Origin of the sequence: Myroides pelagicus, assembly GCF_009711055.1 — a bacterium.
Classification (GTDB): Bacteria; Bacteroidota; Bacteroidia; order Flavobacteriales; family Flavobacteriaceae; genus Flavobacterium; species Flavobacterium pelagicum.
In genome coordinates this window covers 1-57,587 of sequence record NZ_WMJY01000021.1, presented here as the reverse complement: position 1 = coordinate 57,587, position 57,587 = coordinate 1, and the positions used below count along the sequence as shown (strand labels likewise).

Annotated in this window: 56 protein-coding genes and 5 tRNA genes; 36 read left to right on the top strand and 25 right to left on the bottom strand. The window is 35.1% G+C overall.

The features are described from left to right. Window positions 1-181: 181 nt before the first annotated feature. From GJV77_RS10165 to GJV77_RS10150, 4 genes are all read right to left on the bottom strand, one after another. A tRNA-His gene (locus tag GJV77_RS10165) sits at window positions 182-257 on the bottom strand. A gap of 65 nt (window positions 258-322) precedes the next feature. Further along, on the bottom strand, window positions 323-1,039 hold the full coding sequence (bshB1, locus tag GJV77_RS10160; RefSeq protein ID WP_155036246.1) for a bacillithiol biosynthesis deacetylase BshB1: 717 nt from the start codon (window positions 1,037-1,039) through the stop codon (window positions 323-325). 26 nt (window positions 1,040-1,065) lie between these two features. Then, entirely contained in the window at window positions 1,066-2,127 is a 1,062-nt protein-coding gene (locus GJV77_RS10155; RefSeq protein WP_155036245.1) for a chorismate-binding protein, read from the bottom strand. A gap of 2 nt (window positions 2,128-2,129) precedes the next feature. Then, window positions 2,130-2,573: a PaaI family thioesterase gene (locus GJV77_RS10150; protein WP_155036244.1), complete on the bottom strand. Its 444-nt coding sequence runs from the start codon at window positions 2,571-2,573 to the stop codon at window positions 2,130-2,132. A gap of 190 nt (window positions 2,574-2,763) precedes the next feature. On the opposite strand from GJV77_RS10150, the gene GJV77_RS10145 reads away from it, so the two are divergent. Genes GJV77_RS10145 through GJV77_RS10135 form a run of 3 tightly spaced genes read left to right on the top strand, consistent with a single transcriptional unit; the run spans window position 2,764 to window position 5,850 of the window. Then, window positions 2,764-3,336 carry an L-threonylcarbamoyladenylate synthase gene (locus GJV77_RS10145; RefSeq protein ID WP_155036243.1) on the top strand — a complete coding sequence of 191 codons (573 nt, stop codon included), beginning with the start codon at window positions 2,764-2,766 and terminating at the stop codon, window positions 3,334-3,336. A gap of 24 nt (window positions 3,337-3,360) precedes the next feature. Then, entirely contained in the window at window positions 3,361-4,800 is a 1,440-nt protein-coding gene (locus tag GJV77_RS10140; protein ID WP_155036242.1) for a CCA tRNA nucleotidyltransferase, read from the top strand. A 9-nt stretch (window positions 4,801-4,809) separates the two neighbouring features. Then, window positions 4,810-5,850 carry a COX15/CtaA family protein gene (locus GJV77_RS10135; protein WP_155036241.1) on the top strand — a complete coding sequence of 347 codons (1,041 nt, stop codon included), beginning with the start codon at window positions 4,810-4,812 and terminating at the stop codon, window positions 5,848-5,850. Between the two features lie 56 nt (window positions 5,851-5,906). Here the strand turns inward: GJV77_RS10135 and GJV77_RS10130 are convergent, their stop codons facing one another. Further along, a complete protein-coding gene (locus GJV77_RS10130; RefSeq protein WP_155036240.1) occupies window positions 5,907-6,749 on the bottom strand; it encodes an alpha/beta hydrolase family protein in 843 nt (280 codons plus the stop codon). Window positions 6,750-6,855: 106 nt separating this feature from the next. Here GJV77_RS10130 and GJV77_RS10125 point away from each other — a divergent pair, with 106 nt between their 5' ends. Next, a complete protein-coding gene (locus GJV77_RS10125) occupies window positions 6,856-7,479 on the top strand; it encodes a hypothetical protein (protein WP_155036239.1) in 624 nt (207 codons plus the stop codon). A gap of 85 nt (window positions 7,480-7,564) precedes the next feature. On the opposite strand, the gene GJV77_RS10120 is transcribed toward GJV77_RS10125, so the two are convergent. Both GJV77_RS10120 and GJV77_RS10115 read right to left on the bottom strand, forming a co-directional pair. Further along, window positions 7,565-8,509 carry a ketopantoate reductase family protein gene (locus tag GJV77_RS10120; protein WP_155036238.1) on the bottom strand — a complete coding sequence of 315 codons (945 nt, stop codon included), beginning with the start codon at window positions 8,507-8,509 and terminating at the stop codon, window positions 7,565-7,567. A 68-nt stretch (window positions 8,510-8,577) separates the two neighbouring features. Further along, complete coding sequence (locus GJV77_RS10115) at window positions 8,578-9,921, bottom strand: NCS2 family permease (protein ID WP_155036237.1); 1,344 nt, start codon at window positions 9,919-9,921, stop codon at window positions 8,578-8,580. A gap of 220 nt (window positions 9,922-10,141) precedes the next feature. On the opposite strand from GJV77_RS10115, the gene GJV77_RS10110 reads away from it, so the two are divergent. The 6 genes from GJV77_RS10110 to GJV77_RS10085 all read left to right on the top strand — a co-directional run bounded on the left by GJV77_RS10110 (window position 10,142) and on the right by GJV77_RS10085 (window position 17,453). Then, entirely contained in the window at window positions 10,142-10,774 is a 633-nt protein-coding gene (locus GJV77_RS10110; RefSeq protein ID WP_155036236.1) for a hypothetical protein, read from the top strand. A gap of 3 nt (window positions 10,775-10,777) precedes the next feature. Continuing rightward, on the top strand, window positions 10,778-11,077 hold the full coding sequence (locus tag GJV77_RS10105) for a winged helix-turn-helix domain-containing protein (RefSeq protein ID WP_155036235.1): 300 nt from the start codon (window positions 10,778-10,780) through the stop codon (window positions 11,075-11,077). A gap of 53 nt (window positions 11,078-11,130) precedes the next feature. Then, window positions 11,131-12,420: a cell envelope integrity protein CreD gene (creD, locus tag GJV77_RS10100; RefSeq protein ID WP_155036234.1), complete on the top strand. Its 1,290-nt coding sequence runs from the start codon at window positions 11,131-11,133 to the stop codon at window positions 12,418-12,420. A 234-nt stretch (window positions 12,421-12,654) separates the two neighbouring features. Further along, on the top strand, window positions 12,655-13,149 hold the full coding sequence (locus GJV77_RS10095) for an META domain-containing protein (protein WP_155036233.1): 495 nt from the start codon (window positions 12,655-12,657) through the stop codon (window positions 13,147-13,149). Between the two features lie 740 nt (window positions 13,150-13,889). Next, window positions 13,890-16,724, top strand: coding sequence for an excinuclease ABC subunit UvrA (gene uvrA, locus GJV77_RS10090; protein WP_155036232.1), 2,835 nt, complete (start codon window positions 13,890-13,892; stop codon window positions 16,722-16,724). A 6-nt stretch (window positions 16,725-16,730) separates the two neighbouring features. Further along, a complete protein-coding gene (locus tag GJV77_RS10085; protein ID WP_155036231.1) occupies window positions 16,731-17,453 on the top strand; it encodes an LOG family protein in 723 nt (240 codons plus the stop codon). Between the two features lie 130 nt (window positions 17,454-17,583). Here the strand turns inward: GJV77_RS10085 and GJV77_RS10080 are convergent, their stop codons facing one another. From GJV77_RS10080 to GJV77_RS10060, 5 genes are read right to left on the bottom strand one after another with little or no spacing between them, the layout of a single operon-like run. Continuing rightward, window positions 17,584-18,738, bottom strand: coding sequence for a TlpA disulfide reductase family protein (locus GJV77_RS10080; protein ID WP_155036230.1), 1,155 nt, complete (start codon window positions 18,736-18,738; stop codon window positions 17,584-17,586). A gap of 53 nt (window positions 18,739-18,791) precedes the next feature. Continuing rightward, a complete protein-coding gene (locus GJV77_RS10075; RefSeq protein ID WP_155036229.1) occupies window positions 18,792-19,556 on the bottom strand; it encodes a LytR/AlgR family response regulator transcription factor in 765 nt (254 codons plus the stop codon). Continuing rightward, on the bottom strand, window positions 19,543-19,905 hold the full coding sequence (locus GJV77_RS10070) for a hypothetical protein (protein WP_155036228.1): 363 nt from the start codon (window positions 19,903-19,905) through the stop codon (window positions 19,543-19,545). The genes GJV77_RS10075 and GJV77_RS10070 overlap by 14 nt, the downstream gene beginning before the upstream one ends. Window positions 19,906-19,907: 2 nt before the next feature. After that, window positions 19,908-21,284, bottom strand: coding sequence for a 2TM domain-containing protein (locus GJV77_RS10065; protein ID WP_155036227.1), 1,377 nt, complete (start codon window positions 21,282-21,284; stop codon window positions 19,908-19,910). Continuing rightward, a complete protein-coding gene (locus tag GJV77_RS10060) occupies window positions 21,259-21,453 on the bottom strand; it encodes a hypothetical protein (RefSeq protein ID WP_155036226.1) in 195 nt (64 codons plus the stop codon). The genes GJV77_RS10065 and GJV77_RS10060 overlap by 26 nt, the downstream gene beginning before the upstream one ends. A gap of 232 nt (window positions 21,454-21,685) precedes the next feature. Between GJV77_RS10060 and GJV77_RS10055 the strand changes: the two genes are divergently transcribed. From GJV77_RS10055 to GJV77_RS10045, 3 genes are all read left to right on the top strand, one after another. After that, the gene (locus tag GJV77_RS10055; protein WP_155036225.1) at window positions 21,686-22,231 is read left to right on the top strand and encodes an IS1096 element passenger TnpR family protein; all 546 of its coding nucleotides are present in this window, start codon (window positions 21,686-21,688) and stop codon (window positions 22,229-22,231) included. Window positions 22,232-22,281: 50 nt separating this feature from the next. Further along, window positions 22,282-23,346 (top strand): nucleoid-associated protein, encoded by a 1,065-nt coding sequence (locus tag GJV77_RS10050; RefSeq protein ID WP_155036224.1) that lies wholly within the window; start codon window positions 22,282-22,284, stop codon window positions 23,344-23,346. A gap of 68 nt (window positions 23,347-23,414) precedes the next feature. Further along, window positions 23,415-23,951, top strand: a complete 537-nt coding sequence (locus GJV77_RS10045; protein ID WP_155036223.1) for a DMP19 family protein — start codon at window positions 23,415-23,417, stop codon at window positions 23,949-23,951. Window positions 23,952-23,993: 42 nt separating this feature from the next. Here the strand turns inward: GJV77_RS10045 and GJV77_RS10040 are convergent, their stop codons facing one another. Further along, entirely contained in the window at window positions 23,994-24,416 is a 423-nt protein-coding gene (locus GJV77_RS10040; protein WP_155036222.1) for a hypothetical protein, read from the bottom strand. A 135-nt stretch (window positions 24,417-24,551) separates the two neighbouring features. Next, on the bottom strand, window positions 24,552-25,100 hold the full coding sequence (gene msrA / locus GJV77_RS10035) for a peptide-methionine (S)-S-oxide reductase MsrA (protein ID WP_155036221.1): 549 nt from the start codon (window positions 25,098-25,100) through the stop codon (window positions 24,552-24,554). Window positions 25,101-25,358: 258 nt separating this feature from the next. Between msrA and GJV77_RS10030 the strand changes: the two genes are divergently transcribed. Both GJV77_RS10030 and GJV77_RS10025 read left to right on the top strand, forming a co-directional pair. Further along, window positions 25,359-26,027, top strand: coding sequence for an ABC transporter ATP-binding protein (locus GJV77_RS10030; protein WP_155036220.1), 669 nt, complete (start codon window positions 25,359-25,361; stop codon window positions 26,025-26,027). 3 nt (window positions 26,028-26,030) lie between these two features. Then, entirely contained in the window at window positions 26,031-26,786 is a 756-nt protein-coding gene (locus tag GJV77_RS10025; RefSeq protein WP_155036219.1) for a TIGR02757 family protein, read from the top strand. A 3-nt stretch (window positions 26,787-26,789) separates the two neighbouring features. Here GJV77_RS10025 and GJV77_RS10020 read toward each other — a convergent pair whose 3' ends face one another. Genes GJV77_RS10020 through GJV77_RS10010 form a run of 3 tightly spaced genes read right to left on the bottom strand, consistent with a single transcriptional unit; the run spans window position 26,790 to window position 30,310 of the window. Continuing rightward, window positions 26,790-27,701: a Ppx/GppA phosphatase family protein gene (locus GJV77_RS10020; RefSeq protein WP_155036218.1), complete on the bottom strand. Its 912-nt coding sequence runs from the start codon at window positions 27,699-27,701 to the stop codon at window positions 26,790-26,792. A 16-nt stretch (window positions 27,702-27,717) separates the two neighbouring features. After that, complete coding sequence (gene ppk1 / locus GJV77_RS10015; protein WP_155036217.1) at window positions 27,718-29,823, bottom strand: polyphosphate kinase 1; 2,106 nt, start codon at window positions 29,821-29,823, stop codon at window positions 27,718-27,720. Next, complete coding sequence (locus GJV77_RS10010; protein ID WP_155036216.1) at window positions 29,804-30,310, bottom strand: SixA phosphatase family protein; 507 nt, start codon at window positions 30,308-30,310, stop codon at window positions 29,804-29,806. The genes ppk1 and GJV77_RS10010 overlap by 20 nt, the downstream gene beginning before the upstream one ends. 169 nt (window positions 30,311-30,479) lie before the next feature. On the opposite strand from GJV77_RS10010, the gene GJV77_RS10005 reads away from it, so the two are divergent. The 8 genes from GJV77_RS10005 to smpB all read left to right on the top strand — a co-directional run bounded on the left by GJV77_RS10005 (window position 30,480) and on the right by smpB (window position 34,183). Next, window positions 30,480-31,043: a DUF4199 domain-containing protein gene (locus GJV77_RS10005; protein WP_155036215.1), complete on the top strand. Its 564-nt coding sequence runs from the start codon at window positions 30,480-30,482 to the stop codon at window positions 31,041-31,043. 16 nt (window positions 31,044-31,059) lie between these two features. Further along, a complete protein-coding gene (gene kdsA / locus GJV77_RS10000) occupies window positions 31,060-31,878 on the top strand; it encodes a 3-deoxy-8-phosphooctulonate synthase (RefSeq protein ID WP_155036214.1) in 819 nt (272 codons plus the stop codon). 146 nt (window positions 31,879-32,024) lie between these two features. Further along, window positions 32,025-32,105, top strand: a tRNA-Tyr gene (locus tag GJV77_RS09995). Between the two features lie 45 nt (window positions 32,106-32,150). After that, window positions 32,151-32,231 (top strand) — tRNA-Tyr (locus tag GJV77_RS09990). 45 nt (window positions 32,232-32,276) lie between these two features. Next, a tRNA-Tyr gene (locus GJV77_RS09985) sits at window positions 32,277-32,357 on the top strand. A 46-nt stretch (window positions 32,358-32,403) separates the two neighbouring features. After that, a tRNA-Tyr gene (locus GJV77_RS09980) sits at window positions 32,404-32,484 on the top strand. Window positions 32,485-33,048: 564 nt separating this feature from the next. Further along, window positions 33,049-33,636, top strand: a complete 588-nt coding sequence (locus GJV77_RS09975; protein ID WP_155036213.1) for a porin family protein — start codon at window positions 33,049-33,051, stop codon at window positions 33,634-33,636. 94 nt (window positions 33,637-33,730) lie between these two features. After that, window positions 33,731-34,183 (top strand): SsrA-binding protein SmpB, encoded by a 453-nt coding sequence (gene smpB, locus GJV77_RS09970; RefSeq protein ID WP_155036212.1) that lies wholly within the window; start codon window positions 33,731-33,733, stop codon window positions 34,181-34,183. 39 nt (window positions 34,184-34,222) lie between these two features. On the opposite strand, the gene GJV77_RS09965 is transcribed toward smpB, so the two are convergent. Beyond that, complete coding sequence (locus GJV77_RS09965) at window positions 34,223-34,864, bottom strand: protein-L-isoaspartate(D-aspartate) O-methyltransferase (RefSeq protein ID WP_162521604.1); 642 nt, start codon at window positions 34,862-34,864, stop codon at window positions 34,223-34,225. Between the two features lie 325 nt (window positions 34,865-35,189). Here GJV77_RS09965 and GJV77_RS09960 point away from each other — a divergent pair, with 325 nt between their 5' ends. The 8 genes from GJV77_RS09960 to GJV77_RS09925 all read left to right on the top strand — a co-directional run bounded on the left by GJV77_RS09960 (window position 35,190) and on the right by GJV77_RS09925 (window position 42,915). Then, entirely contained in the window at window positions 35,190-36,155 is a 966-nt protein-coding gene (locus GJV77_RS09960; protein WP_155036211.1) for a Gfo/Idh/MocA family protein, read from the top strand. A gap of 27 nt (window positions 36,156-36,182) precedes the next feature. Beyond that, complete coding sequence (locus GJV77_RS09955; protein ID WP_155036210.1) at window positions 36,183-37,070, top strand: 3-hydroxyacyl-CoA dehydrogenase family protein; 888 nt, start codon at window positions 36,183-36,185, stop codon at window positions 37,068-37,070. A 68-nt stretch (window positions 37,071-37,138) separates the two neighbouring features. Next, a complete protein-coding gene (locus GJV77_RS09950) occupies window positions 37,139-38,356 on the top strand; it encodes a DUF1015 domain-containing protein (protein WP_155036209.1) in 1,218 nt (405 codons plus the stop codon). Window positions 38,357-38,368: 12 nt separating this feature from the next. Then, a complete protein-coding gene (locus tag GJV77_RS09945; RefSeq protein WP_155036208.1) occupies window positions 38,369-39,040 on the top strand; it encodes a YggS family pyridoxal phosphate-dependent enzyme in 672 nt (223 codons plus the stop codon). A gap of 18 nt (window positions 39,041-39,058) precedes the next feature. Then, a complete protein-coding gene (locus GJV77_RS09940) occupies window positions 39,059-40,411 on the top strand; it encodes an exonuclease domain-containing protein (RefSeq protein WP_155036207.1) in 1,353 nt (450 codons plus the stop codon). A 9-nt stretch (window positions 40,412-40,420) separates the two neighbouring features. Then, on the top strand, window positions 40,421-41,272 hold the full coding sequence (locus GJV77_RS09935; protein WP_162521605.1) for an ion transporter: 852 nt from the start codon (window positions 40,421-40,423) through the stop codon (window positions 41,270-41,272). After that, on the top strand, window positions 41,256-42,173 hold the full coding sequence (miaA, locus tag GJV77_RS09930) for a tRNA (adenosine(37)-N6)-dimethylallyltransferase MiaA (RefSeq protein ID WP_155036247.1): 918 nt from the start codon (window positions 41,256-41,258) through the stop codon (window positions 42,171-42,173). Before GJV77_RS09935 ends, miaA begins: the two co-directional genes overlap by 17 nt. Before the next feature lies 1 nt (window position 42,174). After that, on the top strand, window positions 42,175-42,915 hold the full coding sequence (locus GJV77_RS09925) for an acyl-[acyl-carrier-protein] thioesterase (protein WP_155036205.1): 741 nt from the start codon (window positions 42,175-42,177) through the stop codon (window positions 42,913-42,915). 77 nt (window positions 42,916-42,992) lie between these two features. On the opposite strand, the gene glyA is transcribed toward GJV77_RS09925, so the two are convergent. Beyond that, entirely contained in the window at window positions 42,993-44,267 is a 1,275-nt protein-coding gene (glyA, locus tag GJV77_RS09920) for a serine hydroxymethyltransferase (RefSeq protein WP_155036204.1), read from the bottom strand. Window positions 44,268-44,377: 110 nt separating this feature from the next. Here glyA and fahA point away from each other — a divergent pair, with 110 nt between their 5' ends. After that, window positions 44,378-45,661, top strand: coding sequence for a fumarylacetoacetase (gene fahA / locus GJV77_RS09915; RefSeq protein WP_155036203.1), 1,284 nt, complete (start codon window positions 44,378-44,380; stop codon window positions 45,659-45,661). Window positions 45,662-46,735: 1,074 nt separating this feature from the next. Here fahA and GJV77_RS09910 read toward each other — a convergent pair. Continuing rightward, window positions 46,736-47,626, bottom strand: coding sequence for a hypothetical protein (locus GJV77_RS09910; protein ID WP_155036202.1), 891 nt, complete (start codon window positions 47,624-47,626; stop codon window positions 46,736-46,738). Window positions 47,627-47,726: 100 nt separating this feature from the next. Next, window positions 47,727-47,903 (bottom strand): hypothetical protein, encoded by a 177-nt coding sequence (locus GJV77_RS14780; protein WP_162853988.1) that lies wholly within the window; start codon window positions 47,901-47,903, stop codon window positions 47,727-47,729. 207 nt (window positions 47,904-48,110) lie between these two features. On the opposite strand from GJV77_RS14780, the gene GJV77_RS09905 reads away from it, so the two are divergent. After that, entirely contained in the window at window positions 48,111-48,545 is a 435-nt protein-coding gene (locus GJV77_RS09905) for a hypothetical protein (RefSeq protein WP_155036201.1), read from the top strand. A gap of 120 nt (window positions 48,546-48,665) precedes the next feature. Here GJV77_RS09905 and ytxJ read toward each other — a convergent pair whose 3' ends face one another. Beyond that, a complete protein-coding gene (ytxJ, locus tag GJV77_RS09900) occupies window positions 48,666-49,007 on the bottom strand; it encodes a bacillithiol system redox-active protein YtxJ (RefSeq protein ID WP_155036200.1) in 342 nt (113 codons plus the stop codon). A gap of 373 nt (window positions 49,008-49,380) precedes the next feature. Here ytxJ and clpB point away from each other — a divergent pair, with 373 nt between their 5' ends. Beyond that, the gene (gene clpB / locus GJV77_RS09895) at window positions 49,381-51,972 is read left to right on the top strand and encodes an ATP-dependent chaperone ClpB (protein WP_155036199.1); all 2,592 of its coding nucleotides are present in this window, start codon (window positions 49,381-49,383) and stop codon (window positions 51,970-51,972) included. A 154-nt stretch (window positions 51,973-52,126) separates the two neighbouring features. Here the strand turns inward: clpB and GJV77_RS09890 are convergent, their stop codons facing one another. Together GJV77_RS09890 and GJV77_RS09885 are read right to left on the bottom strand one after the other, a co-directional pair. Continuing rightward, window positions 52,127-52,576, bottom strand: a complete 450-nt coding sequence (locus GJV77_RS09890; RefSeq protein WP_155036198.1) for a DUF4442 domain-containing protein — start codon at window positions 52,574-52,576, stop codon at window positions 52,127-52,129. Window positions 52,577-52,634: 58 nt separating this feature from the next. Beyond that, on the bottom strand, window positions 52,635-53,597 hold the full coding sequence (locus tag GJV77_RS09885) for an NAD(P)H-dependent flavin oxidoreductase (RefSeq protein ID WP_155036197.1): 963 nt from the start codon (window positions 53,595-53,597) through the stop codon (window positions 52,635-52,637). 231 nt (window positions 53,598-53,828) lie between these two features. Here GJV77_RS09885 and GJV77_RS09880 point away from each other — a divergent pair, with 231 nt between their 5' ends. After that, window positions 53,829-54,410: a thioredoxin family protein gene (locus GJV77_RS09880; protein ID WP_155036196.1), complete on the top strand. Its 582-nt coding sequence runs from the start codon at window positions 53,829-53,831 to the stop codon at window positions 54,408-54,410. 242 nt (window positions 54,411-54,652) lie between these two features. Here the strand turns inward: GJV77_RS09880 and GJV77_RS09875 are convergent, their stop codons facing one another. Beyond that, window positions 54,653-56,599 (bottom strand): DUF262 domain-containing protein, encoded by a 1,947-nt coding sequence (locus GJV77_RS09875; protein ID WP_155036195.1) that lies wholly within the window; start codon window positions 56,597-56,599, stop codon window positions 54,653-54,655. Between the two features lie 217 nt (window positions 56,600-56,816). Here GJV77_RS09875 and GJV77_RS09870 point away from each other — a divergent pair, with 217 nt between their 5' ends. After that, window positions 56,817-57,233: a CBS domain-containing protein gene (locus GJV77_RS09870; protein WP_155036194.1), complete on the top strand. Its 417-nt coding sequence runs from the start codon at window positions 56,817-56,819 to the stop codon at window positions 57,231-57,233. Window positions 57,234-57,587 lie beyond the last annotated feature (354 nt).

Genomic DNA, 57,587 nt, shown 5'->3' with positions numbered 1-57,587 from the left:
ACTTTATGCATAAACACAACTTTTAGGATTGATCCCAGATAAGTTCGTTTTCTCCTAAAAACCAAGCATTTATGCATAAACACAACTTTTGAGACTGATCCGAGATAACCTTCGTTATTATAGTAATCAACTCAAATAATAGCAAAAAAAAAGGACACTTGAAATCAAGCATCCTTATTTAGGGTGAATGATGGGTCTCGAACCCACGACCTTCGGAACCACAATCCGACGCTCTAACCAACTGAGCTACAATCACCGTGTATCTTTAACGGTTGCAAAGGTACCTATTTTTCTATACTTCGCAAGCTTTTTATGAAAAATTTTACAGCAAATTATCTAAACTATTGACTGCTAAATATCTTTCAACTGTAAAACCCTCCGCGTATTCTTTATTAATTAGTCTTCCTAGGTCTTGCGCACGATAGGTAATACTATCTAAGAAGTTTTTTGAGGTAATTGGAGTTGATGGTTCATCTGAGTTTGGATCATAAAATTGAGTTTTATAAGCCATTACAGAATCTACCTTTTGCTGTATATATCCTTCAACATTTACTACAAAATCGGGTTCTATATTTTTCCATTGAATATAGTGATATACTAGCTTAGGACGCCAAGGGGCTTGCTTCTCTTTATCTAAAGCAGTCTCTATCTTGATTAACCCCGATAAAAAACACGCATCAGAAACTAATTTACTTCCTTTTCCGTGGTCAATATGTCTATCATCAATTGCATTACACAACACTATTTCTGGTTGATACTTGCGTATCATTTTAATAATTTCCAGTTGATGCTCACGATCATTGGTGAAAAAACCATCGCTAAAACCTAAGTTCTCTCGGATATCTACACCTAATATCTTAGCAGCATCAGCGGCTTCTTGTTTACGAGTAAACTCGGTACCCCTAGTACCTAACTCCCCTTTGGTTAAATCAACAATACCTACCTTTTTACCTAAGGCTACTTCTTTTGCTATTGTTGCACCACATCCTAGTTCAACATCGTCTGGATGCGCACCAAAAGCTAATATATCTAATTTCATCTTATTACTTATTTCTACTTAATTATCTACATCAACACTTTCTTCATTGTCGATGATTTATTAACTGTTTCGATAAACTCAGCCTGCGGATCACTATCTTTAGTCACCCCACAACCAATATACAAATTTACCCTATCTTCTTCTACCTCCATACATCTAAGATTTACATACAAATCAACATTGCTTAATGATTGATTGACTACATCACAATTCAGTTCCCCAATATACCCGGAATAATACTTTCTTTGATACCCCTCTTGTTTTAATAGAAACTCATGAGCATTAGCCTTCGGCATTCCACATACAGCTGGGGTTGGATGAAGAGCTGTTACGATCTCTTCAAGATTGTTTTGAGTTAGTTCTGCGGTAATATCTGTACAAATATGCATTACCTTTGCAGCTCGCTTAGTATAGGGCTCAGAAGTCTTTATATTACTTGTAAGTGGATCTAAAGTCTTGATAATAAAGTCGGTCACAAAAGCCTGTTCTTCCCTCTCCTTTGCCTGCCAAATCACTTCTTCTCTATCATGGTTTAGCTGGGTACCTGCTAAAGCCATCGTTTGCAATATCCCTTGATTAATCTTAAGTAGTGACTCTGGTGTAGCCCCAGCCCACATGCCAATAGCTGGGTGATACATTACATAGCAAAAAGCAGTAGGATAAGATATACATAGCTTCTGAAAAAGACCTTGTATATCTTCTTGTAAATTAACCTTAATTATTTCTTTCCTTGAAGGCACTACCTTGTCAAACAGGCCTTGATCGATAGCCTCTATACAATTTGACACCAAGGATTCGAATGCTTGTTTAGCGTGCTGATCATTGTAATCCAATACATTCTGTTCAAAACTCATCTCTCCTACTGGCGCCTGATCTACCAATACAGCAGCCTGATCTAATGGAATATAAAAGCGTTGTCCCTGTGAAAAAGGAGCCATAACAAAGCCTATTTCACTAAAATCCCTAACCTGGTGTAAATCAAAAGTCTTTTGAAACAAACCAACCATCTTTGAAGCATTGGGTTTTCGATAGACTACAAATGGTTTTTTATCTTGTAATTGTTTAGTTAAACACTTATAAAAATACATATCTATTTTCTTCTATCTATAACAATATTTGTGATCTTACATAAAGAAATAAGCTCACCATTCTCGTCAGTAATACGAATCTCCCACAAATGAAGCATTCGCCCTCTGTGAACCAATTTAGCTGTACCTGTTACTACTCCTGCACGCTTGCTCTTAAGGTGATTAGCCGATATCTCCACCCCTCTTACCTCTTGAGTCTCTGGATCAATTAACATTAATGAGGCTCCACTTCCTAAACTCTCTGCTAAAGCTACAGAAGCCCCACCATGTAATAATCCCATTGGTTGATGAACCTTTGAATTTACAGGCATTGTAGCAACTAAGTATTCCGGACCTGCATCAATATATTCTATCCCTAAGGTTTCCATTAAAGTGTTTTTAGTCACTTTAGCATACATGGCTAAAACCGCAGTCTTATCAAAATCTTTTCTATTTATTTTACTCATAACCTTACAAAATTAAAATCCCTTTAGGATATTGCTCTTAAAATTAAAGCAAATTTACCTGCTAGTTCTTAAAAAAAACATAATTATCTGCTTTGTCACCTCCTATAGCAAGTTTCCTGACTTTAATCACACGCAAATTTCTTATTTTTTTAGTAATTTTAGCCCCACAAAAACTACAACTTTTAAAACAATGGAAGATATCCAAGGAGAAGTTCACAGAGCATACGAGGTTATCAAAAATGGAGGCATCATCTTATACCCTACCGATACGGTATGGGGAATAGGTTGTGATGCAAATAATCCTGAAGCTATTAAAAAGATATTCAAGCTAAAACAACGCGCTGAATCAAAAAGCATGATTGTCTTAGTCAATGGAGATCGATTATTACACCGCGTATTTAATGAGATACCTGAGGTAGCATGGGAAATATTGGACTATAGCGATAAACCAACCACATTGGTATTGGACAATCCTAGATATGTAGCCAAAGAGATTATCTCAAGTGATAATGCTCTAGGGGTACGCGTGGTGTCTGAACCATTTTGTTTCCGATTAATTGAACGAATGAAATCGCCTCTTGTTTCTACTTCTGCTAATGTTAGTGGTATGTTTTCCCCTGCTAATTTCTCAGAAATTTCGCAAGATATAAAAGACGGAGTTGATTATATTGTAAACCTTAGACAAGCAGAAACTAAAACTGTCAAACCTTCAACTGTAATAAAACTAAAAGCTAATAGCCAAGTTACAATACTTAGAAAATAATAGCTTGTATTGTATTTTATCATTATGAATAACAAAACAACAATATATAAAGAAGCCCTGACCCACCCAATATTTGAGTACATATCTAAAGCCGCAGAAAACCTGAAGGTCGATAGTTATGTAATCGGAGGATTTGTCAGAGACTTTTTGATTAAACGAAACACCAAAAAAGATATTGATATTGTAGCTGTTGGTAGTGGAATCAAGCTAGCTTTAGAGGTATCTAAACTTTTACCTACTCAGCCCAAAGTACAAGTGTTTAAAAACTATGGTACTGCCATGTTGCGCTATGAGGATATTGATGTTGAATTTGTTGGCGCTCGCAAAGAATCTTATCACTTCGAGAGCAGAAAGCCAGTAGTCGAAGATGGTAGTCTGCAAGATGACCAAAACAGACGCGACTTTACAATCAATGCTTTAGCTCTTTCTTTAAACAAAAAAAACTACGGAGAACTACTTGATCCTTTTGATGGCGTTGAGGATTTGAACAACAAAATCATACGTACACCTCTTGATCCAGACATTACTTACTCTGATGACCCATTGCGTATGATGCGTGCTATTCGATTTGCAACACAATTAGATTTTTTTATTCAAGAAGATTCCTTTGAATCTATCACTGCAAATCACAAACGTCTAGACATCATCTCAGGGGAGCGCATTGTAGAGGAATTAAACAAAATATTATTAACCAATAAGCCTTCTAAAGGGTTTTTATTACTATACAAAACAGGACTATTAGACTTGATTCTCCCTGAGCTAACAGCATTAAATCAAGTAGAAGAAATAGAAGGACATACTCACAAAAACAATTTTTACCATACCTTAGAGGTAGTGGATAATATATGTCCAAACACAGAAGACCTTTGGTTGAGATGGGCTGCCCTATTGCACGATATTGGCAAGGCACCTACCAAACGCTATTCTAAGCGAAATGGTTGGACATTTCACGGTCATGAATTCCTTGGTGGAAAGATGGTGAAAAAGATTTTTATGCGTCTTCATATGCCACTAAATCAAAAGATGAAGTTTGTACAAAAAATGGTTATGATGAGCTCTAGACCAATAGTCTTAGCGCAAAAAGAAGTTACAGACTCAGCTGTTAGACGACTAGTGTTTGATGCAGGTGAGAATGTAGAAGACCTTATGACTTTATGTGAAGCGGATATTACCACTAAAAACCCTAATAAGTTTAAGAAATACCACAACAATTTCAAGATCGTAAGAGAGAAAATTATTGAAGTTGAAGAGCGCGACCATATTCGCAACTTCCAACCACCGATTACAGGAGAAGAAATAATGGAAATCTTTGACCTAAAACCTTGTAGAGAGATTGGATCGATTAAAGAATCCATCAAAGAAGCAATCTTAGAAGGAGTTATTCCTAATGAATATGAGCCAGCCTATCAATATATGCTAAATAAAGCAGCAAAGATGGGATTAGAAGTAGTTAATAAAAAATAAATACAATATATGAGAAATTATTTTTTACCTATGGCTAAAGCTTCACTGATACTAGTTTATCTAGTGATTTTTGCTGGAGCTGCGGTAAGGATGACAGGTTCAGGAATGGGATGTCCTGACTGGCCAAAATGTTTCGGTTACTATATTCCTCCTACAGAAATAGAGGAAATACAGTGGCAAGCAGATCGTCAGTATGAAAAAGGACAGATGATTATTCACGATGAGAGCTTATGGAAAGCAAAAGAAAGCTTTACAACCACAGCTACATACGATGCTTCACATTGGCAAAAATATACTCGACATGATTATGCAGAGTTTAATGCAAAACACACCTGGACAGAATATGTAAACAGATTATGTGGTGCTTTAGCTGGATTTGCTTGTTTATTAATGGCGATCTTCTCTTTTTCATATTGGAGAGATAGAAAATCAATCACCCTATCCTCTTGGCTAGTTGTAGCCTTAATGGTATTTCAAGCTTGGCTAGGTGCTGTAGTTGTTTACTCTGTTTTAAACCCGCTGAAGATTACCGTGCACATGGTTATGGCTCTAGTAATTGTAGCTATCATTATTGCTATTATTCACTCAGTTCGAAATAGAAATACTGAAATTAGAAAGTACAATGGTCAATTCAAAGCATTCTTGATTGTTTCCTTAGCCTTTACTCTACTACAAGTGGTACTAGGAACTCAAGTAAGAGAGTTTATTGATGAGCAAGTTCAAGCAGGTATTGGCAATGAATACTTATGGTTAAACTCTCCAACAACGGAGTTCTATATTCATAGAAGTTTCTCTTTCTTAATACTGGGAGTAAACTTCTACTTATTCTATTTAAATCGTAGATTAAACCTTGGCTTTGAAAAAATGAAATGGGTACTAATCTTATTGATTTTAGAAGTGTTTACAGGCGTGTTAATGAATTACGCTCACTTCCCATTTGGATCCCAAGCAGCTCACTTAGTATTGGCTTCTGTCCTATTTGGAGTACAATTCAAATTAATTCTTGAAGCGCGTAAGTGCTACTATTGTGGTAAGAGTTCTGAAAACTAATATTAGTGTCTATCTAAATATAAAAGCGAGAGGTAATACCTCTCGCTTTTTTTTAACTAATTGTTCTTTATAAAATCAATGGTCTGACCAATAACCTCAGCCAAATCACTAGGCAGCTCATTGCTCAAATAAGGGTGTTTTGCACCAAATACATGGTCTGCACCTTCTATCTCTACTAGCTTTGCATCATTTATCCATTGATGTAATAAATGCGCCTCTTTTAATGGGACTGCCGGATCTTGTGTTCCCTGTACTATCAATACAGGCTTATTGATATGTTGTGCAGCCTTCTGTACATTCAAACGCTCTTCATTTGCTATATAGTCTTCCCAAAAGATGAAATAATGTGGCATTTGCTGATTTGTACGTCCATTTACTACATAAAAGACTCCTTCTTGCTTCCACTTTTCAAAACGCTCGTGATGTGGAAATCGCTTCCTAAAGTCAGAAACTCCTGCCCATGTAATGATCCCAGTAACTTCTTCATTGTGATAACCTTGCAACAATACTGCACCTCCACCTCTACTATGACCAATTAAAAAGACCCTATCATTAGCTACTAGGGGATTTGACCTGTAGTGCGCTATCACACTTGCTAAATCACGCTGTTCTTGACTATATGTGCTATTGCCGAATGCTTCCAAATCCACAAAGTCTTCTGGAGCATCTTTGGTTGTTCCATTCATCGAAAAGTTCATCTTTACTGCAAAACAACCACTACGCGCTATTTCATCAATCCCCAAATGCCAAGCTCCCCAATCTTTAAATCCTTTGTATCCATGGCAAAAAATTACTAATGGCAAAACCTCTTTATCTTTAGGATAAGTATAATCTGTTAGTATATCCCTACCTTCTGAGCTTTTAAGCACCCCTACACCCTTAACTAATTCGCTTGTCATATTATTTTTTTTTAACACTATTACAGCGTTTTTTATATTTATTTTAAAACTATAAAAACTACTTTAGCAATACAGTTAATCATCAACTAATAAACACATATCAACTATGACAAAATTAGTTAAACACAAAAAACGTATTGGAGGTTTTCTTATGCTTGCATTTTTATTTATCTCTGCTGCTATGGATTATGCTCATGCACAAGATAAAAAAAATGAAGTAAAGATAAAAAACACTACCTACCAGTACACTATTACTAAAGAAACTAAAGATACAGATTTAGAGCTGATAAAGAAAGAAGTAAACAATGAAAAAATAGCCAACTTAGTATTCTCGAACATCAAGAGAAATGATAAGGGAGAGATTATTTCCATTACTACAAAGTTTAAAGACAAGCGAGGATATTCTCAGTCAAAATCTGAATACAATTCAAGTGGAATAAGTCCTTATACTGTTAATATCCACGAAAATGAAGATGGGGTTAAGTACCTAGAGATTAGTGCTCCTGGAAATGACTTATTCGATAGTAATTCAAGTAGCTTTAATATGCAAAGCTCTATGTTTAACAACACTGATGAAGACTTCTTTTCTAATGATTTCATGCAAATGATGAGAGCGATGAAAGAAGATATGCAACTACAACAAGAGCAGATGAAACAAATGTTTCATCAAGAAGAAACAGAACCAACAGTTCCTACTAAAACAAACAATGACTCGACACAAACAAAATAATAGAGTGAAGTGATTTTTTTTTCAAACTAAACAAGGGAGCCTCTTTAGAGCTCCCTTGTTTTATTTTATAACTTTTAACTAGTGTTTATTCAATAGTGTACTTTTCTCCCGTTCGTTGCTTCAAGGAATGATACATCTGTTCATACAACCAAACATCAACCCCCAATGCCTTACCTTGTTTGACAATATAGCCAGTCATAATAGATAACTCATTGTGCTGCTTTCCGCTTAGAAAATCACTATGCATAGAGGTTGTTGCCTCATAGGCAATTGCGCGCAAGCGATCCTGAACAACAGTAATAATATCATCTGACAACTTAACTCCTTTTGCTCTTGCAACAGCTACAGTTTCGTGTAACAATTGATTCATTTGCTCGGCGTGATATTCCATCACCCCTCCAAAAGTAGTATTGTAATAAGTTGTCGCTGTAGCAGAAGAAGACACAAGTATATACTTTTCCCAAACCTCACGAGATATTTCATTTGTTGCTACCGCATGAATTCCAGCATCTACTAATAGTTGTTCAAAGGTTTTCATTCGACTAAGCAGTGCTCCATCTAGCCCAAACAACACTCTTTGGCGTCCACTTGGGTTATCCACTACTCCTGGTTTAATCAACCGAGTAACGATATAGGTACACCCTTGCCATACTGCCCCCTTTGGAAGCGCTTCAACTAGCTTTTCATAAGCTTCAACTCCATTTAATAAAGGAATCACAACGGTTTGATCCTTAACTACCTGTTTTAAATCAGCAATAATCCCTTCTAAGTCATATCCCTTAGTCGCTAAAATTATATAATCAAGCTTGCCAGCTTTTTGAATACAATCTACCGCCAAACTAGGTCTACCAACGTACTCCTTTTCTTTTTCACAAACTTTAATACCATCTTCAGTTATCGCTTCAAGATTAGCACCTCGAGCAATAAACACTATTTCTACATCTGAATTTTTTTGGTAATGGGTCGCCAGTAGTCCTCCATAAAAACCTCCTACACCACCAATACCTAAAATACCTATTCTAACTTTCATAATTTAATTTGTTGTTTTGAATCAACAATATACGAGAATTATATGACAGAGTAATTGATGTTTTTGCCTTACTTTGCTAACGACATAGCATCTAAAATTATCTTAATCAAAAACAGAATTGCCAATACATAAACAGTCGGTGTAATATCTTTGTGTTGTTTTGCTCCTAATTTTAATAGAGTAAAACTCAAAATACCAAATACAATACCTTCTGCAATACTATAGGTAAAGGGCATAAATACAATTGTCAAAAATGCAGGTAACCCATCTGAGAGATTATTGAAATTAATATTTGAAACCGAAGTAATCATAAATAACCCCACCACAATTAATGCAGGAGCAGTCGCTGCAGGTGGTATCATCAAAAAGATTGGTCCTAAAAAAAGTGCTAGCGCAAACATCAAAGCCACACTAACTGCTGTCAGACCTGTACGTCCACCTGAAGCTACACCTGAGGCACTCTCTACATAAGAGGTAATCGAGCTTGTTCCTAATATTGACCCTACAGTTGTTCCCATAGCATCTGTAAAGAGCGCTTTCTTCATTTGCGGGAAGTTACCATCTTTATCTGCTAGGTTTGTCTTAGAAATCACTCCAATTAATGTCCCAACTGTATCAAATAAGTTAACAAAAAGGAAAGTAAAAACCACTACAACCATATCAATAGACAAAATCTGATTCCAACCCTCTGTTGTAAACATTGGTTTTATCGCCTGACCAAAGATCGGCTCAATAGAAGGTGGTAAATCTACTACTCTATTTGGAAGTGCTACATCACCTAAAATCACACCGAATATTGTCGCTGCTAATATACCAAACAAGATAGCTCCGTTTACATTGCGAATCAACAGGATACCTGTCACCACAAGTCCTAGTAATGTAATCCAAACAGTGTGCTGACTAAAATCTCCTAATCGAACCAGTGTGTTGGGATCCCCTACTACAATACCTGCACTTTTTAAACCAATTAGGGTAATAAACAATCCTATACCCGCTGGTATAGCTTCTTTAAGTACCTTTGGTATACTGCGCACTATAAGTTCTCGTACATTGAAAAAGGTAAGTAATAAGAAAATAATTCCCTCTATAAAAACTGCAGTTAATGCAAACTGCCATGAATATCCTAGCGTTAGTACTACTGAATAAGCAAAGAAACTATTAAGTCCCATTCCTGGAGCCTGAGCAATGGGTAGCTTAGCATAAAACCCCATCAATAGAGTGGCAAATACTGTAGCTAGAGCCGTCGTCGTAAATAGCGCACTTCTATCCATTCCTGCATCTGCTAGGATATTAGGGTTTACTACTAAAATATATGACATTGTTAGAAAGGTTATTATCCCTGCTACAAATTCTTTTTTAATAGTAGTACCATGACTACTTAACTGAAAGTAGTCTTCTAAAAATCTTTTCATTGTGTTGTTGCATTTAAACCTGCAAAATTAAACGATTTTAAAAAACAGACGAATTAAAATTCAAAGAATTCATTCCTTTATGCTTCCTTTTGCTATTTTGATAAAAATATACCAATACTCACTACTTACCAACCCCACGGTTTACACACTGTAATATTTTTATTTTTTCGTTTTGTATTTCAATTATTTAATTAACTTTGTATTTCAAAGTACTTTTATCATGAGTAATAAAGCAATTGATGATTTAAACCAAATCAAAGCAATAATGGAGCGCTCCACTAAGTTTTTAAGTCTAAGCGGATGGAGTGGTATTTGGGTAGGTACCTGCGGACTTATCGCGAGTGGAGTATTGTATAATTGGCAGACAAAATCATTATACAGTTATCAAGAATTAAGCCTTTCAGATCCATACCAGACTGCATATACCGCTACAAATTTATTGCTATTGGCTTTAATTACCTTTTTTGTAGCAGTAACAGGAGGCTTTTTCTTTACTATACGAAAAACAAAAAAGCAAGGACAACCTTTTTTAAACAAAGTGACTAAGCGCTTACTTATTCGTTTTTCAGTCCCTTTAATTATAGCAGGAATCTTGTGTCTGATATGGTACAAGCACAACCTATTGCCATTCACACTACCTACAACACTCGTATTTTATGGTTTAGCTCTTTATTCAGTTCAAGATGGAACAGTCAATGAAGTAAAGATAATAGCGTTAATTCATATTGTTTTAGGATTATTAGCTTTTTACTTTCTTGATTACAACTTACTTTTATGGGCCTTAGGTTTCGGACTTACCCACCTACTCTATGGAATCATCTTATGGAATAAATACGACAAAAACAGCCTTTAAAATATGAAATTCAACTTAGATAAATTAAACAAAGTCTTTGACAACCGCATTCGAGTAGGAATAATGAGCGGGCTGATGGTCAATGAATCTCTTTCGTTTAAAGACCTTAAGGAATTTCTTAACCTAACCGATGGCAACTTAGCTTCTCATCTTAAAAACCTTGAAGACAGTGAGTATATCAGTGTTACTAAAGGCTTTATTGGTCGAAAGACCAATACTACGTATGCCGTTACGCCACAAGGAAGAAAAGCCTTCGAACAACACCTAGCTTATTTGGAAAATATAATTAAAAACATAAAATAATTTTTTTTAACTAATTACTTTGAAAAACAAAGTACTTTTAAAAACTAAATAACATGAACAAAGAAAATCAAAAACCAATGATCAAGGGAATTGTAATCTGTGTATTATCACTCGTACTTCTGATCTGTATTCCCTTTATTAACAGCCTTATTTCAGAACGCCAAAGTTTTCAAGCTGAAGTAACCAATGAAGTAACCTCAAAATGGGGACAGCACCAAACAATCTACGGTCCTTTTATCTATGTCGAATACCAAAAAGAATATGTATTAAAAGACAATAACGTTGTTAAAAAAACAAACACGAATCTAATAATGCCTATAAATCAAAGCATAACTGGTGATCTCAAGACCCAAATAAAAAAGCGAAGTCTCTATGAAGTCACGTTATACAACGCTGATTTAATGCTCAATGCCCAGTTTCAAAACCTAGAAACAATCGCCAAAAAACTTAAACTAGAAAGCCCTGCTGAGTTTACCAAAGTTAAGCTAATCTTCGCTATTTCAGATAGTAGAGGCTTTATGCAACAAATAACAGTAAACAACACCCCTAGCTTGGTCTTCGAACAAGATCCAAATTTAGAAAACAACAGTTCTCTAAACCTGCTTAGCTGTGACTTGACAAGCCTAGAAACTCCCATGACTGAGGTAAGCTTCCCTTTGCAACTGAAAGGGTCTACTCAGCTAAACTTTTTAGCTACAGCAAAACAAAATAAAGTTAACCTAAAAACTGACTATTCAGATATTAAATACATTGGAAATTATTTACCTGACACAGAGAATCAAGAAATTAGCCAAACAGATCCTTCTTGGACAATATTTCAATCCTTCCCTGTTAATACAAATCTTAAAGATACCTATTCACTAGAGCAGTTTAGTTATGGATTGGAATTTATGCAAATGAATGACTTCTACAGCAAAGTAAATCGCTCTACAAAATATGCCTTGCTATTTATTGGACTAACATTTGCAACGTTCTTCTTTATGGAAAACCTAAAAAACTTATCGATTAATTTGTTACACTATGTATTAGTAGGGTTTGCCTTATGTATTAACTTTGTACTATTACTTTCCTTCTCAGAATACTTAGGTTTCAGTATAGCCTATATAATCTCTGCCAGTGCGACAATACTACTCATCACCACTTTCATCTATGGGTTGAGCAAAAACCTACGAATATCCCTGACCATCTTTGGACTATTATCCTTACTTTATGCCTTTTTATTCTTCTTATTGCAGTTAAAAGAAGCTGCTTTAATCGTAGGAAGTGTTGGACTATTTGCTATCCTAGCGATATTAATGTATTTCTCCAAACGAATGAACTTCAATAAAAGCAAAAATAGCTAGTTCTAACCAAACAGTAACTGAATTAAAAAAAACTATCAACTATATTGATTAAACCAAAGGGGCTAGCACAAACTGCTATGCCCCTTTTTCTTGTAATTTATACAACGTCACAATCGCTAGTTACTTGAATACACTTATTTAAAAAAGACAAATACACTATTAAAAAACATAAATAGCAATAGCATTTATCTAGTTTTTCATTATTTTTACAGCTAAACAATAAAATCAAACGCCATGAAAAAGACGGTATTATTATTAGCAGCAGTTTTAACAATAGGATTTGTAAGCTGTAATGACAAACAGAAAAAAGAAGAAACTGCAACAACAGAGCAAGTTGCTGAAACAGCAAAAGAAGAAGTGAAAACTACAAATGCACTAGAAGGAAGCTGGGAATTAGTTTCGATTACTTCTGCTGGAGCAGAAGGAAAAGCAATTGATCAACTATACCCAAGCAAAAAACCAGCCTTAACATTCGAAGAAGAAGGTAAATTATACGGTAATGACGGGTGTAACAACCTAATGGGAACCTTTGAAAACAAAGAAGCAAATGGATTGACAATTGGGGACAACCTAGCAGGAACAAAAATGTTCTGCGAGGGAGTCGCTGATGCCTTATTCACAGAAACACTACTAAGTGTAACGAAATACGATATTGTCGATGAACAATTAGTACTTACAGCTGGAGATGTTGTCGTACTAACATTCAAAAAAGCGGAAACCACAGAATAATTTTAACGCACAATAAGCAATTAGTAAACCCTATCGACCCATTGGCTGATAGGGTTTTATCGTTTCACTCCTATCCAGCACAATAACATTGATATATTTATACTGAAGAACACCTCAACTAAGCCACTAAAATCAAACAATTACACGAATCAAAGTAATTGACTTCCTTATTTTTACAAATAAAAAACACCAACACTCCAAGTTTTTAATTTTCTCATTTTGCCTCATCTATTTTATTTTTTTTGCGACCAAAAATATAGTTAAACCCTGTATTTACAAGGCTTTATTCAATACTCCTGCGAGTCCTCTTCGGTAATACCCCCTATTTTCAGCACTTCTACCGAACAAGTCCCGAACAACACTCACACAAACTTCGATAAAGCCTGGAATTCATTAACTTTATCAATGGTTCGGTAACTGTCGAACTAACTTTTTCAGCAAAACTACATAGGCATTGTGCGAACTGTAAAAAACACCCATTTTTCATATTCAGTAATCAATACTTATAAAAATCAAAGATTACTAAGTTCAATAGTTTATTATAGTACTCTAGACATCAATAAATCTATTCAAGGTGATTTATGTAAAAATCTTGAGTATTAAAACATTTAACCTCATTTGACAAGTTTCTTTTTTCATAAAATATACGACAAAAACACATCATTAATGCATTAGGATAAAGTATTGAAAACTTCTTTAAAAGCTGATAAATGCTTATCTTTGTTTCTTTGCTAAAAAATATGATTAAGTCAGACGATACCATAGAAGTTTTAGGAGCGAGAGTACATAATCTAAAAAATATAGATGTGATTATTCCGCGCGAAAAGCTAGTTGTAATAACAGGATTATCAGGTTCGGGAAAGTCTTCCCTTGCCTTTGATACCATCTATGCAGAGGGACAACGCCGATACATTGAAACGTTTGCCTCGTATGCAAGACAATTTTTAGGAGGTCTAGAACGCCCTGATGTCGATAAAATAGAAGGATTATCACCTGTAATTGCTATCGAACAAAAAACCACGAACAAGAGCCCTAGATCTACTGTAGGAACGATCACAGAGATCTATGACTTCTTGCGTTTATTATTCGCTCGTGCTGGAGAAGCCTATAGCTATAATACAGGAGAAAAAATGGTCAGCTACTCTGATGAGCAGATACAGGAACTGATCATGAAAGATTTTGAAGGAAAGCGCATCAATATCTTAGCCCCTGTGGTACGTGCCAGAAAAGGACATTACAGAGAGTTATTTGAGCAAATCGCTAAGCAAGGTTTTCTGAAGGTACGCATTGACGGAGAGATTAAAGATATAGAGCCCGGTATGCGTGTGGATAGATATAAAACACACGATATAGAAATTGTCATTGACCGCATTGCAGTAGATCAAGAAGAGCTGACCTTACAGCGCATTGCTCAGAGTGTCAAAGTTGCCATGAATTATGGTGATGATATTATTATGGTCTTAGCACAAGATTCTGATAACTACAGATACTTTAGCCGACACTTGATGTGTCCAACCACTGGTATTTCATACCCAAAACCTGAGCCAAACAACTTTTCATTTAACTCTCCTAAAGGAGCTTGTGACTGCTGTAATGGTTTGGGCACGATCAATCAAGTCAATCTTAAAAAGATCATTCCCGATAATAAACTCTCTATCAAAGCCGGGGGAATAGCCCCACTAGGAGATGAGAAGAAATCATGGATATTCAAACAAATGGAAGTTATCGCAGAGCGCTATAAGTTCTCGTTAAACGATCCAATTTCGAAAATACCCGAAGAAGCAATGGAGATCATCTTGAATGGAGGAAATGAGAGCTTCTCAGTAGTATCTAAAGTAGCAGGAATCACCAAAAACTACAAGATAGACTTCGAGGGAATTGTCAATTTTATAAAAAATCAATTTGAAGAAAGCGAAAGTGCCTCTATCAAACGATGGGCTAAAGAATTTATGGACGAAATTACTTGTCCAGAATGTGGTGGTAGTCGCCTAAAGAAAGAAGCTTTATACTTCAAAATTGGAGAAAAAAACATTGGAGAGTTAATCCAAATGGATATAGAAACACTAATCAATTGGTTCAAAGAATTGCCAGAACAATTGAGTAGTAAACAAAGTAGTATTGCTAATGAAATCCTGAAAGAGATTAATACAAGACTTTCATTCCTTAGTGATGTGGGACTGACTTACCTATCGCTAAATAGAAGTTCTCGTACACTCTCTGGAGGAGAGGCACAGCGCATTCGTCTTGCCACACAAATTGGGTCTCAACTAGTAGGGGTACTTTATATCCTAGATGAACCAAGTATAGGACTACACCAACGCGACAATGAACGATTGATCAAATCACTAGAGTCATTACGCGATATAGGTAACTCTGTATTAGTAGTAGAGCACGATAAAGATATGATCGAACGAGCTGATTACGTCATCGACATTGGGCCAAAAGCTGGAAAAAATGGAGGTAAAATTATTAGTACTGGTACACCAGCTGAGTTACTTAAAGAAGATACCCTAACAGCTCAATACCTCAACGGTAAAATGAAAATTGAGGTACCAAAACACAGACGAGAAGGCAATGGTAACTTCCTAAAACTAGTGGGTGCTACAGGAAATAACCTAAAGAATGTATCCATTGAAATACCATTGGGAACTCTTACTTGTGTAACGGGAGTATCAGGTTCTGGGAAATCAACGTTGGTCAACGGAACTCTTTACCCTATTTTGAACACTCATTTTTTTAATGCTGTAGCTAAGCCACAGCCATACAAAAGTATCGAGGGAATCGAACACATCGACAAGGTGATCTGTATAGACCAAAGTCCTATCGGTAGAACACCACGCTCTAACCCAGCTACTTATACAGATGTATTCTCCGATATTAGAAGTCTATTCGCACAAACCCCTGAAGCTGCTATTCGTGGATATAAGCCAGGTCGATTTAGTTTTAATGTCAAAGGAGGAAGATGTGATACCTGTGAAGGATCAGGAGTACGAACAATAGAGATGGGATTTTTGCCAGATGTATATGTAGAATGTGAAACTTGTCAAGGAAAGCGATTTAATAGAGAGACCTTAGAGATAAGATACAAAGGAAAGTCTATCTCCGATATCTTAAACATGACTATTCAAGAAGCAGTCAAATTCTTTGAGAATATTCCGAAGATATATAGAAAGATAAAGACGATAGACGACGTAGGGTTAGGGTACTTGACATTAGGACAGCAAAGTACCACCTTATCAGGAGGGGAAGCTCAACGTATCAAACTAGCTTCAGAATTGTCTAAAAAAGATACGGGAAACACCTTTTATATTCTAGATGAGCCTACAACTGGCCTACATTTTGAGGATATACGTGTACTAATGGATGTAATAACTAAGTTGGTCGAGAAGGGCAATACCATACTAATTATCGAACACAACCTCGATGTAATCAAACTAGCCGACTACATTATTGATGTGGGCTATGAAGGAGGAAGTAAAGGAGGTAAAATTGTAGCTTGTGGTACACCCGAGGAAATAGTGAAAAATAAAAAAAGTTATACAGCTCAGTTTTTAAAAGCTGAATTAAAAAATTAGGATAATATGAAAGAAAATTTTGACAGCGAAGAAGCAAAAATCCAAGACAAATTCAAACAAAGATCTTGGAATGAAATAAAAACAAACGACTCATGGGCAATCTTTAAGATCATGTCAGAGTTCGTAAATGGATATGAAAGCATTGGCCGTTTAGGTCCTTGTGTTTCTATCTTTGGGTCAGCACGTACTAAAAAAGATAGTCCATATTACAAACTAGCCGAGGAGATTGCCTTTAAAATAAGTAAAGCAGGATACGGTGTGATCACTGGTGGTGGACCTGGTATCATGGAAGCAGGTAACAAAGGAGCACATTTAGGACAAGGAGTATCTGTAGGACTAAATATCGAATTACCATTCGAACAGCACTTCAATCCCTATATCGATCACGATAAGAACTTACAGTTCGACTACTTCTTTGTTCGCAAAGTAATGTTTGTCAAATACTCTCAAGGGTTTGTAGTAATGCCAGGAGGGTTTGGTACACTTGATGAGCTATTCGAAGCAATCACCTTGATTCAGACCAAGAAGATAGCAAAGTTTCCAATCGTACTAGTAGGAACAGAATTCTGGGGAGGCTTATTAGATTGGATTAAAAGTACAATCTTAGAAAAGCACAACAACATTTGCGCAGAAGATATGAACTTAATCAAACTAGTAGATACGGCAGATGAAGTAATTGAAGTAATTGATAACTTCTATAAGAAATACAATTTAACGCCTAATTTCTAGGTTATACATACAAAGGAAACACTCTTACAATCGTTAAGAAGGTTTCCTTTTTTCATATTATCACACCACTACAAAAAAAGAGAGCCTAATAAATAGACTCTCTTTTCTGTTTGTATCAAAAAACAATGACTTATAGTCCTAATGCTTTCTTAACTTCAACCTCTAAAGCTTCACCTCTTAGGTTCATAGCCAATACAATACCATTCTCATCAATTAAATAGTTTGCTGGAATACCTTGAATACCATAAGCTGATACAATAGGATCTTCCCAATACTTAAGATTAGATACTTGTGTCCAAGTCAGTTTATCTTTTTCAATTGCTTTTAACCATTCCTCTTCATTTTTATCTAACGAATACCCAATAATTTCAAATCCTTTATCATTATACAAGTTATAGACTTTAACAAAGTTTGGATTTTCTCTGCGACATGGTCCACACCAAGCAGCCCATACATCTACTAGCAAAAGCTTTTTGCCTTGCATATGTTCGTATAAAGTAACCTCATCTCCATTAGGATTTAAGGCTTTAAAATCACCTAACTTCTTCCCTACTGCTGGAATATCACTTTTTACTTCTGATAAAGACTTAATACCTGCTTGTGTCTTCTTTCCTAAAGTAGAACTTTTTAATGCAATAGGAAACTGATCAAACTCTTCTTGAAACTCCTTTGCAGATTTCACTTTAGCTTGTACCTCTTTAGACAAGATCAACAGTGATACAGAACTATTCTTATTAGCAGCTTTGAACTTAGCAGGGAAACTCTGTACATCATCAAGCATTAATTCATATTGTTTCTCAACTTCTGCACGTTTTTTCTGTGCTTCTTGATCACCTTCTTCCGCAGGCATCATTAGTGCTAGACCTTGCTCACTTAAAAAGTTTTGCAACTCTTGAATCTTAGGAGTCATAGCCGCCTGTAATTCTTGCAACTTGTCATTACCTTCTGTACCTCCTATTTTAATATTAGTCATCTCATCTTTATCATAAAAAATACTAATATCCCCTTTCTCTGCAATAAAAGGAACCGCTCCTAGAGATGATTCAGAATCACTGAACACTAAAAATGCTTCATCAATATCTGCGAAAGTATTTTCAAAAACTACTTTACTATCCTTCACTACAGCTTTAGATACTGTCGTTGGCTCTATTGCTCCTAAAGCTATTGTTTGTAATTCAACATTTGTCCCTTCAGGGATATTAGCAACCTCAGCAGTGATATGAGATTGTTTATTACAAGCCATTAAAAGTAGTGCTGACCCGAATAAAACACTTAATTTTTTCATTATTCTATATCGTTTAAATTTCTTCTAAAATAAGGAAGTTTTTAAGTTATCCACTATTTTTCTATCCACTTTTTAAAATCATTAACTTTTTCCCTACTAACAATCAGCTCATCATCCTGAAAATCTATCAGATTAATCTTTAAACGAGAATTAGAATAAGTATGTATTTCTTCTATAGCACTAAGCGCAGTAATAAACTTTCGATTAATTCGAAAAAAAGTATTTGGACACAACAACCTTTCAACCTCCTCCAACGTATAGTCAATAAGATAATTTCTATTGTCATACGTTTTGATATATGATGCCTTATTTTCGGAATAAAAACACATAATATCAGCAACCAATATAATCTTAATCTGTGTACCTATTTTCACAGCAAAACGCTCCTTATACTCTACAGTATTATTTGACATAAACTGTGTAAACATAGAAAGCTGCTCATTAAAACCAAAAAAAGCCTGCTTATTTTGAACATACTTTTCCACTGCGGCATTTAGTTCATCTTGCTGAATAGGTTTTAGCAAATAGTCAATACTGTTTAACTTAAAAGCACGCAAAGCATACTCATCATAAGCAGTAGTGAAAATAATCGAGCTATTGATCTTAACCTGTTCAAATATTTCAAAAGACAGCCCATCGGAAAGTTGTATATCCAAAAAGATAAGGTCTGGCTCTTTATTAGAGCCAAACCATTCTATAGCCTCTTCTACACTGGTCAATTTCGCATTTGATGTATAACCTAATTTCTCCAATTTGCGTTCTAAAGACCTAGCTGCAGGTTTCTCATCTTCGATGATTACTATATTAATATCTATCATTTTGTGTAATTTGATATGCTAAAGTGTTTTTTATTTTATCCATTTCTCTTTGCTCTAAACGATCCATCAGATAAGATAAACCCGGAATCAAAGCAGCAAAGTGAATGATAAATTTAAACAAAATCACCAATAACCAACAGATGAAAAACACATTCGTAAGCTGGGTTATATCTTGAGATACATTCCATCGCAGATAATCAGTATCTGCTGTTCTACCATACCAATAGCTCCATAAAATAAAAGCATAAAAAAGCAATTGTAAGATTAAATACACCGTCCGGTTTCGAAATGAAAACAAATAGGCCTTATATTTACTGAGTACTTTAGTACTAACTATCTTCTGCTGCATAACTATTGCCAATTAGCATTATCATTCTTGCGTTCATTCATGTACTCGCGTACTTTCTTATCCTCCCAATCTTTTCCTAAGAATAGATTGTAGTTGTATACTTTCATTGCGTGAGATCCCACAGCAATACCCCAAGCGAATAATGGAATAAAACTCCACATAAACCCATCATAAGTCATCAAATTTATCATTATCAAAAAGGCACTGACTAAAATAAAGGAGGTCAAATGAGCATAGAATTTTTTATATTCTTCTATTTTCTTTTTAGCTTCAATTAATAGCTCTTGATCAGATTCTTGTACGTCAATAATTTTCATATGTTCTAGTTTTTTAGTTAGTATTGGTATTTTTACAGAGAAGAAGTCTTCAGTCTCCTCAACTTTAATAGGTTTTGATGTCAATAAAGAATAACGAGTAGCAATATTCTCAAGTCCTATTCCCTTTCGGGTATCTATAATAGTTTTCTTATTCAAATTATTCCGAACTGTTAAATAACCTTCAGCTTCCTCTTTTATTACGATGTGAACAGGTTTAGACGAAGTTGCTTTATTGTGCTTAATAACGTTCTCCAAAAGCAGTTGCAAAGACAATGGAACAACCTTAGCCCCTTCCTGTTTAATCGCTTCAGGAAATTCGAAAGTCAAGCTATCTTCAAAGCGCATTTGCAATAACTCAATGTACATCTTAGCAAAAGCTAGCTCTTCTTCTAAAGGGACAAGCTCTTTGTTTTTTTGATCTAATATATAACGGTACGTCCTAGACAAAGATTGATTAAACGCTACTGCTTTTTCTTGATCCTCTTCAATCAAGGCACCCAAGACGTTTAATGAGTTAAACAAAAAATGAGGGTCAAGTTGATTCTTTAAACTTTCAAATTGCGCAGAGACAGCACCCGTTATTACTTTCTGTTGTACGATCTGCTGATTTTTAGCCATTGCATTAAGCCTAGTATAGATGTAGAATGCATAAACAATGGTCAGCAAAAAGGCAAAATTCAATACAGCTCTAAAATTGCCATTAAAAATAATTGTTTCAAACGATCGAGACTCCTGTATAATCACAACGTGAAACATCTTAATCATTAAACTAAGGAAGAAGAACACCCAGAAAAAGGCAAACGAACAATAAAACGTTAGTTTATTTACACTCTTCTCATCTTCCCGAAGCATTGTATTAATTAAGTCGGTATAGCGGTCGCTCAGAAACTTATTAATCAAAACAAAAAAGCCTCCGAAAAAGATCAAATAGCCGATATATAAGGGAAAATCTAAACCGTGTAACTTCAATATTGTTTTAAATAATACATAAGCTACAAAAGCTAATAGTACTATTTTAAAAATATCACCTGGTCTACTATCCTGCTGTCTTGTTGTACTCATAAGTTTTATTTTTCATAATATGTTGTTGATTTTCATCTGATACTTGCTCGATGGTATTTCCTTTATTTTCCACAAGTAAATTCTCAATAGCATTAGAATCAATTGATAAATCAAATAGTCCTAATATAGCATTAATCAAAAGTAAGGCAATAGAGATAATAACTTTCATAATCTTTGGTTTTTTGTTAGAACAAAGTAATAGCAAAATAAAAAGAGGAAAAAAGATAAACTACCCAACTGTAGAAAAACACAGATGAACTGTAAGATAGTAAATAGAAATATAAAAAACTGACTGTCAAACCCCTGAGATTAATGAAAAAAAACAATGATAAAAAGCTAGTAAATTTTATTAAAATACTGAATAATAAGTTTAAATTTGCTCTCTAACTCACAAGATAATTATGGTTTATAAATTTAGGGTAATCCTTGATACTGAAGAAGATATTTTTAGAGATATAGCGATATTAGATGACAGTAGTTTAGAAGACTTACACAATGCTATTGTTAATGCGTTTGGATTTGATGGAATGGAAGCAGCTTCTTTTTATGCTTGCGATGATCAGTGGGCTCAATTAGAAGAAGAGATTTCACTTTTCGACATGGGAGAAGATCAAAAAGCAAAGACAATGCACTCTACAACGCTTAATAGTGTACTAGACGAGGATAACACTAAAATAATTTATGTCTATGATTTTCTAAACATGTTTACTTTCTTTGTTGAATTAGGAGCTATTGAAGAAGAAGAGCCAGGAGTCGCGTATCCTGAGCTACTTTTCTCTCATGGAGTATTACCTGATTCGATACCTACACAATCATTCACAGCTACCCATGTATCAAATGAAGATATTTTCGGGGAGTTTGACGATGATTTTAATGACGAAGATTTTGATATGTTTAGTGGTGATGATAGTTTTGAAGACTTCGGATACGAAGACAATTGGAACTAAAACCTATTTACACGCCTATACAGGTTAAACTTTATATATAATTTTTTGCAATGATCAACTTATTTAATGCTCATATAGAGACACTTTCTATACACAGAGTTGGAAATAAAAGTAGAAATGAAGCTTTCTTCTTATCAGAAGATCCATATAAGCTAAATGACGAAATAGCTCCCTTATTAAAAGAATACTTCTTCAAGCCATTCCGCGAAAAAGAAGAGAGCTTTTACCAGTTTGCACATGACGTTGATTTAGAATTCAATGAAATGTTCAACTATGCAAGCGAATTATTTAATGCTCCTTCACGTGAGAAATCACATGAAGTATCTCAAAAAATAACCAAACACTTATTCGAACAATCGAATCACCCACACATCAAAAATGGAGAGGTGTACGTGACTTACTTAACCAATGTATCAATCGACAACAATACAGTTGATGCTATTGGTATATTCAAAAGTGAGATCAAAGCAGACTTTTTACAATTTGAAGAAAAAGGGTCAAATCTAGATATGATTCTACAACAAGGTATCAACCTGAATAAGTTAGATAAAGGCTGTCTTATCTTTAACTATAAAAAAGAAGAAGGTTATAAAATCTTAACTATTGACAGTAACAAATATGATACTCGTTATTGGTTAGAGCACTTCTTGTCTGTAGATATCTTCCAAGACGAAGCATTCATGACTAAGAAATATTTAAAGTTCTGTCAAGACTTCGCTAAAGATGTAGTATTACCTGCAGAAGATAAAAAAGAAGAAGTAATGTTTATGAACCGCTCTGTAAACTACTTTGCTAAAAATGATGAGTTTGAAGAAAGCAACTTCATCAACGAAGTAATTGAGAATCCAGACCTAGCAGCTGAATTTAAAAATTACAAAGTTGACAAGGCAGAGAAATACAGTATCGAAGATGTGAGTAACTTCCCTATTGCTAATAATGCAGTAACAGATGCGCGTAAAAAGATTAAGAACATTATTAATCTTGATACCAACATTCAAATTAAACTTGACTTTATCAACCCTGAGAGTGCTGATAAATTTGTAGAAAAAGGATGGGACGAAGAGAAACAAATGTACTATTACTTAGTTTACTTCAACAAAGAGCAAAAAGCTTAATACAATATATCCAATAAAAGGCTATTCGATTTGAATAGCCTTTTTGTTATCCATATAAATTATTCCTTATGAGAGAATTTCAATATATCCTAGTATCAGAGAACGCCTATCAAACAAATGATCTAATTAACTCAAACATCTCAGTGATTAATTATCTACGCGCTTCTGAGGTAAATGATGATGAGTTGCACCCAGACGCTTTCAGTAGCTATTGTGTAGACTATTTCTTCACCACTCTAAAGCAAGATGGACTAGCGAGCTATATATACAAAACCAAATGGGAGATTGAACTGATAGAGATTACCCATGCTGGGCTTTCAGCCATTGGTAATCAAGAATACACTGAATTCTTTGAAAAGCAAATACGAAAAGTAAAACTATTCAGTAAAATAAAACTAGATAAATTCTTAAATGCAAAAGAGGGAAGCTTAAAAGATATTGCTTCACAGCTTGAGGACCAGCAGCACAAATCATTTACCTCTGATTTAAAAGCAGACCATGAAAACTGGTTGCGCAATCACCCTGACTTAAAGGCCGTTACGATAGAAGAAATGCAAAGCATAATTACAGACTTCTGTAATACAGAAAATCCCCTAGAACAATAGTTCTCGGGGATTTCCTTTTATAAATACTTTGTTTAGTACAGCTTATTGCACATCAAACTCAATCTTAGAAATCTTCAACTCTTTTCCATCTCTTTCTAAGAAAACTCTCTCCTTGGTAGTCTTATTAGCATAAGTTACCTCATAATCGAAATAGAAATCTTTTGTTTTTTCCTTTTTGTTTTGTTCGGTTAGTTTCCAATCAGTCATTTTGAAACTTTGTACTGTACCCAAACTATCTTTTCTCTCTTTAATCACCTTTAATAAATCGGCTACTTGTTGATCTGTAAAACTATCATCATCTACATAGTTAGCAATAGAATCAAACTGCTGACTCATCACAAAACTATAATAATAACCAATCACACTTTCTCCTGCTCTCTGATCGCCTAACGATTTACTCTGCTTTGTATCTTTACAAGCTACAAAAGCTAATGCCATCAATAGAATAGTAAATATCTTTCTCATAACTAAACTTTTTGGGGTTAATAGATTAAATTATTTTAATACCGTTATTTTTAACTATCATAAATTTAGTAAAATTTTATGATTTAACCAAATCATTCCCACCTTAGATATAAAAAAAGTTGACAATACTTACTACTATTTTAATTTCCCTTGATGTTCTTTCGCAAATTTCTCCAATTTTGGCTTGATGACCATCTGACAATAAGGATTCACATCTCCTTTTAATGCAAAATAATCCTTGTGATAATCCTCTGCTACATAAAACTGCGTAGCTGGTGACAATACTGTAACTATAGGCATATCATAAACATGCTCCTGAGTAAGGATATCCATATATTCCTTAGCGATGCTATATTGCTCTTGATCAAAATAAAATATCTCACTTCTATATTGTGTCCCTACATCTTCTCCTTGGCGATTCAACGTTGTCGGGTTATGAGTAGAGAAAAACACCTCTAACAGTTGATTGTATTTAATTTCATTAGCATTATATTCTATTTGAATAGCCTCTGCATGGCCTGTGTCCCCTGTACATACTTGCTCATACGTTGGATTTTCGACATGACCTCCTATATAACCAGGTAAGACACTCAACACTCCTTTTAAGTTCTTAAAAACTGCTTCTGTACACCAGAAACACCCTCCTGCTAATATTGCTTTTTTTACTATACCTGTATCGCTCATAATTATTATTTTGAAAATTCTAAATTAAAAGTATTTCTTTTTCTATTGATAACAAAATACAACTACCTATAATCCTTTATCATTTTTTAAAACTTACTACTAAATAAGGCCTACAACTCACCTTTCTCCGTTTACTATAAACAAAGTAAACCTCTCTTTTTATCAATTTAGAACAACGAATCGAATTAACCTACATTTGACAAGAAGGATATTGTATAAAATCACTATTTTAGCCAGACAATTAAGTTTTGATACAGTATGATTAAAGCAACTAATATTCACAAGTTTTACGACGAGCTAGAAGTCTTAAAAGGAGTTGATTTACACATCAAAAAAGGAGAAATAGTATCTATCGTGGGAGCATCTGGAGCTGGAAAGACAACACTTCTACAGATTTTAGGTACGCTAGACCACCCTAGAAAAGACAATCAAACATCTTTGTTGATCAATGATGTAGATATTCTTAAACTAAACGATAAGGAAGTCTCTAAATTTAGAAACCTTAACTTAGGCTTTATCTTTCAATTCCATCAACTTCTTCCTGAATTTACTGCTTTAGAAAATGTATGTATTCCAGGGTTAATTGCTGGTAATAACCAAACTGAAATTCAAAGAGAAGCAATCAAACTTCTTACTCATTTAGGTCTTTCTCATCGTATCAAGCACTACCCATCTGAACTATCAGGTGGTGAACAACAGCGTGTAGCCGTAGCTAGAGCATTAATTAACAAACCACAAGTAGTCTTCGCTGATGAACCTTCTGGAAATCTAGACACACATTCTGCAGAAAGCTTACACAAGCTATTCTTTCAATTGAGAGATGAATTTGGACAAACCTTCGTCATTGTTACTCACAATGAAGAATTAGCGAATATGGCCGATCGAAAACTAACCATGATAGATGGTAAAATTATTTCAAAGGAATAAACAATGAACTTTACTGACTTAAAGGAATTCTTAGACGAAAAAGCAACTTTATACAACAACCCTAGTTTCATCACTGATGACCCTATTCAGATACCTCACCTATACTCCTGTAAGGAAGACATAGAGATAGCAGGCTTTTTGAGTGCTACTATAGCTTGGGGAAATCGTAAAATGATTATAAAAAACGCACATCGCATGATGGAGTTTATGGGTAATTCTCCTTACGACTTTGTGATGAACCACAAAGAAAGTCAACTGGATAGCCTTGCTACTTTTGTCCACAGAACCTTTAATGGAATAGACTTCGCTACTTTTATCGTTGCCCTACAGAATCTATACCGCAATCATCACGGACTAGAAGCTATGTTTGTAACTGATGCAAACTTGCAATTAAAGATTTCAGAGTTTAAAAAGACTTTCTTTGAAATTGAACACTTACCTCGCACACAAAAGCATATATCTGACCCTTTAAAAGGATCAGCTGCTAAGCGTATCAACATGTTTCTTCGCTGGATGGTCAGAACAGACAATGCTGGAGTAGATCTAGGTATTTGGAAAGAGATATCTCCTAGCCTACTTTCATGTCCGTTAGATGTACATTCAGGTAATGTAGCTCGTAAACTAGGTATGTTAAACCGCAAACAAAATGACGCAAAAGCCCTAACTGAATTAGATAAGGTTTTGCGTCAAATGGATCCTATCGACCCTGCCAAATATGACTTTGCTTTATTTGGTCTTGGAGCTATTGAAAAATTCTAATTCTTATATTGTTTGATAATCTAGCTTGACATTGTCGTAATAGATTGCTTTAACAATCCCATCAGACACTCCTATTTTTGGCACATAGATTTGCTTTGCATTACTCCATTTCATCGCGTTAGAATAAATCCGCAAAGCAGGTATAATTACATCTGCACGATCTGGATTCAATCCTAATTCTGATATCCTCTCGTCATATGTCATCTCTCTTAGGCGATTATATTGCTGCACAAGGTAACTATAAGTAAGTGGCTTATCTTGCGCCTTTGATGACATCTTGAATATTTTATTAATATTACCTCCTGAACCGACAACTACCAAATCCTTTAAATCCTTTGTATTCTCCTTCAACCAGATTTCCATATCTTTCCAAACAGCTTTGGTTACCATATCGTTAAGCAAGCGTACAGTACCATTTCTAAATGACTGAGAAGCCACTTGCACCCCATCTGAAAAAATAGTAAACTCTGTACTCCCACCACCTACATCAATATACATTACATTGGTAGATGTCTTTAAAAAATACTTCAAATCTGACGAAGCAATGATACTCGCTTCCTTCTCCCCATCAATAATACTGATCTTTATACCTGCCTCTTCAAATATCTGTTCTACGATTTGCTGGCCATTATCTGCTTCACGCATCGCACTGGTTGCACATGCCATATAACGCTCTACCTTATTTACTTTCATCAATAAGTAAAATGCCTTCATAGAATCAATCATACGCAACTTTGACTCCTCACTAATTTCTCCTTTAGTAAATGAATCTTGACCTAATCGCACTGGGACGCGAATCAACGAACTCTTATTGAAAATAGTAGACTTCCCTTTTTCTTCAACAATGTTTGTGATTAACAACCTCATTGCATTAGACCCAATATCAATTGCAGCGTATTTTTTTATTTTTAGCATAGAATTCTCTTTCGTATTATTTTAATTTATTTTGATAGTATTTGTACATTTCCTTTTGAGAGTGAAACACTTCTCCTTCACTTATATCTCGATATTTATTCGCTAGGTCTCCACTTTGGATACGCGTCTTATAATTTCCTTTCCATCCAATATCAAAGGTATCGATTAATTCTTGTTTGATATCCTCATCATAAATAGGGCAACTTACCTCTACCCGTTCATCTAAATTACGCGTCATAAAGTCTGCAGACGATATATATACAGCTGGTTGATTATTATTTCCAAAAATATATACTCTTGAATGTTCTAAAAACCTATCCACTATACTAATAGCTTCAATATTCTCACTCATGCCTGGTACACCTGGTATTAACGAACAAATACCTCTTATTATCAATTGTATCTTAACACCTGCACAGCTAGCATCATATAATTTATCTATCATTTTCAAGTCGGACAAACTATTCATCTTTAATCGAATGTAGGCTGGCAGACCTTGCTTTGCATTGTTAATCTCACGATCAATTAACTTATAAAAGCCCTTGCGTGTATAATGCGGAGAAACCAATAAATGCTTATACTTATGTACGCGATAGTTTACTTGCAAAAACTCAAATACTTTCGATACATCTTTCATAATCTGATTATGACTCGTAAATAGCGTTACATCTGTATATATCTTACTAGTGCTTTCATTGAAGTTACCTGTAGAAATAAACCCATAACGTTTAACCTTTCTATTCTCTAAACGTTCTACTACACATATTTTACTATGAACTTTCAATCCCTTAACCCCAAAGATTAATTGCACGCCTTCTGACTGCATTAATTCTGAATAGTAAATATTACTTGCCTCATCAAATCTAGCCTGTAGCTCAATCTGTGCCACTACCTTCTTCCCATTCTTCACTGCATTAATTAGCGAACTAATAATCTGCGAATTCTTTGCTAATCGATACAGCGTTATCTTGATCGACAAAACTTGAGGATCTAACGCTGCCTCTCTTAAAAACTTTACTAAATAAGAAAACGACTGATAAGGCGTATACACCATATAGTCCTTTTTTTGTACTTGCTGAATAATACTATCTTCAAGACTTAAATCAGGTACACCTACTGGTACTAATTTAGGATATACTAAATCCGTTCTTCCCATATTCGGAAACCCCATATAATCACGTCTGTTGTGATACCTTCCTCCTGGAATTATACTATCATTCAACTCAATCTCAATATTTTCCAATAAGAATTTCAGTGTCTCGTCCTCCATCTCACTGTCATAAACAAATCGAACAACTGCTCCGTCTCGTCTATCTTTCACCCCACTTGAAATCTTCTCTACAAATGATTTGTGTAAATCTGTATCGAAATCCAACTCTGCATCACGAGTAATCTTAATCATATGTGCAGCCTCAGCAGTATAGTCGATAATATTAAAGATAGAATCTAAGTTGTAGCGAATAATATCATCTACCATGATGATATACTTCTTATCGCCATCTGATGGCAATTCCACAAAGCGATTGATTATATTCGGGATCTCTATAATAGCATAGCGAACAGGCGACACAGCCTTTCTTATCTTTCCTGACTGATGCTTCTCTACTAATTTGTCATCTAGCATTAACTTCACCACTAAATAACCATGCGTATCTCTCAACAAAGGAAACTGCGCCAAATCACTCAGAATAATGGTTACTAAGTCTGGTGATACATTGTGTAAAAAGAACTCCTTAACGAATACCTGTTGCTTTTCGTTTATCTCTTTCTCATTTACAATAAATATATTTTGCTCTTCAAGCTTAGATTCTACTTCTGTCAAAATGCGTAAACTCTCATTTTGAAGCTCAATCACTCGCTTGGTTATATCTTGAAGTAAATTCTTTACAATTTCTCCACTACCCAATTTTCGATTACTCTCACCCATCAAAGTCATTCGGCGGATTGTCGCATAACGCACACGGAAAAATTCATCTAGGTTATTAGAAAAAATACCAATAAAACGCAATCTTTCTAGTAAAGGGACTGTTGAGTCTGCAGCTTCCTGCAATACTCTCTCATTAAAAGATAACCAACTCTTCTCTCTATCAATATAATGGTATTTAAGCGGACTTGTGCTCATCACTTTTTAAATCTCTTGGAAACAACGTTAATACTATTTCTCCTACATCAATTTCCTCCCAATTGTCCGTGTCAAATTGTATAATCACAGACCCTGAAGTAGGAACTTTATCATAGGTTTCGTTACCAAATTTATTAACAAAATTTGTTATAGCATCGTTATGTCCAAAAAGAATTAATGCATCATGTTCATTTTTACATTTTTTTATGACTTTAGTCAGCTCTTGTTCCTCAAATACGTATAATTCTTTTTTATACAAAATACAGTCTAAGTTAATTTCCATATTTTGACCAAAGATAATAGCCGTTTCCTTTGCCCTTTTCGCCTCACTTGACCATACAATGTATTTTGAAGGCAGATACCTAATCAATTCTTGTGATACCAAATGAGCATCGCGTACTCCCTTATTTGATAACGGTCTTGTCTTATCATCTGACGTTGTATTCCAACAAGATTTAGCATGTCTAATCAAAACAATTGTTTTCATAATAAATCATTTTTTAGAGGTTATTTTTTTTGATTAATTAAAATAAGGCACTATTACATATCAACTTATCACTTCTTACTCTAAATATAAGAAAAAAAATCAAAACAAAATACATTTTATACTCTAAAATAAAAACTTTAATTTTGAGTTTTAATTTTAATATAGGAAAATGAGAAACTTCTCAATTGAATTTAAGTGGGCTGCTATAGCAACTCTTGCTGCTCTTGTATGGATGTTTATCGTAAAATCACTAGGTTTTCATGACATAGAAAAGATTCGATATGAAGTCCTGTTAGAAATACTTTTTAATTTTATTCTAATAATTTTCTATTGGTTAGGGATTAGACAAAAGAAAAAAGAATTTTATGATGGTATGATTACTTGGCAAAAAGCTTTCCTTTCTGGACTAGTGATGTGTATCCTCATTACATTTTTTTACCCATTGATTCAATACATCACTTTTTATCAAGTTACTCCTTCTTTCATGGATACTTTAACACAAGCAATTGTTAGTCAAACCAATATACCGTTAGAAGAAGCACAAAAAAGCGCATCATTTGATATTTTCCTAAGAAACGGTGTTACGAACAACTTGTCATTCGGTGTAGTCATCATAGCAATTGTTTCCTATTTTTCACAAACAAGGAATATCGATTTAATTAAAAAAAATGCTTCACAAAAAGCAGAAGTAGTTAAAGTAAAGAAAAATAAACGAAAAAATTACAATAGATAATCTAATTCAGATACCCATGAACTTAAATAATATCCCACAAATCAAGAATACTGATGCTGATAATTTCTTTTTATTAGCTGGACCTTGTGCTATTGAAGGCGAAGAGATGGCTATGCGCATCGCAGAATCAATCATTAAAGTAACAGACAAACTAAAAATCCCTTATGTATTCAAAGGGTCATTCAAAAAAGCAAATCGTTCTAGAATAGATAGTTTTACAGGAATTGGTGATGAAAAAGCTTTGAAAATCCTACAAAAAGTGAGCAAAGAATTTGGTGTTCCTACCGTAACTGATATTCACGAAGTAAGCGATGCTCAAATGGCTGCTGAATACGTAGATATTCTTCAAATCCCTGCATTCTTAGTTAGACAAACTGACTTAGTAGTTGCTGCTGCTAACACTGGAAAAACAGTAAACCTAAAAAAAGGACAATTTATGAGCCCAGAAAGCATGAAGCACGCTGTTCAAAAAGTACTAGACTGCAACAATGAGAATGTAATGCTTACAGACAGAGGTACTATGTTTGGCTATCAAGACATGATCGTTGACTACCGTGGAATCCCGACTATGAAGCAATTCGGAACAACTGTACTTGATATCACACACTCTCTACAACAGCCAAATCAAAGCTCTGGAGTAACTGGAGGAAGACCTGACTTAATCGAAACGATTGCTAAAGCGGGAATCGCTGTTGGTGTAGATGGTATTTTCTTAGAGACTCACTTTGACCCAGCTCATGCTATGAGCGATGGAGCAAATATGTTACACTTAGATCATTTCGAAAACTTAATGACTAAGCTTGTTGCAATTCGTCAAACAATAAATAATTTGTAAAAAATACAAATCTAGTTTTTTTATAACCAAAGGTTTAGCAATTACACCTTAATAATTCTTATAAAAAAAATAACAGAACGCTTGCAGATTAGGGAAACAGCACTATCTTTGCACCGTTCTTAACAGAAAGATAAGCGACAAGCTTAGGGGAGATACTCAAGCGGCCAACGAGGACGGACTGTAAATCCGTTGGGAAACCTTCGCAGGTTCGAATCCTGCTCTCCCCACAAACGTTCTACTATAGACATAACATTATATTTTAAAATACCGGAGGGGAGATACTCAAGCGGCCAACGAGGACGGACTGTAAATCCGTTGGGAAACCTTCGCAGGTTCGAATCCTGCTCTCCCCACAAACGTTCTACTATAGACATAACATTATATTTTAAAATACCGGAGGGGAGATACTCAAGCGGCCAACGAGGACGGACTGTAAATCCGTTGGGAAACCTTCGCAGGTTCGAATCCTGCTCTCCCCACTAATGTTCTATTTCAGATCATAACATCATATTTTAAAATACCGGAGGGGAGATACTCAAGCGGCCAACGAGGACGGACTGTAAATCCGTTGGGAAACCTTCGCAGGTTCGAATCCTGCTCTCCCCACTAAAAAAGCCTTTCAGAAAACTGAAAGGCTTTTTTTATACATCTCAGCTTGATACAAACCACCTAAAAAAATCCTTATCAAACTACCTCCTCTAATATCCACAATAACCTCTCTTCCCCCTATCTCTTCAATCAAAACTAAATACATTACCCTTATTTTACACGTTAAATACATCATCCTAACAACCAATGCGTCCAGAATACCTGCAGTTTCCTTCAGGTTTACTAGCCCAGAACACCTTTCTTAGCAAGGAATGTGCACGCATACTGCAGCTATACCTCAAGAATCTATACAGATAATAAAAACCAACACAAAAAAACACCACTACAACTCTCAATATAAATAACCAGCTATTTATAACAGAACTTTAGTCTTTTTATTACTATCATCGACTACTCTAAAAAAATCTCTTTTTTTACTTAAAATCAGACAAAAAACGTATAAACATATTAAATAAAACTATAAATATAAATATTTTTACAATCAAACAATATTATCTACAGCAATCAACTTCTTGGTGGTCAACAAACATTTATTTATGTTTGTATAAAAATAACTTAATTATGAAAACGAGAAAATCATTTGCATTAGCTGCACTTTTTACCCTAGGTAGTTTATTTACTTATGCTCAGTCTCCTTCACCATTCCATGTAGGTCTTAAAGCTGGAGCTAACTTCACTGATATGTCCACGTCATTAAAAGACTACAACAGCAAAACAGCTACAGGGTTTGCTTTAGGAGCTATGGCTAGATTTGACATTAAAAAATCTTATCTTCAAGCAGAAATGCTTTACTCTGAAAAGAATGTTGACTTTACGAATACACAAGGAACGACAACTACTAAAATGAAAAACATCGAAGTACCTGTTGTCTTTGGTCATAAAATCATCAAATCACCCTTATTCAACTTACGTGCATTCGCCGGAGGTGTTTACACAAGTATGGTAGGTGACAACTTTGACAAACACGACATCGATAATACTTTCAAAAATTTTGACAAGTCAAATATCGGATATCGCGTTGGTGCTGGTATTGATGTGCTTCAATTTACACTAGATGTTTCTTATGACGGTGGATTCAACAACGTAAGTAAAGATTTTAAAACAAAACCAAATACTTGGCTAGTTTCAGTAGGATTCTTCTTTTTATAAGATAAATTTTAAGGATTAAAGAAAGAGTTGTTACTTTGCTGTAGCAACTCTTTTTTTGCTATTAGATTTCATTTAAAAATAATATTTTTGCACCATGCAGAAGAAAATAAATATATTAAACAAACGCGCTAAATTTGACTATGAGATTTTAGACAAATATACTGCTGGTATCGTTTTGACTGGGACGGAGATTAAATCAATTCGCTTAGGTAAAGCTAGTATAGCTGAAAGCTTTTGTGAGTTTCAAGACCTCGAATTATTTGCCATTAACACACAAATTGAAGAATATGCACATAGCAAACACTTTAATCACAAAGCAAAAACCGAAAGAAAACTACTGCTAAACAAGAAAGAACTGAAAAGCCTTAATAAAAGCGTTCAAAACAAAGGACTAACAATCGTTCCCCTTCGTCTGTTCTTAAACGATCGCGGACTAGCTAAATTAGAAATAGCACTATGCCGTGGTAAAAAGAATTACGACAAACGCGAAACGATTAAAGATAGAGACAATAAAATCAACCTTGACCGTCTTAAAAAATCATTTTAATAATAAAAAAGCTTCCCTTAGACAAGGGAAGCTTTTTTATTAATTCTTATTTTCTAACAAAGGAACAAACTTAAAGTCCCCGTATTCATATTTTTCAAACTGAGTTTCATTAATCCTAACCAACTCAGTCATTATTTGCACTTCTTCACCCAAAGGTATAATCAAACGCCCTCCTATTTTCAACTGTTCCATCAATGGCTGAGGAATAAAGGGTGCGCCTGCAGTAACAATGATTGAGTCAAATGGCGCATAACCAGGAAGTCCTTTATATCCATCACCAAAAGTCATTAGCTTTGGACGAATCCCAAGCCTCGGCAAAAGATAACTTGTCTTCTTATACAATTCATTTTGCCTTTCAACACTATACACACGAGCCCCCATTGCTACGAGTACAGCTGTCTGATAACCACTCCCAGTCCCTATCTCTAATATTTTATCATCTTTCTTTACCCGGAGTAGTTGGGATTGAAAAGCAACCGTGTAGGGATGCGAGATAGTCTGTCCTGCACCTATAGGAAAAGCTTTATCTTGGTAAGCAAAACCCTCAAAGCTCGAGTCTAAAAACAAATGCCTAGGAATAACCCTAATTGCATCTAACACAGCATTATCTACAATACCTTTTTCTTTTAAGGCTTCCGCTAATCGATTGCGCAACCCTTGGTGTTTAGGTGAATCTATCACAGCACGTAGTATTAAATTTCCGCTAATTTACACAATATTTACAACAAAAACGCCTTCCTTTGGCCTTGTAAGCTCTTTTAAGTCGGATCTTTCCCTACTATTCACACGGCAAAAGCTACTCCTGACTTCTCTTTATACAGCAAGCCAATTAACTAACCAATCAACCCCTTCAAGCACTTTGTCGAACTGAAGATATATAACAGTCAACTTACAATGCAAAAGAGTTAACTATTTCAACAACTCAATAAGTGATAACGTCAAAGTTTATCGCCATTTTTTATGCGATACATAAATTAAGTTATATTTTTGTTGAAAATATATAGACATGCTAAAAGTTGGTGTATTGGGAGCAGGTCATTTAGGTAAGATTCACTTACGCCTGTTAAACCAATCAGAGAAATATAATTTAGTAGGATTCTATGATCCTTTTAAAGAAAATGCAGACAAAGTAGCTGCTGAATTTGGATATCAACCCTTCGATACTATTGAAGACCTTATCAATGCAGTAGACGTTGTAGATATCGTAACCCCTACCCTTTCACACTTCGACTGTGCCAAAAAAGCTATAGAAGCTGGCAAGCACGTATTCCTAGAAAAGCCTATCACGACAACCGTTGAGGAAGCAGAAGAATTAATCGCATTGACAAAGAAGTACAATGTATATGGACAAGTAGGCCATGTAGAACGATTTAACCCTGCATTCTTAGCAATCCAATCAAAGATAGAAAACCCAATGTTTATTGAAACACACCGCTTAGCAGAATTCAACCCTAGAGGAACAGATGTGCCTGTAGTACTGGATTTGATGATTCATGACCTTGATGCTATTTTAAGTGTGGTGAAATCTCCCGTAAAACACGTAAGTGCTAGTGGAGTTTCTATTCTTAGTGAATCTCCAGATATCGCTAATGCAAGAGTAGAGTTTGAAAATGGATGTGTCGCTAATATTACCTCTAGTCGTATATCAATGAAAAACATGAGAAAAACGCGTTTTTTCCAACGCGATGCTTATATCTCTGTAGATTACTTAGAGAAGACTTGTGAAGTAGTAAAAATGAAAGAAGCACCTGAAGTTCCTGGGGATTTTGACTTGATATTCCAAAACGCAGAGGGAGTTAAAAAACAAATTTATTACGACAACCCTGAAATTCATCAAAATAATGCTATTTTAGATGAATTAGAAACTTTTCACGATGCGATCATCAATAAGACAACTCCAATTGTTACCTTAGAAGATGGAACAGCAGCATTGCGTTTAGCGCATCAGATCATTGATGCATTTGACAAATAATAAACTAACATAAAATTATACTATAATATGAAAAATATCGCAGTTATCGGTGCAGGTACTATGGGAAATGGAATAGCACATACTTTTGCACAAAAAGGGTTTACTGTATTCTTAATCGACATCTCTGAACAAGCAATTGAAAGAGGTATGAATACAATTATTAAAAACCTTGATCGCATGATCTCAAAAGGTACTATAACTGAAGCTGACAAAAAAGCAACAATCGAAAACATCATTACACATACTGAAATCAAAGACGGTGTAGTAAATGCTGACTTAGTTATTGAAGCTGCAACAGAAAACGTACAGTTAAAACTAAATATATTTAAAGAATTAAGTGAAGTATGTTCTGAAGATATTATCCTAGCATCAAACACCTCTTCTATTTCAATCACGCAAATCGCTTCTGTGGTTAAAAACCCAGAAAGAGTTATTGGAATGCACTTTATGAATCCAGTTCCTATCATGAAGCTTGTTGAGATCATTCGTGGATACAGTACTTCTGACGAGGTAACAAAAGTGATCATGGACTTATCTAGAAAACTAGACAAGGTACCTACAGAGGTAAATGACTACCCTGGGTTCGTAGCAAACCGTATCTTAATGCCAATGATCAACGAAGCAATCGAAACCCTATACAATGGCGTTGCTGGTGTAGAAGAAATTGACACAGTAATGAAGTTAGGTATGGCACACCCAATGGGACCGTTACAATTAGCAGATTTTATTGGATTAGACGTTTGCCTATCTATCTTAAATGTAATGTATGAAGGATTTAAAAATCCTAAATACGCTCCATGTCCTTTGCTTGTAAACATGGTTATGGCTAAAAAATTAGGAGTAAAATCTGGAGAAGGGTTTTATGACTATTCTGAAAGCAAAAAAGCTGAGAAAGTAGCAAAAATGTTTGCATAACAAATACTAACATCACTAGATAAGTGGTATAATACATGCTTATCTAGTGATTATCACACCATCAATAAATGGCAAAAATACTTCCGTTCCAAGGCATTCGCCCAACTAGAGATAAAGTTAGCTTGGTAAGTTGTCGCTCTTTCGAAGACTATTCAGCAGTAGAATTAGCTTATCTAATAGATTATAACCCTTTTTCTTTTCTTCACGTATTACACCCTGCTTATGTTAACCCACAAAAGGTAACAAGCGATAAGCGCTTTAAAATGGTTGCAGCCAAGCTTAAAGACTTTAAAAAGGAAAATATACTAGTGCAAGAAGACAAGCCTATATTTTACTTGTATCAAATCCAAACAAGACACCATGTATTTACAGGTATAATTGCTGGAACAACTTTAGAAGACTATCGCAGTGATGTGATACTCAAACATGAAGACACACTAGAATATCGCGTTGAGTTATTCAAAGAATACTTGGATTATGGAAGATTCAATACAGAGCCTGTATTAATGATGTACCCTGATCAAGAACATATAAATCATTGGATTGATCAGTGTAAAACCACTCGTCCTATTTACGATTTCAGCACTGTAGACAAGCAAAGACATACCCTATGGAGAGTTGAAGACGATAAGGATATCACTTGGTTATGTGAGCAATTTGAGCAAGTAGATCGCATGTATATAGCCGATGGACATCATCGCTTTGCCTCTGCTAACCTACTCCAAGAAGAAGATCCAGAAAACCTAAAAGGTCATAACCATTCAGTGATGACCTATTTAATATCTGAGCGAAACCTTAAAATATACGAATACAATAGAATTATTCACGATTTGAATAATTATACCAAAGAAGAGTTTTTAGAATTGTTGGAACAAAAGTTTATTATTAAAAATAAAGAACAACAGTTGTGGAAACCTACACAAAAGATGGAATTTGGTATGTATCTCGATGGCGACTTTTATTCATTGAAGTTGAGAAACACCAAGAGAACCAATGATATTCTCCAACAGCTAGATGCACAGATCTTATACGATGAAGTTCTGCACCCTATTCTTGGGTTGGATGACTTGCGCAATGATGCTCGTATCGACTACATCCCAGGTAACGAATCTATTGTGACTATCAAAGAAATGGTAGATGATGGAGAATATGAAGTCGGTTTTATGCTATACCCTACTAACGTAGAGGAAATAAAAGAAGTAGCAGAAAACAACTTAATTATGCCTCCAAAAAGCACCTATATTGAACCGAAGTTTATGAATGGTTTATTAATTTATGAAATCTAATGTAAGAGAAAAATGAGTATAGCGGATAATTTAAACAACATAAAAGCAAGTTTACCTACAGATATTACACTTGTGGCAGTATCTAAAACCAAGCCTGTATCTGATTTACAAGAAGCATATCAGGCGGGACAACGCATCTTTGGAGAGAATAAAATCCAAGAGATGGCAGAAAAATACGAAGTACTACCCAAAGATATTCAATGGCATATGATCGGTCATGTACAGCGAAATAAAGTCAAATATATGGCTCCTTTTGTATCGTTAATACATGGTGTAGATAGTTTTAAATTACTCGAAGAAATAGATAAACAAGCTAAAAAGAACAATCGTATAATCCCTTGTTTACTTCAAATGTTTATTGCCAAAGAAGACACTAAATTTGGATTAGATAATCAAGAGCTAATCGAAATACTAGAAAGCGAGGCATTTAAACAACTAAGAAACATTGAGATACATGGACTTATGGGAATGGCTACTTTTACAGATGACCAAGAAATAGTGCGACAAGAGTTTACTGCTCTTAAGCAGACCTTCGACTCTATTAAAGAAAAGTATTGTGCTCTATCCTCTTTAAAACTAACAACAATATCAATGGGAATGAGTAATGACTATACTTTAGCTATTGAATGTGGTAGTACGATGGTTCGAATTGGCAGTAGTATATTTGGACACCGAAATTATTAATTAATACAACAGATCAGTTTGTACGCAATTTTAGATATAGAGACAACTGGAGGACAGTTTAACGAAGAAGGAATTACAGAAATTGCCATCTATAGATTCGATGGTGAGAAAATTGTTGACCAATTCATCAGCTTAGTTAATCCTCAAATTGAAATACAACCCTTTGTTGTAAAACTTACGGGTATAAACAACGCTATGCTTAGACTAGCTCCTAAATTTCATGAAGTAGCTAAGCGAATCATAGAGATTACAACAGATTGTATTATAGTAGCTCACAATACAGATTTTGATTACAGAGTCATACGAACAGAGTTTAGACGATTGGGCTATGAGTTTCATCGGGAAACATTATGTACTGTAGAGCTCTCTCAAAAACTTCTTCCTGAAGCTAAGTCCTATTCCTTAGGAAAGCTAGTTCGTTCACTAGGTATTCCTATCGCTGATAGACATAGAGCTAATGGAGATGCAATGGCTACACTAAAGTTATTTCAATTACTCTTATCTAAAGATCACGAAAAGACTATTCTCAAGTCGATGATCAAATCAGACATTAAGACTGGTATTAATCCTAAATTCTTAGATATCATTGACAACCTTCCTTCATCAGTTGGTATTTATTATATTCACAATGAAGAAGGTCAAATCATTTATATCGGACGTAGTCAAAATATCAAAAAGAAAGTGCTTCAACACTTTACTAGTGATAATAAGGTATTTTCAAAAATTCAACAAGAAACCTATACCGTCACTTTTGAAAGAACTGGAAATGAACTTATTGCTTTACTAAAAGAGACTGAAGAAGTTAATATTAATAAACCGAAATATAATCGTGTAAGCAAGAAGAATGTATTCCCTTATTCGCTGTATATCAAAACTAATATTAATGGCTTCAACTATTTCTCAATTGAAAAAACCGACGGCAGAAAACGCAATATAATGGCTTTTACCTCTCCCACAGAGGCTAAAAGATTTGTTCAAAGTATCACCAGTAAATTAGAACTGCCATACTATGTTGATATTATCAATGAGAAGAAAAGCAAAAAGTATACAGAAGATAACTTTACAGTAACACTTGAATTAGATAATACAACTTATAATAACCGCTTACAAGAAGCTTTAGCAGATTACAATATCGATAAAGGAAATGTTTTTATTATAAGCAAAGGAAGAAAAGTAGAAGAGAAAAGTGCCATAGTTCTAGAACAAGGTAAACTTAAAGGTTATTGCTTCTTTGACTTAAACTATCAGATTCATTCATCTATTGAACGCTTACAAGGCAACCTTACAAGCATCAGTTTCAATAGAAACAATAGGAATATAATTCTGAATTATATAAACAAAAAGAAAGATTATAAGCTAACGCGTTTTTAAAGTACAAAGATCTTGAGAAGATTTAAAAACAAATGGGAAATACTTAGGCAGAAAGTTTACATCATTATTTATGGTGCAAATACCTTTGCAGGTAAGCTATTCGACTTAGTTCTTTTAGCTGTCATACTTTTGAGCGTTGTGCTAGTCATGCTCGAATCGATTGAGAGCTTTGACATGAAGCATCACTTTAGCTTGAAAGTCTTTGAGTGGATAATCACTGTCTTTTTTACTATTGAATACGTACTACGGATCTTGTGCAATAAGAAACCACTAAAGTACATATTTAGTTTCTATGGAATTATTGATTTCATATCTATCTTACCGATGTATTTATCTTTCTTCATTGTAGATGCACAAGTATTGACAGTTATTCGAGCAATTCGTCTATTGCGTTTATTCGGTATCTTAAACCTTGTTCCCTATATTGGACAAGAGTCTCACCTAAAACTAGCTATTAAAGCCAGTAGAACAAAGATTATTGTCTTTGTATATTTCGTATTAGTTGTATCCATTATTCTAGGAGCACTGATGTATGTCATTGAAGGAAAAGAGAATGGTTTTACAAGTATCCCTAAAAGTATCTATTGGTGTATCGTTACCTTGACTACTGTGGGATATGGAGATATTGCACCACAGACTTTGCAAGGACAAATGATCGCTTCATTGATTATGATTCTGGGGTATGGAATTATTGCTGTGCCTACGGGTATTGTAACCGCAGAGTTCTCTAATATCAAGCGCAACAGGATTGATGCTCGTAAAAGACGAAACTGTACTGCTTGTACCACGACTATTTATGATGAAGACGCTAATTACTGCTATAACTGCGGTCAAAAACTAAATGATGTATTCAAAAAATAATAAATATTTAATTGTTGTAATTGGACCTACTGCTATTGGAAAAACAGCTTTAGGTATTAAAATTGCCCAACATTACAAGAGCCAAATTATTTCATGTGACAGTAGACAGTTCTACAAAGAAATGTACATTGGTACTGCTGTTCCTTCTGATGAAGAATTAAGCGCTGTACCCCATCATTTCATTCAAAATATAAGTATTCACACCTCTTATTCCGTTGGGGATTTTGAACGAGATGCCATTGCCAAACTAGACGAGTTGTTTCAACAAAACCCCATACAAGTCATGGTGGGTGGATCTGGACTATTTGTCAATGCCATATTAAACGGTTTAGACAATTTCCCAGATGTAGATCCTAGTATTCGAGAGCAGTTAAACAACGATCTTGATACTTTTGGCTTAGCTCACTTACAAAACCAGCTAAAAGAATTAGACCCTATACACTACGAAAAAGTTGCACTAGACAATCCTCAACGCGTAATACGTGCCTTGGAGATTTGCCTAGGAACTGGCAAGCCCTACTCCTCTTTTCTGAAACAAAAAGAAACCTTGCGTTCATTTACCCCTATTATAATAGGGTTACAAGCTGATAGAGAGCTGATGTACGATCGCATTAACAAACGAGTAGATAACATGATTAACGCAGGCTTAATCAAAGAAGCTACTGAACTATATCCTTTCAAAGAGCACAATGCATTGCAAACGGTTGGCTATAGAGAAATTTTCTCCTACTTAGACAATGAATTTGACTTAGCTTTCGCTATTGAAGAGATTAAGAAAAATACACGTCGCTTCGCTAAGCGACAAATCACTTGGTTTAAACGAACTGAAAATGTTCACTGGTTTGACTACACAACAGACTTACAAACAATTATTGACACAATAGATAAACAGACAAAATAACATGCCTATATCTCCTAACTTCACTTCTATCTACAGAAGGAGTTTTCAGATCGATTTCTTTGACTGCTCTCCAGATGGACATATCAAACTATCTTCGCTTAGTAGATTGATACAATATGTCGCTTCAGAACACGCTGTCGAAGGCGGTATTAGCTTTTGGGATATGCAACCCACTAACCAAGCTTGGGTTGTCAATAAATTCAGAATTGAAATAGAGGAAAAAGAATTGCCTAAATGGCAAGATGACATTGATATTGTTACTTGGATAGAAAAACTAGACGGTTTTCGCTCTATAAGAAACTTTGAGGTTTATATGGGAGATGTTTTAATTGCTAATGCTAGTTCGATGTGGGTTATCATTAACACAGTCAAGAGAAGACCTGAATTAATGGCTCTACCACACGATCACTTCATCAAATACCCTGATAAACACACCATCAAGAATAACTTTCAAATTCCTCCTAAAACACCGCTATTGAAAATAGACGATAATAGGGTAAGATACTCGGATCTCGATATGGTCAATCACGTTACCAACATCAAGTACATTGACTGGATTATGGATAGTGCCTATGCAAAGGGCATTGACTTACAACACTGTCGCACTATTGATATGTTATTCAAAAAAGAAATGACCTATGGTCAAAACTTTGATGTATCCTATGGTCAAGATGAACAGGGACATCACTTCACAATACAAACTGATGAGAAAACTACTAACTTTTACTGTTTCTTTTCTTAGAATACATTAGCTATTATACAGATATAAAAAAGCCACTTGATTTCAAGTGGCTTTTTTATATCTCAATTATAAGAAGATTACCAAACAAACATTGGTCTTTCTTCCATCATTTCATTTACTTGATCAGCAACCTCTTCGATTACTTGCTCATCTGTGTGGTTCATTAACACTTTGTCAATTAGCGCTACAATCGCTTCCATATCTGACTCAACTAATCCTCTAGTGGTAATAGCAGGTGTACCGATACGGATACCTGAAGTTACAAATGGAGACTTATCATCAAATGGAACCATATTTTTATTCACTGTAATTTCAGCTTTTACTAATGCTTGCTCAGCTTCTTTACCAGAGATATCTTTATTTCTAAGATCGATAAGCATCATGTGATTGTCTGTACCTCCAGAAATAATATTGTATCCTCTTTTTACAAATGCCTCAGCCATAGCTTTAGCATTTTTCTGAACTTGTAAAGTATATTTAAAGAACTCATCAGACAATGCCTCTCCAAAAGCTACTGCTTTAGCAGCAATAATATGCATCAATGGACCACCTTGATTACCAGGGAATACTGCACTATCCAATAAAGAAGACATCATACGCACTTCTCCTTTAGGGGTCTTGATACCAAATGGATTAGGAAAGTCTTTCCCCATCATGATGATACCACCTCTAGGTCCTCTTAATGTTTTGTGAGTTGTTGTCGTAATAATATGACAATGAGGTACTGGATCACTTAATAATCCTTTCGCAATTAATCCTGCTGGGTGAGAAATATCAGCCATCAAAATAGCTCCTACGCTGTCAGCAATCTCTCTGAAGCGTTTGAAATCCATATCGCGAGAGTATGCAGATGCACCAGCTATAATTAATTTTGGCTGCTCTTTAGTTGCTATTTCTTGAATCTTGTCATAGTTAAGCATTCCTGTTTCTTGCTCTACTCCGTAGAATACTGGCTCATATAATCTTCCTGAGAAGTTAACTGATGAACCATGAGTCAAATGCCCTCCGTGTGATAAGTCAAATCCTAAAATCTTATCACCTGGTTTTAAACATGCAAAAAATACAGCTGTATTAGCTTGAGATCCAGAGTGAGGTTGTACGTTTACGTACTCTGCTCCAAATAGTGCTTTTGCACGATCGATAGCGATTTGCTCTACTACGTCAACTACTTCACATCCCCCGTAATATCTCTTGTTTGGATATCCTTCAGCATATTTGTTAGTTAGACAAGAACCCGCAGCTTCCATAGTTTCATCACTTACAAAGTTTTCAGAAGCAATTAATTCTATTCCATGAACTTGTCTATCGTGTTCTTCTAGAATTAGGTCGAAAATTTCAGTATCTTTTCTCATTTATGTTGTGTGTTTCATTTTTATTTGCTCCCAAATGTACAAAAAACGTTTGTTATTTTAAGTCTTAATTATATATTTGAGTTACACTATTAACGCAAAAAAATTATACTATGACAATTAACGCAAACGACCCAAATAGGAAGTCTTGGTTAAACGTTGATAAAAACTCTGATTTTCCAATTCAAAACATTCCTTTTGGAGTATTTATCACGCAAGAAGATATTATCACCATAGGAACGAGAATTGGTGATTATGCAATTGATTTAAGCGCTCTACAGATGCTTGGTTATTTCAAAGGAATAGACCTTACAGATGATGTGTTCTTACAGGATTCATTAAATGACTTCATTGCCGCTGGGAAGAAAACTTGGAGAGCTGTTCGAAATAGAGTAGCCGAAATCTTTGATAGCAATAATAATACGCTACAAAATAATACAAAACACAGAGAAGCCGTGATCTTCTCTATTGCCTCTGTAGAAATGCAATTGCCTATTATAATAGGAGATTACACCGACTTTTATTCTAGTAAAGAGCACGCTACCAATGTAGGTATGATGTTTAGAGATCCTGACAATGCGCTATTGCCAAACTGGCTACATATACCTGTAGGATACCACGGTAGAAGCTCTACAGTGATTCCTTCTGGCGTATCGATCAAACGTCCAAACGGTCAAACGCTTCCTAAAGGAGAAAAAACACCTGTATTTGGCCCTTCTCAACGCATCGACTTCGAATTAGAAACAGGTTTTATTACTACAGATGTAAATTTATTTGGAGAAGCTATTCCAGTGGATCAAGCAGAAGACCACATCTTTGGAATGGTTCTATTAAATGACTGGAGTGCTCGTGATATTCAGACTTGGGAATATGTCCCACTAGGGCCTTTCTTAGCAAAGAACTTTGCAACAGCTATTTCTCCATGGGTAGTTACTCTAGACGCCTTAGAGCCTTATCGCGTAGCTAGCCCAGTACAAGAACCTACTCCTCTACCTTATTTACAACAAACAGGAGATAAATCCTTTGACATTCACTTAGAAGTATATGTACAGCCAAAAGACAGTGAATCTACTTTGGTATCCACTTCGAATTTTAAATATTTGTATTGGACAATGAGCCAACAGCTAGCTCATCACACCATTAACGGATGTAAAGTGAACTCAGGAGACTTAATGGGATCAGGTACTATCTCTGGACCTGTAGAGTCTAGCTATGGTTCAATGCTCGAACTGAGTTGGGCGGGTCAAAAACCATTAACGATGAAAGACGGTAGTACACGTACTTTTATTCAAGATTATGATACCGTAATTATGAAAGGATACTGTGATAACAATCAAGTTCGTATCGGATTTGGCGAAGTGAGTAATATGCTTTTACCTGCGAATCAACTATTTTAACGAATTTGTTCTTTCATTAAAAAAGAATACTAAAGCGTGAGACAAATTTGTCTCACGCTTTTTTTAGCTAGTTCTCCTTTAACTTCATTTTTTTTGCACTCTACAAATTTGTCACTCTATTCTTTCCATGAGTCAAATGTCAAAATTCCATCTATATCAAAAAAAACGTATCTTTGCAATATATCAATGTGTTACCCAACACTGATGATTTAAAAAGTACACTAATCAACAGTTAAAATGTACTCTCTGCACAAGTAAAAAACACCTACATCGAAGGTGTTTTATTTTCGCATTTCGCCCTGTCAATTTCATTCATTAAGCTATCCGAAACATTGTTTACCCCAGTATTTGCCAAGCTTCATTCGATACTTATTCGAGTCTTCTTCGGTAAGCCCCCCTATTTTAGGTACTTCTTCCGAAGAAGGCCCGAACAACAGTTGTAAAAACCTTGTAAAAACTTGACTGTATTGACCTCATCATTAGTTCGGTAGCTGTTGAACCCTTTTTTTAATCAAATTATTAGTGCGTTTTGAGAGTGATAAAAAAGACAATACTTAACCTTCTTTTCTATTGAATGATAGAATACATTTACGCCAAATCGAAAGACAAAATGTAGATAAAAACGTACTTAATTTTTGGCATTAGTAAAGGATAAAGGGAAGCTATAACTCAACACCTTCCAACACTACTAGATAAAATCTATCGCGTATCCCTCTAAAAGCCAGACTCACTAATAACCACCCAATATTGGATAACATCAGACTTGTCTTCCCCAAAAGAAGCAACTATTGAATTAAAACAACAAAAAGGTAGTAAAAAAATAGACTATTTAATCTATATTGTCGGTATATCGGAACACAATGTCTTCTCGGATAACTGTGAATTTCAATTGAATACACAAGAAGAAAAAGGTTCAATGATTAACACCAATATAACCTCGTATATCTTAAATATATAGGTCTTCCTTAAAAGTTTAAAACTATATGTAAGCCATACTCCTCACTAAAAATAAGAAAAGACCTCCGAGCACACTTAATTGCTTCGGAGGTCTCTATTAGGTCTTTTTTTTACTGACTAACAACCTAAACTAGTAATTGCCGCAACTGGCACTATATCTGTTCTATCTCCGTTAACTTTAGATAAATATAATGTAGGTCGATACATATTATAATTATAAGTTGTGTTAATTAGTAAGTCTATGATCCCATCATCATTTAAATCACCTGCGAACTCAATAGTTGGTGTCGCATCTTCCAAACGATCTAACATCAATAAAGTTATTTTATCATCTTGTCCTTGAACCTTTAGATACAAATTATATTTTGTGATAGTATATCCTGTTTGTATAATTCCTTCCTCGTTTTCATAGGTATAGGGTTGTTCCTTTTCACCCTCTGCGTGTAGAGAATAGTTTTTTCCTCGATAGTTGAATTTGATAGTCTCCCCTGGGTATATGATAGTAGGAATAGTAGCAACAGTGACTATGTCCTTCGAAATAACAAGCTCGTCTTCAATCATAAAAACTACTTCTTCTCCATCTACCGAAACACTTGTAGCCGTGGTTTCTCCTTCATTATCTAAGACTACGTCATAGACTAATTTAGTTTTCGGACGAATTGGAACTAAGCTATAGGTATCTGAAGACTCTTTTACGAGTCCAATCCATTGCTTTTGGGCTATTTTATCTGTAAGTTCACCAGCATGAAACTCCCCCAACATGATCATATGATGTGCAAACCGAAAAGTATTGGGGTATATGGTAGGGTTATCTGGATCTATATATTCTTCTACACCTGTAGTTTCCTCAGTACTAGCCATTAGTTGATCATCTACTGGCTGATTAATCGTGACTACGGTATTTTCAGAAGTATTACTTGATGGGACCGTCTCCTTTTTATCCTGACATCCTAACCATAATCCCATCAATAAGGTAAACATAGTTATTGATAATAATCTTTGTTTCATAATTTTTTTATTTCTTAAAAACACTGCTAAAGTAAGCTTATTGTTTCAATTATAATTCAAAAAAAACAAATCTCAAAACAATAATAATCAACATATTAGACTAAAGTTTACAAGAATCATTTTTACAACCAAAGTTAAAGAAAGCTTGTACAAATAGATAGACGGCAGGAATTGCTAAAATCCACAGTTTTGCATCATAAGCTTGTATCAGTAATAATATGCCTAATCCTACCCTTATCCAGCGCATGGCTGTCCATTTTTTAAAATATGTAATCATCTCTTTGACGTTATTAAATAAAAGTCAAATGTAAGGCTAACTTTTGGCTATTGCTGTAACATTTGTTACCCTCACAGTAAGCTAACTCAATAGAAATGATTACTCACTAAAAGGCTATTCAAAAACCACGCTATGTAACAATTGTTACTGTGGTCTTGTAGATTACTCACTATGTTTGCTCTAGTTAAAAACCATAAAGTAATTGAAATGAAAAAAATCGTATTAGCCTTAGCATTAGTCGCTACTTTTAGTCAAGTAGCTGTAGCTGGAAACACAGAAAACACTACATCAACCTATGAATACCAAGAGGTGAAAGGAAAGAAATTTGCCATCTTAGTACAGTCAATCAAAAATATGCGTGCGTCAATCATGACTGGATCAGAAGTATTAGCAGCTAATCCTAAAGCAGAATTTGAAATCGTAATCATGGGAAAAATGGTACAAGAGCTAAACAACCCTGAATACCGTGCAGAATTAGATGCTGCTAACAAAGCAGGAATAAAATTAGTAGTATGTGAGTTTGCCCTTAAAGTATATGGCGTAGAGTTAGCCGACCTACCTTCTTACTTCATCGGTACACCGAATGCTCATAAATACTATTTCCAATTAAACGAGAAAGGGTTCAATACACTTTCAATATAAACGAAGCCAAACACAGATAGCCAGCTTAACCTAAAAACCTCTTGTATATACTACTATACAAGAGGCTTTTTGATATTTATACCGACTGCCGATGAGGCTTTTCTCTTTGATTATATGACACTACGCAATAGTTAGCACCAATTTTTCCAAAGCTGCTCCATCTATATTTTCGTGTGAAGTAGAAAAAACAGACTTCCCTTCAGCAATCAATAGAATTTGAGGTGATTGATGTTCTACCTTAAACAGATCTGCTATAGCAAGTGATATTGGTCGATCTGCTACTACATCAACCATATAACACAACACTTGTTTACTGTTATCAAATGAAGCTTGAAAATTCTTCAAGGCAAATTTGCTTATATAACAACGATTGCTATTCTTAAAAATAACAACAGGCTTTTGCTGAGATAACGCAACTAACTCTTCCAATTGCTGTTTATCCTTTAACGATATCCACTCCATAATTACTAATCTTATACTTACAAAAGTACACAATCTCCCTTCACTATACAACCCTAATAACACATCGCTTACTACTAGTTAAGATGGATTACTTAGTACAACTAAGCCTTAACTCTATTCTCCTACACTTAAGGACTACACCTTAATTCAAACCAAAAACACTTAAATAAAACGCGTTAGTACAAGATAATTTAGCTAACTTAGACTAAGACAAAATGACCTTTCAATTCAAATAAATTAAATATTTTATGACCTTTTGTCAATAATTACAACTTATACACTTGATTTAAATGCCATATAGTCACGAATACAACATTGGAACACCTCTTGCTTATTACCTAGCATAAAACTAAAGAACAAAAAAGCTAAAGATATGAATTTGAATAATTTTACAATAAAATCACAAGAGGCTCTACAACGTGCGCAAGTTATCGTACAGGGATTAGGCCAACAACAAATAGAAAACGAACACATCTTCAAAGCAATTCTTGAAGTAGATGAAAACGTTACTCCCTTTATACTAAAAAAACTGAACGTTAATCTGGATACTTTCAAAAGTGTATTAGATGCGACAATTCAAAGTTTACCTAAAGTATCGGGTGGACAACTAAGCCTCTCAAGAGAAGCTAGCGTAGCAGTTACAGAAGCTCAGGCTATTGCTACAAAAATGAAAGATGAATATGTATCTATTGAACATTTGATTTTGGCAATTTTCAAGTCAAAAAGCAAAGTAGCACAGATATTAAAAGATCAAGGAGTTACAGAAAAACAACTGGAAGCAGCTATTAATGAAATCAGAAATGGAGCTAAAGTAACCTCTGCATCAGCAGAAGATACTTATAACTCATTAAACAAATACGCTAATAACTTAACGCAATTGGCCAACGAAGGTAAACTAGACCCAGTAATCGGACGTGATGAGGAAATCAGACGTGTGTTGCAAATCTTGAGTCGTCGTACCAAAAACAACCCAATGCTTATCGGTGAACCTGGGGTAGGTAAAACAGCAATTGCAGAAGGTTTAGCACACCGTATCGTACAACAAGACGTACCCGAAAATCTAAAAGACAAACAAATTTTTGCCTTAGATATGGGAGCCTTGATTGCTGGTGCAAAATATAAAGGAGAATTTGAAGAACGTTTAAAATCAGTGGTAAAAGAAGTAACCTCAGCAGAAGGTAATATTATCTTATTCATTGATGAGATTCATACCCTAGTTGGTGCTGGTGGTGGTGACGGAGCTATGGATGCTGCTAACATTCTAAAACCTGCTCTTGCTCGTGGAGAACTTCGTTCGATCGGAGCTACAACTTTAGATGAATACCAAAAATACTTCGAAAAAGATAAAGCCCTAGAACGTCGTTTCCAAAAAGTAATTGTAGATGAACCTGATACTGAGAGTGCCATCTCTATCCTTCGTGGTATTAAAGAAAAATATGAAGCTCACCACAAAGTACGTATAAAAGACGAAGCTATTATTGCAGCTGTTAATTTGTCAGAGCGCTATATTACTAACCGTTTCTTACCAGACAAGGCTATTGACTTAATGGATGAGGCAGCTTCTAAATTGAGAATGGAAATCAACTCAAAACCAGAAGAACTCGACGTTATTGACCGTAAAGTAATGCAGTTAGAAATTGAGATTGAAGCAATTAAGCGCGAGAATGACGAAGACAAACTAAAAACGTTAGGATTAGAGTTAGCCAACCTAAAAGAAGACAGAAATGAAATCTTTACCAAATGGCAAGCGGAAAAAGAAGTCGTTGATCGCGTTCAAACCATCAAACAAGAGATTGAACAGTATCGACTTGAAGCTGAAAAAGCTGAGCGTGAAGGTGACTATGGTAAAGTAGCTGAAATACGATACGGAAAGATTAAAGATGCCACAGAAGCTCTAGAGGTTGCACAAAAGCAACTGGAAGAAAACCAAAGTGGTACTTCATTAATCAAAGAAGAAGTAACCAGTGATGATATTGCTGAAGTAGTAGCAAAATGGACAGGTGTACCAGTGACTAAAATGCTTCAAAGCGAAAGAGAAAAACTACTTCACTTAGAAGACGAATTACATAAACGCGTAGTAGGTCAGCAAGATGCAATCGTAGCTATTAGTGATGCAGTGCGCAGAAGTAGAGCGGGACTTCAAGACCCTAAAAAACCTATTGGTTCATTCCTTTTCTTAGGTACTACTGGAGTTGGTAAGACTGAGCTAGCAAAAGCATTAGCCGAGTATCTGTTTGATGATGAGAATGCAATGACGCGTATAGATATGAGCGAATATGGCGAAAGACATAGTGTAAGTAGATTAGTAGGAGCGCCTCCGGGATACGTTGGATATGATGAAGGTGGACAATTGACTGAAGCAGTACGCAGAAAACCTTATTCAGTAGTCTTGTTAGATGAGATTGAAAAAGCACACCCTGATACGTTTAATATCTTACTACAGGTATTAGATGAAGGTCGTCTAACAGACAACAAAGGTCGTCTAGCTGACTTCAAAAACACTATTATTATCATGACTTCAAACATGGGTAGTCACATTATCCAAGAGAAGTTTGAAGATGCAGATAATATAGAACAAGCTGCTGAAGATGCTAAAGTAGAAGTATTAAATGTACTAAAACAAAGTGTTCGCCCAGAATTCTTGAACCGTATTGATGAAGTTGTCATGTTTACTCCTTTGTCAAAAGATGATATCTTACAAATTGTAGAGATTCAATTAAATAGTGTATTCAAAATGTTAGCTCAACAGAATATACACATGGAAGCAACAACTGAGGCAAAAGACCTTTTAGCTACTAAAGGTTATGACCCTGAATTCGGAGCACGTCCAGTAAAACGTGTGGTACAAAAAGAAGTGCTCAACCAATTATCTAAAGAAATACTAGCTGGTAATATCAAAGCTGACAGTATGATTTTGATTGATGCTTTTGACAACAAATTGGTTTTCAGAAACCACAAAGCTTAATACTGAGTTAATAAAATAGTTTTACAATAGGAATTAGAGGTTGTCCCCTTATAGGGGATAGCCTCTTTTCTTTTTCTACTAACGCTACACTGCAAAAAGGGCAACCTTATTCAGATTGCCCCTCTTCTATCTATCGAAAATAGTTTGTTTAACACTACGCTCTTAACTTGATGCTCCAGTGAAATAAAAACTTAGCCACTACATCTCCCTGCTCATCTTTAGCAATGGTAGTTAGTGGAATAAGTACACCTTCTTTAGTCTCGATGGCTTGCTTTATTGCCTGGTCAATTTTTTCTCCTTCATCACAGCTGAAACTAATCTTTCCTACTGCTTTCTTAGCAAACTCCATTTCATTCTTTACCACTAATGAAGCGATATTCTGCCCAGACATCTTAATCTTAGTTAATAACATCAAACCTCCTGAAAACTCAGCAGCCATACCTTGAACAGCCCAAAACATACTTTGGAAAGGATTCTGGTTTAGAAAATCTAATTCGACATAAGTCGTTACTTCATTGGGTTTAAAACTCTCTAATCGCACACCTGCTATCCAAGCAATAGGTATTTGTGTCGTCAATATTTGTTTAAAGGTCTGTTGATCCATATTTTATAGTTTTAAGTTGTTCGTTGATTTATACTCCCCGTAATGAAAATCTAATCGATTAAAATTTTAATTGATCCATAATCGTTTTATTCACTTGTAGAGCTTGCTTATATTCTTGTTTTAACTGATCAACTAAACCAGCTACACTAAGCACTTGGTGAATACCCGCACTACCGTGACCTGCAGACCAAATATCTTTCCATGCCTTGCTATTCGCTGCTGTTAATTGAGAAAAGTCTTCTTCTTTTTTCTCATTTAAGTCCAATCCTGCACGTTCAATACTTGGCTTAAGAAAATTAGCATTAACCCCTGACACTCCATCAGTATATAAAATATCATCGACCCCTGAGTCCACGATCATTTGCTTATACTCCTGCACAGCATCACACTCCTCAGTAGCGATAAAGCGAGTTCCCATATAAGCAAAATCAGCACCCATCGTCTGTGCTGCCAGTATATCACTTCCTGTATCTAAACTCCCTGCTAAAAGAACTGCTCCTTTAAAGAACTGCTTAATCTCTGATATCAAAGCAAATGGACTAGCAGTACCTGCGTGACCTCCTGCTCCTGCTGCTACACAGATCAAACCATCTACTCCTGCTTCAGCCGCTTTTTCTGCATGTCGCTTTTTAATAATATCGTGAAACACTAATCCTCCATAACTATGGACTGCATCTACCAAGTCTTTGACTGCTCCCAGAGAAGTGATAATAATCGGTACTTTGTACTTCACACACAATTGCAAATCTGGCATTACCCTTGGATTAGTCTTATTGACAATAATATTTACCCCAAAAGGCGCTGCTTTTTTACCTGTCTCCTGTTCAAACTTAGCTAGCTCAGTAGTCACCTCTTTTAACATCGCTTCAAAATCCTCTGAACTCCTACCGTTTAGTGCAGGAAAAGTCCCTACAATACCATTCTTACAACATTCAATCACTAAGCGCGTACCTGATACGATAAACATCGGAGATACAATAATCGGCAATGTTACCCTTTCTTTTAATTCTTGTATAGTCATATTTACTCTTCTTGTTTTACTTCTGTAATTTAGTCTAAAAAATCATATTATCAATAGAATTCCTATAGTTTTATTATACAATGTCTTCTATTAGAAGTTTTTCTGTTTTTTGGAAACTGTTCTATTTTCTCATCTTTCTGACATAATTCACACTTAAAAGAACGGTATCGTATTATTCTTTTTCTTACTTTGTGCCCTGAAAGAAGAAACAATAACCAAATATTCACATCGATGAAAAAATTAATCTATTCTACCTTGTTTCTTACAGCTATACTAACCATCACAAGCTGTAACGACAAAAAAGAAAAGCCAGCCACAGATAACACCACAGAAGTAACAACTGAAACGAAAGATACTGTTGAAACTACTACAGAAGAAGTTGCCAAAGCTGCTGTAAATAAAGAAAAAGAATCACTAAGCAAACCGTATAACGAGACAGAAGATGCAGATGCCCGTCTAAACGAACTAATCGCTCAAGCTAAAAAAGAAGGAAAAAAAGTTTTCGTACAAGCTGGAGGTAACTGGTGTATTTGGTGTTTGCGCTTCAATGACTTTGTTCAGAAGACAGAAGAACTTAAAACAGTAGTTGACCAAAACTACCTATATTACCACTTAAATTACTCAAAAAACAACAAAAACGATGTTGTCTTTGATAAATATGCTCCAGAAGGAAAGAAACTTGGTTTCCCGTTCTTTTTTGTCCTTGACGGAGAAGGTAAAGTAATCAATATTATCAGCTCAGTTGAGTTAGAAGAAAATAAAGGTTATAGTATTGAGAAAACAAAACAAATGTTTTTAAATAACGTAAAATAACACCCAAATAACCTCCTTATCAAAGGAGGTTATTCTTTTTTTACTATTCGGAAAATAGCTTTTGCAAACTAGTACTTCTTGCCAACTCTACCCTTTCTTGAGCCAAACGTGCAGTATAAGTGCAGTATACGAGCCCAGAAGCATTCTATTGGCAAGAAAAGGGCAAGAATACTGCAGGTATACTTGAACAATGTCTGAACCTGAGTAGTCTATACTCATTCTGTATTGCTTTCCTATTTAGGCTAAACTTCAAAAATCAGAAGTCTACGCATTTCTGTATCTTGGATTGGAGGTAATTCCCAATACTGAATAAACTGCTCCATCATCTCACGCCCTCTCTCCTCTATAGCTTCTTTATTCCAAATATTATACACTAATAGTCCCTCTTCAGTCTTAGTGGTTCGGTATTTATGTCTAATGGCATTGTGAACCTTTTCTTGAATACGGTCAAAACTTGTTGGCTCATAGCGATTATATGCCAAAAACATATTCCCAATTGAATAACTATATCGATCGCGATTAACCTTCAGTATCTTATTGATTTCGACGTAATAGCTTCGCTCTTTATAGTAGTTGTCTTCTGGATACACAAGATACACTTTCGGATCGACTTTTCGCATTTCTTTATCTACTACACCTCCTTTTATTTCTTCAATAGTCTTTAGGAAATAATCCAGTCCTGCCCAGGTGCGAAAACGCTGTCCCTTGTGAATGTGGTTAATGACTTCCTTCCATCTAAAATGCTCCACGCGCTGTTCCATCAATACATTAATCAAATACTCATTTGTATAAGCACGACCCCGTTGATAATAGAAATTAATATCTCTAAAGGTATCTTCTTGATTGAGGTTAGAATTATTTCCTTGTAGCAAGAAACACATCACATTGTGTCGTTCGATAGCAAACAACAAACGCTCAATAGCACTGAGTCGTTGTAAATCCTGATTTTCTAATGGAGTATCTCCCTCCTTTTCGGGTAAATCTCTCATCAGAATAGCTAAAACGAGATTCAACATATACTTCCCATATCCTCTGGGAAAGTTATTTAATCGGTATAAAGCATCTTGTATCGGCTTGGTAAAATGGTAATGAAAATCCTCATCTGTATTAACAGCATAAGGATTATTGATAAAATACCACATAACGACAGCCTTTCGCATACTTTTCAACCACTTATCTAGAGCATCAGCCTCCGCATGGTTGGTCGAGTTATAAGAATCTTCTAGCTGAAAGTCTACCGTAAACAACTGCTTTTGATAAGACTTAAAGTCATTTGAAACCATTGAAGTATTAGAGAAATACAATAGCCAAAAAGCCTTTAAAAAAGCGTCGTCATCCATAGCTTGCATTGGATTTCTACCTAACCACTTATACACTTCTAACCACGCTTGATTGACTTTTTTACGACTGCGTTGTATTGTAGCAGGCGTAGTTAATTGCTTTGAAACTATATACAATACTCGGTTCTTCAATCGCTCCAAGCTAGACAATTGCTTCCCTCTGAAGTTCAACGTCTCAAATACCATTGAAACATCTAGAGGCCTATCCTTATTTTCAGTTAAATCTAGAATAGAAAACAATAAGTGTTTTGTGATTTTTTCTACCCAAAGACTACGCTCCATAACAGGAAGCTTCTTTACTTGCTCAGCAAAATAATTCTTAGCAATCGTTAAGTTATGTGTATATAAAGTTTCTGTCTCCTCGCGTTCATAATCACGCTCATTAAATATTTCACGGATAAGATAGTTGTGAGATGGTACATCAATATGGTAACCAAATACATATTTATTACCCGTCTTATCATTCTTCTTGAAATAAGTATTCGTCAGGTCAGCACTTAGCTGCTCATCTTCCAAAGCAGCTACTAACTCAGCTAACAGAATCAAAAGAGTGGTCAAACGCTGTTGTCCATCAACAATATTATATCCTTGATAATACTCCTTGTCAATGAGTAGCTTATCCTCTCTAATAACAAACCCTTCTTTTCGAACATTTTCTAAATCAGCTCTTGAAAAAGCACTAAAGGTCAAAATACCTGTAAAGTGAAAAGCATTGCGTTGTTGATGCGTATTATAAAGGTCATACCAAAGCTCACTCAATTCCTTTTGGGTCCAAGAATACCCCCTCTGATAATCGGGTATTCTAAATATCTTTCCCTTAAAAACTTCTGCAAAAGCAACTATATTCATTCGAAAACTCCTTATATGTCTTGTTGATCGTGAACAAAATTAAATCAAATGAAGCTGTTTTACTAGTCCATTTCGTTATTTAAGAAAAGAACACAAGAATACAACTATACAAGTTACGAAAAAAACAAAAGAAATATCCTATGAATTGTCATGTACTTCCAACAATTTTAGAAGCAAATTTGCTGTAGTAAAACATAACAACCTAAATAAAAATACTATGAAACAAAGAGTACCAGTATCTCAAATCATGACTAAGGTATTAATTGCCGTACCAACCACAAAAAAATTAAGTGAAGTAAATGCTTTATTTTCGGATTACAATATCCGTCATATCCCAGTAGTAGATGGAGACAAATTAGTCGGAATAATCAGTCATAACGATATTCTAAAAATAGGGTTCTCTCACACAGGAATAGATAGTGAAGCACTAAATGATATTTATGACGCTTATAAATTAGAAGACATCATGACGAAAAATCCATTAGTCGTAACTGAGGATACAATTGTAAAAGAAGTAGCTGAATTATTTGCAAAACAACGTTTCCACTCTTTACCTATTAATGACAAAAATGGAAATCTAGTTGGAATAATTACTACAACAGATTTGATTAACTACTTAATTGCTCAATACTAAATTCGGACTAATATACACAACTAAATTTTACTATACACCTTGGTATTATAGTCCCCCGACAAAGGGCTGTCTTCATGAGACAGCCCTTTTTTCGTTTATCAACAACTAACTCACCAATTGGTCATTAACTACTTTTTAATACCAAACAAGACAGTCTACTACAATTTACTACCTATAAGCACACACACAACTAGAGTTATATAAAAACACGCTAAATTTATCCCAATAGATTTCACATAATTTATGTAACACATCAAATAGTTTACGACTAATCACGTTATAATCTAAGTACATTTGAACCATAAAACTTGATAATAAAACTTAGATTCAACAAATAAATGCAACAGCATTTAA

Bases quoted from the DNA above. Each gene is read 5' to 3' on its own strand.
- bshB1 (WP_155036246.1), bottom strand. From the start codon at position 1,039: ATGAAATTAGATATATTAGCTTTTGGTGCGCATCCAGACGATGTTGAA.
- GJV77_RS10155 (WP_155036245.1), bottom strand. From the start codon at position 2,127: ATGTATTTTTATAAGTGTTTAACTAAACAATTACAAGATAAAAAACCA.
- GJV77_RS10150 (WP_155036244.1), bottom strand. From the start codon at position 2,573: ATGAGTAAAATAAATAGAAAAGATTTTGATAAGACTGCGGTTTTAGCC.
- GJV77_RS10145 (WP_155036243.1), top strand. From the start codon at position 2,764: ATGGAAGATATCCAAGGAGAAGTTCACAGAGCATACGAGGTTATCAAA.
- GJV77_RS10140 (WP_155036242.1), top strand. From the start codon at position 3,361: ATGAATAACAAAACAACAATATATAAAGAAGCCCTGACCCACCCAATA.
- GJV77_RS10135 (WP_155036241.1), top strand. From the start codon at position 4,810: ATGAGAAATTATTTTTTACCTATGGCTAAAGCTTCACTGATACTAGTT.
- GJV77_RS10130 (WP_155036240.1), bottom strand. From the start codon at position 6,749: ATGACAAGCGAATTAGTTAAGGGTGTAGGGGTGCTTAAAAGCTCAGAA.
- GJV77_RS10125 (WP_155036239.1), top strand. From the start codon at position 6,856: ATGACAAAATTAGTTAAACACAAAAAACGTATTGGAGGTTTTCTTATG.
- GJV77_RS10120 (WP_155036238.1), bottom strand. From the start codon at position 8,509: ATGAAAGTTAGAATAGGTATTTTAGGTATTGGTGGTGTAGGAGGTTTT.
- GJV77_RS10115 (WP_155036237.1), bottom strand. From the start codon at position 9,921: ATGAAAAGATTTTTAGAAGACTACTTTCAGTTAAGTAGTCATGGTACT.
- GJV77_RS10110 (WP_155036236.1), top strand. From the start codon at position 10,142: ATGAGTAATAAAGCAATTGATGATTTAAACCAAATCAAAGCAATAATG.
- GJV77_RS10105 (WP_155036235.1), top strand. From the start codon at position 10,778: ATGAAATTCAACTTAGATAAATTAAACAAAGTCTTTGACAACCGCATT.
- creD (WP_155036234.1), top strand. From the start codon at position 11,131: ATGAACAAAGAAAATCAAAAACCAATGATCAAGGGAATTGTAATCTGT.
- GJV77_RS10095 (WP_155036233.1), top strand. From the start codon at position 12,655: ATGAAAAAGACGGTATTATTATTAGCAGCAGTTTTAACAATAGGATTT.
- uvrA (WP_155036232.1), top strand. From the start codon at position 13,890: ATGATTAAGTCAGACGATACCATAGAAGTTTTAGGAGCGAGAGTACAT.
- GJV77_RS10085 (WP_155036231.1), top strand. From the start codon at position 16,731: ATGAAAGAAAATTTTGACAGCGAAGAAGCAAAAATCCAAGACAAATTC.
- GJV77_RS10080 (WP_155036230.1), bottom strand. From the start codon at position 18,738: ATGAAAAAATTAAGTGTTTTATTCGGGTCAGCACTACTTTTAATGGCT.
- GJV77_RS10075 (WP_155036229.1), bottom strand. From the start codon at position 19,556: ATGATAGATATTAATATAGTAATCATCGAAGATGAGAAACCTGCAGCT.
- GJV77_RS10070 (WP_155036228.1), bottom strand. From the start codon at position 19,905: ATGCAGCAGAAGATAGTTAGTACTAAAGTACTCAGTAAATATAAGGCC.
- GJV77_RS10065 (WP_155036227.1), bottom strand. From the start codon at position 21,284: ATGAGTACAACAAGACAGCAGGATAGTAGACCAGGTGATATTTTTAAA.
- GJV77_RS10060 (WP_155036226.1), bottom strand. From the start codon at position 21,453: ATGAAAGTTATTATCTCTATTGCCTTACTTTTGATTAATGCTATATTA.
- GJV77_RS10055 (WP_155036225.1), top strand. From the start codon at position 21,686: ATGGTTTATAAATTTAGGGTAATCCTTGATACTGAAGAAGATATTTTT.
- GJV77_RS10050 (WP_155036224.1), top strand. From the start codon at position 22,282: ATGATCAACTTATTTAATGCTCATATAGAGACACTTTCTATACACAGA.
- GJV77_RS10045 (WP_155036223.1), top strand. From the start codon at position 23,415: ATGAGAGAATTTCAATATATCCTAGTATCAGAGAACGCCTATCAAACA.
- GJV77_RS10040 (WP_155036222.1), bottom strand. From the start codon at position 24,416: ATGAGAAAGATATTTACTATTCTATTGATGGCATTAGCTTTTGTAGCT.
- msrA (WP_155036221.1), bottom strand. From the start codon at position 25,100: ATGAGCGATACAGGTATAGTAAAAAAAGCAATATTAGCAGGAGGGTGT.
- GJV77_RS10030 (WP_155036220.1), top strand. From the start codon at position 25,359: ATGATTAAAGCAACTAATATTCACAAGTTTTACGACGAGCTAGAAGTC.
- GJV77_RS10025 (WP_155036219.1), top strand. From the start codon at position 26,031: ATGAACTTTACTGACTTAAAGGAATTCTTAGACGAAAAAGCAACTTTA.
- GJV77_RS10020 (WP_155036218.1), bottom strand. From the start codon at position 27,701: ATGCTAAAAATAAAAAAATACGCTGCAATTGATATTGGGTCTAATGCA.
- ppk1 (WP_155036217.1), bottom strand. From the start codon at position 29,823: ATGAGCACAAGTCCGCTTAAATACCATTATATTGATAGAGAGAAGAGT.
- GJV77_RS10010 (WP_155036216.1), bottom strand. From the start codon at position 30,310: ATGAAAACAATTGTTTTGATTAGACATGCTAAATCTTGTTGGAATACA.
- GJV77_RS10005 (WP_155036215.1), top strand. From the start codon at position 30,480: ATGAGAAACTTCTCAATTGAATTTAAGTGGGCTGCTATAGCAACTCTT.
- kdsA (WP_155036214.1), top strand. From the start codon at position 31,060: ATGAACTTAAATAATATCCCACAAATCAAGAATACTGATGCTGATAAT.
- GJV77_RS09975 (WP_155036213.1), top strand. From the start codon at position 33,049: ATGAAAACGAGAAAATCATTTGCATTAGCTGCACTTTTTACCCTAGGT.
- smpB (WP_155036212.1), top strand. From the start codon at position 33,731: ATGCAGAAGAAAATAAATATATTAAACAAACGCGCTAAATTTGACTAT.
- GJV77_RS09960 (WP_155036211.1), top strand. From the start codon at position 35,190: ATGCTAAAAGTTGGTGTATTGGGAGCAGGTCATTTAGGTAAGATTCAC.
- GJV77_RS09955 (WP_155036210.1), top strand. From the start codon at position 36,183: ATGAAAAATATCGCAGTTATCGGTGCAGGTACTATGGGAAATGGAATA.
- GJV77_RS09950 (WP_155036209.1), top strand. From the start codon at position 37,139: ATGGCAAAAATACTTCCGTTCCAAGGCATTCGCCCAACTAGAGATAAA.
- GJV77_RS09945 (WP_155036208.1), top strand. From the start codon at position 38,369: ATGAGTATAGCGGATAATTTAAACAACATAAAAGCAAGTTTACCTACA.
- miaA (WP_155036247.1), top strand. From the start codon at position 41,256: ATGTATTCAAAAAATAATAAATATTTAATTGTTGTAATTGGACCTACT.
- GJV77_RS09925 (WP_155036205.1), top strand. From the start codon at position 42,175: ATGCCTATATCTCCTAACTTCACTTCTATCTACAGAAGGAGTTTTCAG.
- glyA (WP_155036204.1), bottom strand. From the start codon at position 44,267: ATGAGAAAAGATACTGAAATTTTCGACCTAATTCTAGAAGAACACGAT.
- fahA (WP_155036203.1), top strand. From the start codon at position 44,378: ATGACAATTAACGCAAACGACCCAAATAGGAAGTCTTGGTTAAACGTT.
- GJV77_RS09910 (WP_155036202.1), bottom strand. From the start codon at position 47,626: ATGAAACAAAGATTATTATCAATAACTATGTTTACCTTATTGATGGGA.
- GJV77_RS14780 (WP_162853988.1), bottom strand. From the start codon at position 47,903: ATGATTACATATTTTAAAAAATGGACAGCCATGCGCTGGATAAGGGTA.
- GJV77_RS09905 (WP_155036201.1), top strand. From the start codon at position 48,111: ATGAAAAAAATCGTATTAGCCTTAGCATTAGTCGCTACTTTTAGTCAA.
- ytxJ (WP_155036200.1), bottom strand. From the start codon at position 49,007: ATGGAGTGGATATCGTTAAAGGATAAACAGCAATTGGAAGAGTTAGTT.
- clpB (WP_155036199.1), top strand. From the start codon at position 49,381: ATGAATTTGAATAATTTTACAATAAAATCACAAGAGGCTCTACAACGT.
- GJV77_RS09890 (WP_155036198.1), bottom strand. From the start codon at position 52,576: ATGGATCAACAGACCTTTAAACAAATATTGACGACACAAATACCTATT.
- GJV77_RS09885 (WP_155036197.1), bottom strand. From the start codon at position 53,597: ATGACTATACAAGAATTAAAAGAAAGGGTAACATTGCCGATTATTGTA.
- GJV77_RS09880 (WP_155036196.1), top strand. From the start codon at position 53,829: ATGAAAAAATTAATCTATTCTACCTTGTTTCTTACAGCTATACTAACC.
- GJV77_RS09875 (WP_155036195.1), bottom strand. From the start codon at position 56,599: ATGAATATAGTTGCTTTTGCAGAAGTTTTTAAGGGAAAGATATTTAGA.
- GJV77_RS09870 (WP_155036194.1), top strand. From the start codon at position 56,817: ATGAAACAAAGAGTACCAGTATCTCAAATCATGACTAAGGTATTAATT.